Source organism: Halomonas ventosae, from assembly GCF_004363555.1.
Taxonomy (GTDB): domain Bacteria; phylum Pseudomonadota; class Gammaproteobacteria; order Pseudomonadales; family Halomonadaceae; genus Halomonas; species Halomonas ventosae.
On the sequence record NZ_SNZJ01000016.1, the window covers coordinates 56,179 to 102,952 of the forward strand.

The following is a 46,774-nucleotide window of genomic DNA, read 5'->3' on the forward strand; positions in this document are numbered from 1 at the left end:
GCGATCTCGGCGGTCTTGTTGAACAGCACGACCCGGTGCCATTCGGTGCGCTCCTGGCGCTGGCCGCTCTGCTTGTCCATCCAGGTATCGGTGGTGGCCAGGTTGAGGTTGGCAACGGCGGTGCCGGAGGGCGTGAAGCGCACCTCGGGATCCTGGCCCAGGTTGCCGATGAGGATGACCTTGTTGATGCCACGGGCCATGAGGGACTCCTTGCTGTCATGAATACGTTGTAAGGATCATACGCGGCTCAGGCGCCGCTGTGGTGATTCCCGGAACCGGTGAGGCGTGCCAGGGCCTGCTCGTCGAGTCGCTGGCGGTCCACCTTGAGATAGGCCAGGCGCTCCTCGGGGACGACCAGCACGTCCTCCACCCCGGCCACCTCGGCGAACCGCGCCATCAGGGTGTCCAGGGCATCATCCTGCTCATTGTCGTCCAGCGCCACCACCTCGCTGGTCAGGTGGCGCGGAGGCGCCATGCCGGCCATCACCACCAGCCAGGCCAGGCCCACCAGGCCGCAACCGATAAAGACCGCGGAGAGCCCCCACTGCTGGACCAGGGCGCCACCCAGCACCCCGCCCAGGAAGGCCCCCAGGAACTGGCTGGTGGAGTAGATGCCCATGGCGGTGCCCTTGGCCCCGGCCGGGGCCAGCTTGCTGAGCATCGAGGGCAGGGTGGCCTCGAGCAGGTTGAAGGCGATGAAGAACAGCAGCAGCCAGCCGAAGAGCGCCGCGAAGCCCTCGCCCAGGCCGGCCAGCCCGAACAGGCTCAGGGTGATGGCGGTGATCGCCGACAGGCACATGGCCTTCATGCGCCGCCGCTTCTCGGCGATGATCACCAGCGGCACCATGGCCACGAAGGCCAGCAGCATGATGCCCAGGTAGGTGAGGCCATGGCGCTCGACGGCGATGCCCGCCTCGACCAGCCGGAAGGGCACGGCGACGAAGATCGCCATCAGCACCAGGTGCAGGGCGAAGATCGAGATGTCCATCCGCCACAGGTCGCCGCGCGCCAGGATGCCGCGCAGCTGGCCGCGGTCCATGCCCACGTCCCGGTGGCGCACCCGACGCGGCGCCGGCGGCACCAGCTTCCACAGCACCGCCAGCCCCAGGGCCGCCAGCGCCGCGGTGAACCAGAAGACCCCGGCCAGGCCGAAGCCGGCGGCGAGCCAGGGACCGAGCACCATGGCCACGGCGAAGGCCACACCGATGGAGAGCCCGATGGTGGCCATGGCGGCGGTGCGCACCTGTTCGCGGGTCTGGTCGGCGAGCAGCGCCATGATCGCCGCGGCCACCGCACCGCTGCCCTGCAGGCAGCGCCCCAGGATCACCCCGCCGATGGAGTCGGCGCCGGCGGCCACCAGGCTGCCGAGCAGGAACAGGACCAGCCCCACGGCGATCACCGGCTTGCGTCCCAGGCGGTCGGAGAGCAGGCCGAAGGGGATCTGCAGCAGCGCCTGGGTGAGGCCGTAGATCCCCAGCGCCAGGCCGACCAGCAGCGGCGTCGCCCCCTTCAGGTCATCGGCATACAGGGCCAGCACCGGCAGCACCATGAACAGGCCCAGCATGCGCGTGGCGTAGAGCCCCGCGAGCCCGGTGATGGCGCGCCGCTCGGTGGCTAACAGCAGTCCTGAGACCTTTCGCATGGCGGTTCGAATTTCCGTGGACGGACCCTCGGGCCCGGAGGTGGACCGCATATTCTAGCGGCTCGCCGGGGCGCAGGGAAAGCCGATGGCGGCCCGCGCTTTGCCGCCGGTGCGGCCCGCCCCGTATAATCGAGCTTTTGCCGCGTCCGGCGAGGTGGGAATGGACACAATTCTGGTCAGGGGTGCCCGCACCCACAACCTGAAGAACATCGACGTCGAACTGCCCCGCGACAAGCTGATCGTGGTCACCGGGCTCTCCGGGTCGGGCAAGTCGTCGCTCGCCTTCGACACCCTCTACGCCGAGGGCCAGCGCCGCTACGTGGAATCGCTCTCCACCTACGCGCGCCAGTTCCTGTCGATGATGGAGAAGCCCGACGTCGACCATATCGAGGGGCTCTCCCCGGCGATCTCCATCGAGCAGAAGTCCACCTCCCACAACCCGCGCTCCACCGTGGGCACCATCACCGAGATCTACGACTACCTGCGCCTGCTGTTCGCCCGCGCCGGCACCCCGCGCTGCCCGGAGCACGGCGAGGACCTCGAGTCCCAGACCGTCTCGCAGATGGTCGACCAGGTGCTGACCCTGCCCGAGGGCAGCAAGCTGATGCTGCTGGCCCCGGTGGTCAAGGGGCGCAAGGGTGAGCACCTGCAGCTGCTCGCCGAGCTGCGCGCCCAGGGCTTCGTGCGCGCCATGGTCGACGGCCAGGTGCTGGAGCTCGACGACATCGCCCCGCTCGACAAGAACAGGAAGCACGACATCAGCGTAGTGGTCGACCGCCTCAAGGTGCGCGACGGGCTGCAGCAGCGCCTGGCGGAGTCCTTCGAGACGGCCCTCAACCTGGCCGACGGCGTGGCCACGATCCACTTCATGGACGGCGAGCACGAGGAGATCGCCTTCTCGGCGCGCTTCGCCTGTCCGGTGTGCGGCTACTCCATCGCCGAGCTCGAGCCGCGCATGTTCTCCTTCAACAACCCGGCCGGCGCCTGCCCGACCTGCGACGGCCTGGGCGTGCAGCAGTTCTTCGACCCCGACAAGCTGATCAGCCACCCCGAGCTGTCGCTGGCCGAGGGGGTGATCAAGGGCTGGGACCGGCGCAGCGTCTACTACTTCAACCAGCTGCAGGCCGTGGCCGACCACTACCGCTTCACCCTGGAGACCCCCTGGCAGGACCTGGCCCGCCACGAGCGCGAGATCATCCTCCACGGCAGCGGCAGCGACGACATCGCCTTCAGCTACGTCAACGACCGGGGCCGCAAGGTGACCCGCGAGCACCCCTTCGAGGGCGTGCTGCCCAACATGCAGCGCCGCTATCGCGAGACCGAGTCCAGCATGGTGCGCGAGGACCTGGCACGCCACATCGCCGTGCAGCCCTGCCCCACCTGCCACGGCTCGCGGCTGCGCCGGGAGGCGCGCCACGTCTACATCGACGACCGCACCCTGCCCCAGCTCGTTCACCTGCCCATCGGCGAGGCGCTGAGCTACTTCGGCGAACTCAGCCTGCCGGGACGCAAGGGCGAGATCGCCGTCAAGATCGTCAACGAGATCCACGCCCGGCTGGAGTTCCTGGTCAACGTGGGGCTCGACTACCTGAACCTGGAGCGCAGCGCCGAGACCCTCTCCGGCGGCGAGGCCCAGCGCATCCGCCTGGCCAGCCAGATCGGCGCCGGCCTGGTGGGGGTGATGTACATCCTCGACGAGCCCTCCATCGGCCTGCACCAGCGCGACAACGACCGCCTGCTGCAGACCCTGGAACGCCTGCGCGACCTCGGCAACACCGTGATCGTGGTCGAGCACGACGAGGACGCCATCCGCGCCGCCGACCACGTGCTCGACATCGGCCCTGGCGCCGGCGTGCATGGCGGTCGCATCGTCGCCCAGGGCACCCCGCAGGAGATCATCGCCACGCCGGACTCCCTCACCGGCCAGTACCTCGCCGGCACTCGGCGCATCGAGGTCCCGCCCTGGCGCATTCCCGGCAACCCGGAGAAGGTGGTGCGCCTCACCGGCGCCCGGGGCAACAACCTCCAGGACGTCACCCTCGAGCTGCCGCTGGGCCTGTTCGTGTGCATCACCGGCGTCTCCGGCTCCGGCAAGTCGACGCTGATCAATGCCACCCTGATGCCCATCGCCGCCCGGGAGCTCAACCGTGCCACCAGCCTGACACCGGAGGCCCATGACCGCATCGAGGGCCTCGATCACCTCGACAAGGTGATCGACATCGACCAGAGCCCCATCGGTCGCACCCCGCGCTCAAACCCGGCCACCTACACCGGCATTTTCACCCCCATCCGCGAGTTGTTCGCCGGCACCCAGGAGGCACGCTCGCGGGGCTACAAGCCGGGCCGCTTTTCCTTCAACGTCAAGGGCGGGCGCTGCGAGGCCTGCCAGGGCGAGGGCATGATCAAGGTGGAGATGCACTTCCTGCCGGACATCTACGTGCCCTGCGACGTCTGCAAGGGCAAGCGCTACAACCGCGAGACCCTGGAGATCGCCTACAAGGGCAAGAGCATCCACGAGGTCCTCGAGATGACCGTGGAGGAGGCCCTGGCGTTCTTCTCGCCGGTGCCGGCCATCGCCCGCCGGCTGCAGACGCTGCTCGACGTGGGGCTCTCCTACATCCGCCTGGGGCAGAGCGCGACCACGCTCTCCGGCGGCGAGGCCCAGCGGGTCAAGCTGGCCCGGGAGCTGGCCAAGCGCGATACCGGCAAGACCCTCTACATCCTCGACGAGCCGACCACCGGCCTGCACTTCGAGGACATCCGCCAGCTGCTCACCGTGCTGCACCGCCTGCGCGACCACGGCAACACCATCGTGGTGATCGAGCACAACCTGGACGTGATCAAGACCGCCGACTGGCTGATCGACCTGGGCCCCGAGGGCGGCTCCGGCGGCGGGCGCATCATCGCCGAGGGCACGCCCGAGCAGGTGGCACGCATGGAGGCGTCGCACACCGGCCGCTTCCTCAAGCCCCTGCTGGAGCGCGCCAAGGCCAGCAAGGCGGAGCCGGAGACCACTGCATAGCGGTGAGGGACAAGGAGCAAGGAGCAAGGAGCAAGGAGCAAGGAGCAAGGAGCAAGGCAGCATGCTCCCGCCGTCCAGACTCGCCAGGGATTCCTTGCCACTTGCCCCCTTGCCGCTTGTCACTGGCATAAAAAAACCGGCTCCACGAAGGGAGCCGGTTTGGCGTGCCACTGGCGGAAGGCCGGTCGAGGATCACTCCTCGGCGGCGGCTTCCTCGACGACCGGACGGTCGACCAGTTCGACGAAGGCCATGGGGGCGTTGTCGCCGGTGCGGAAGCCGCACTTGAGGATACGGACGTAACCGCCCGGACGCTCGGCGTAACGCGGCCCCAGCTCGTTGAAGAGCTTGCCGACCGCTTCCTTCGAACGGGTGCGGCTGAAGGCCAGACGACGATTGGCGACGCTGTCCTGCTTGGCCAGGGTGATCAGCGGCTCGATGACGCGACGCAGCTCCTTGGCCTTGGGCAGGGTTGTCTTGATCACTTCGTGCTCGACCAGCGAGACGGACATGTTCTTGAACATGGCCTGGCGGTGCGAGCTGTTGCGATTCAGGTGACGACCACTCTTACGATGACGCATGGTTGTGATTCCTTACCAAACTGGGACTCGAGTCGAGGCTCACGCGGAGGCCTTGTCGTCCTTCAGGCTTGCCGGCGGCCAGTTCTCCAGCCGCATGCCCAGGGAAAGCCCGCGGGCGGCCAACACGTCCTTGATCTCATTCAGGGACTTCTTGCCGAGATTGGGGGTCTTCAGCAGCTCCACCTCGGTGCGCTGGATCAGATCCCCGATGTAGTAGATGTTCTCGGCCTTCAGGCAGTTGGCGCTGCGAACGGTCAACTCGAGATCGTCTACGGGGCGCAGCAGGATCGGATCGATATGATCCTCTTCCTCCACCACTTCCTGTTCCTTGTCGGCTTCCAGGTCGACGAAGGCGGCCAGCTGCTCCTGCAGGATGGTCGCGCTGCGACGGATCGCCTCTTCCGGATCCAGGGTGCCGTCGGTTTCCAGATTGATGATCAGCTTGTCGAGGTCGGTGCGCTGTTCGACACGCGCGGCCTCGACGCTGTAGGAAACCCGGCGCACGGGGCTGAAGGTAGCATCCAGCTGCAGGCGACCGATGGCGCGAGACTCGTCGTCGGCATCGCCACGCACGTCCGCCGGCTCGTAGCCGCGGCCGCGAGCGACCTTGAGCTGCATCTTCAGCTCGGCGCCCTCGTTGACGTGGGCAATGACATGCTCGGGGTTGACGATCTCGACATCATGGTCGAGGGCGATGTCCCCAGCAGTCACGACGGCCGGGCCCTGCTTGTTCAGCGAGAGCACTGCCTCGTCGCGGCTGTGCATCCGGAGCGCCACGTCCTTGAGGTTCAGGAGGATTTCGATGACATCTTCCTGGACGCCCTCGATCGCGCTGTACTCGTGTTCGACACCGGCGATCTCGGCCTCCACCACGGCACAGCCGGGCATGGACGAGAGCAGGATGCGACGCAGGGCATTCCCCAGCGTGTGGCCGAAGCCCCGCTCGAAGGGTTCGAGCACGATCTTCGCGTGGTGTGCGCTGATCTCTTCGACCTTGATGTCGCGAGGACGGAGAAACTCTGTCACTGAACGCTGCATATGAACACCTTTCAGGCTGCCAAACGGATTGTCGGTACTCTTCGGCCGCCCCCCGCGGACGGGGAGCGGCACGACGCGGGCGCCGCTTACTTGGAGTACAGCTCGACGATCAGGTTTTCGTTGATGTCGGCAGACAGGTCACCGCGTTCGGGCAGGGCCTTGAAAGTGCCTTCCATCTTCTTGGCATCGGTCTCGACCCAGACCACGTCGCCGCGGTTGGCGGCGATGGCCAGGGAAGTCTGGATGCGCGCCTGGTTCTTCGCCTTCTCGCGCACGGAGACCACGTCACCAGGCTTGACCTGGTAGGAGGCCACGTTGACGGTCTTGCCGTTGACGGCGATCGCCTTGTGGCTGACCAGCTGACGTGCCTCGGAACGCGTGGAGCCGAAGCCCATGCGGTAGACGACGTTGTCCAGTCGGGATTCGAGAAGCTGCAGCAACAGCTCGCCGGTCGCGCCCTTCAGGCGGGCTGCTTCCTTGTAGTAGTTGCGGAACTGCTTCTCGAGTACGCCGTACATGCGACGTACTTTCTGCTTCTCGCGAAGCTGCAAGCCGTAGTCGGAAAGACGCTGACGGCGCTGGCCGTGCACACCCGGGATCTGCTCGGATTTGCACTTCTTCTCGAAGGGAGTGACACCGCTCTTGAGGAAGAGGTCGGTCCCCTCACGACGAGACAGTTTGCACTTCGGTCCAATGTAACGAGCCATGAATCTGTCTCCTTAAACGCGGCGTTTCTTCGGCGGACGGCAGCCATTGTGGGGAATGGGCGTCGCGTCGGTGATGCTCTGCACGCGGAAGCCGGCGGCATTGAGCGCGCGCACGGCGGATTCACGGCCAGGACCGGGGCCCTTGACCAGCACGTCGACGTTTTTCACACCATACTCGGCTGCAGCGGTCGCTGCACGCTCGCTTGCCACTTGAGCAGCGAACGGGGTGCTCTTGCGAGAACCACGAAAACCCGAACCACCGGCAGTCGCCCAGGAAAGGGCGTTGCCCTGGCGGTCTGTGATCGTAATGATCGTGTTGTTAAAAGAGGCGTGGATATGCGCGATGGCATCCACTACCTGCTTTTTAACCTTTTTACGGTTGCTACGCGGGTTAGCCATGTTGATGTCTATTCCTGTCTTTACGCCAGAACGTGCGTGTTATTTGCGGATCGGCTTGCGCGGGCCCTTGCGGGTACGCGCATTGGTCTTGGTACGCTGACCACGCAGCGGAAGACCACGACGATGACGCAGACCACGATAGCAACCCAGGTCCATGAGACGCTTGATGTTAAGCGTGACATCACGACGCAGGTCACCTTCCACGGTGTACTTGCCGACTTCGGACCGCAGGGAATCCAGATCTTCACTGGACAGCTCCTGGATCTTGGTGGTCGGCGCGATGCCGGTCGCGGCACAGATGTCCTGAGCGCGCGTACGGCCAATCCCGAAGATATAGGTCAGCGAGATCGCCGCATGCTTGTTGTCCGGGATATTGACGCCTGCAATACGGGCCATCAGCTTACTCCGAAATTTGAGCGGCTTGCTCGATTAATCATCTACAAAAGGCGCAACAGCATACCCCTTTCCTCGCTCGAGGACAAGGGGCATGCCGGCACCCGGTTCAGTGCAGCGTCGGGATCAACCCTGGCGCTGCTTGTGCCGCGGCTCGATGCAGATGACGCGCACGGCGCCATTGCGACGAATGATCTTGCAGTTGCGGCACATTTTCTTCACGGAAGCTCGAACTTTCATCGTTCTATCTCCATAGTTGGCTCGCGACGCGGGCCAACGGTTCAGCTCGCGGCGCACCAAATCGCCAGCGGCGCCTCAGCGCATGATGCCGCCGCTACCGTAGCCTTTCAGGTTGGACTTCTTCATCACCGACTCGTACTGGTGCGACATGAGGTGCGACTGCACCTGGGCCATGAAGTCCATGATGACCACCACCACGATCAGCAGCGAGGTACCGCCGAAGAAGAACGGCACGTTCCAGGCCACGATCAGGAACTGGGGCATCAGGGAAACCGCAGTGATGTAGAGGGCACCGAACAGGGTCAGACGGGTCATGACCTTGTCGATGTAGCGAGCGGTCTGCTCGCCAGGGCGAATGCCCGGCAGGAAGGCCCCTGACTTCTTGAGGTTGTCAGCGACATCCTTGGGGTTGAAGACCAGCGCTGTGTAAAAGAAGCAGAAGAATACCACCGCCGCGCCGAAAAGCAAGATGTACAGCGGCTGACCCGGGCCCAGGGCCTGGGAGGCACGCTGCAGCCATTCCATGCCGTCGCCGGCACCGACCCACTGGCCCAGCGAGGCCGGGAACAGCAGGATGCTCGATGCGAAGATCGCCGGAATAACGCCCGCCATGTTGACCTTGAGCGGCAGGTAGCTGCTCTGGCCGGCATACATCTTGTTGCCCACCTGGCGACGCGGGTAGTTCACCGTGAGGCGGCGCTGGCCGCGCTCGATGAACACCACGAAGGCCACGGTGGCCACGCCCAGCACGGTCAGGGCCAGCAGCGGCAGGACATTCCAGGCCCCCTCGTTGCGGGCCAGCTCGAAGGCCTGCCCCACGGCGCCCGGCAGGCCGGCGACGATCCCCGCGAAGATCAGCAGCGAGATGCCGTTGCCGATGCCCTTCTCGGTGATCTGCTCGCCCAGCCACATCAGGAACACCGCCCCGGTGACGAAGGTCACGATGGCGGTGAAGTAGAAGCTGAAGTCGGCCGTGTAGGCGATCCCCTGGCTGGCCAGGCCCACCGACATGCCGGTGGCCTGGACCAGGGCCAGCAGCACGGTGCCGTAGCGCGTGTACTGGCTGATCTTGCGGCGGCCGGCCTCGCCCTCCTTCTTCAGCTGCTCGAGCTGGGGCGAGACCGCGGTCATCAGCTGCATGATGATCGACGCCGAGATGTAGGGCATGATGCCCAGCGCCATGATGCTCATGCGCTCCAGGGCGCCACCCGAGAACATGTTGAACATGCCCAGGATGGTGCCCTGCTGCTCCCTGAACAAGGCAGCAAGCTGGTCAGGATTGATACCGGGAACGGGGATGTGGGCACCGATACGGTAGACCACGATGGCGAGGAGCACGAAGCGCAGACGCGCCCAGAGTTCACCCAGACCGCTGCCCATCGCCGGCATGTTTCCTGACTTGGCCATTTAGTCCTCTACCTTGCCGCCGGCGGCTTCGATCGCGGCGCGGGCACCCTTGGTGACCTTGATGCCGCGGACCGTGACCGCCTTGTTCAGTTCGCCGGACAGGATCACCTTGGCATGCTTGGTGGCATCCTTCAGCACGTTGGCTTCCTTGAGGGTGTCCAGGGTGACTTCGTCACCCGCGACCCGGGCCAGTTCGCCCAGGCGGACTTCCTCGGAAACCAGCGACTTCGCGGAGGTGAAGCCGAACTTGGGCAGGCGCCGCTGCAGCGGCATCTGACCGCCCTCGAAACCGGGCTTCACGCTGCCGCCGCTGCGCGACTTGAGGCCCTTGTGGCCACGGCCGCCGGTCTTGCCCAGACCGGAGCCGATGCCACGGCCGACGCGCTTCTCGGCGTGCTTGGAGCCCGGTGCCGGGCTCAGGCTATTGAGTTTCATGGATTACTCTCCCTCAACACGCACAAGGTAGTTGACCTTGTGGATCATGCCGCGGACGGCAGGGGTGTCTTCCAGTTCAACCGTGTGACCGATGCGACGCAGGCCGAGGCCCTTCATGGTGGCCTTGTGCTTGGCCAGTACGCCGATGGTGCTGCGGGTCTGGGTAACCTTGATCGTTGCTGACATGGTGCTTACCCCGTGATCGCTTCGACAGGCAGACCGCGCTTGGCGGCCACGTCTTCCGGCGACTGCAGGGAGGCCAGACCGTTGACGGTCGCCCGCACCACGTTCACCGGGTTGGTGGAGCCGTAGCACTTGGCCAGGACGTTGTGCACGCCGGCCAGTTCGAGCACGGAGCGCATGGCGCCGCCGGCGATGATCCCGGTACCCTCGGAGGCGGGCTGCATGTACACCTTGGAGGCGCCGTGACGGGCCTTGACCGGGTACTGCAGGGTGCCACCGGTGAGGTTCACCTTGACCATGTTGCGACGCGCCTGGTCCATGGCCTTCTGGATCGCCACCGGCACTTCACGTGCCTTGCCGCGACCGAAACCCACACGACCGTTACCGTCACCCACGACGGTCAGGGCGGTGAAACCGAAGATCCGGCCACCCTTGACCACCTTGGCGACACGGTTGATCTGCACGAGCTTTTCCTGCAGATCGCCGCTTTGCTGTTCGTTCTTCGCCATCGTAAAACCCTTTAGAATTCCAGGCCGCCTTCACGAGCGGCGTCGGCCAGGGCCTTCACACGACCGTGGTACTTGAAGCCGGCACGATCGAAGGCCACCTGGGTGATGCCAGCCTGCTTGGCGCGTTCGGCAATCAGTGCGCCCACCTTGGCGGCGGCGTCGGCATTGCCGGTCGCACCCTCGCGCAGGGCCTTGTCCAGCGTGGAAGCGCTGGCGAGGACCTTGCCACCATCCGGCGAGATGATCTGCGCATAGATGTGGCGGGGGGTACGGTTGACGCACAGGCGATACACGCCCAGCTCGCGGATCTTGGCGCGAGCACGGCGGGCACGACGGAGACGAGATTCTTTCTTCGCGTTCATAACCCTGCCTTACTTCTTCTTGGCTTCTTTGCGACGCACCTGCTCGTCGGCGTACCGGACACCCTTGCCCTTGTAGGGCTCGGGCGGACGGAAGGCGCGGATTTCCGCAGCACACTGGCCGAGCTTCTGCTTGTCCGCGCTTTTCAGCACGATGACGGTGTTCTTGGGCGTTTCCGCCGTGACACCTTCAGGCAGCGTGTAGTCGACCGGGTGCGAGAAGCCCAGTGTAAGATTGAGCGTCTGGCCCTTGGCCTGGGCACGATAACCGACGCCGATGATTTCGAGGCTCTTGGTGAAGCCCTCGCTGACACCGGTGACCAGGTTCTGGACCAGGGCACGGGTGGTACCGACCATTGCCCAGCTCTTCGCGGACTCGCTCGGCTGGAAGGTCAGCTGCCCCTCTTCCTGGCCGATCACCACATCGGGGTGAACGGTCAGGGACAGGGTGCCCTGGCTGCCCTTGACGGACAACTGGTCACCGTCGAGCTTGACCTCGACGCCTGCGGGCAATTTGACCGGATATTTGGCTACGCGGGACATTCCAAACTCCTAGAATACGGTGCAGATGACTTCACCACCGACACCCGCCTGACGCGCCGCACGATCGGTCATCACCCCATTGGAGGTGGTGACGATGGCGATGCCCAGACCTTCGGCGACCTTCGGCAGCGCGTCCTTGCCCTTGTACTGGCGCAGGGACGGCTTGGAAACCCGCTGCAGGTGCTCGATGACCGGCTTGCCCTCGAAGTACTTGAGGGTCACGGTCAGCTCGGGCTTGGCGGTCTCGCTGACGGCGAAGTCGCTGATGTAGCCCTCTTCCTTCAGCACGCGGGCCACCTCGACCTTGAGCTTGGAGGACGGCATGGAAACCGTCTCCTTGGTGGCCATCTGCGCATTGCGGATACGGGTGAACATATCCGCCAGAGTGTCTTGCATGCTCATTTACGTTGCGCTCCTGATGATTCTACGTGGCGTTACCAGCTGGACTTCTTGAGTCCGGGCACGTCGCCACGCATGGCGGCTTCACGCAGCTTGTTGCGGCCGAGGCCGAACTTGTTGTAGTAGCCGTGCGGACGACCCGTGACGCGGCAGCGGTTACGCCGACGCACCGGGCTGGAGTCGCGCGGCAACTGCTGCAGCTTGAGCTGCGCGTCGAAGCGCTCTTCGTCAGAAGCGTTGACGTCCTGGATGACCGCCTTGAACTCGGCACGCTTGGCGGCATACTTGTCCACCAGCTTCGCGCGCTTGAGCTCGCGCTCTACCATGCTTTTCTTTGCCATGATCCCACCCTTATTTCTTGAACGGGAAGTTCAACGCGCCGAGCAGCGCGCGACCTTCTTCATCGGTTTTGGCGGTGGTGGTGATGGTGACATCCAGACCACGGATCCGGTCGATCTTATCATACTCGATCTCCGGGAAGATGATCTGCTCACGCACCCCCATGGAGTAGTTGCCACGACCGTCGAAAGACTTCGGGTTGAGACCACGGAAGTCACGAACGCGGGGGATCGCGATATTCACCAGGCGATCGAGGAAGTCCCACATGCGCTCGGAGCGCAGGGTCACCTTGATCCCGATCGGCCAGCCTTCACGCACCTTGAAGCCCGCGATGGACTTGCGTGCCTTGGTCACCAGCGGCTTCTGACCGGAGAGCTTCTCCAGGTCGCCGATGGCGTTGTCGATCAGCTTCTTGTCGCTGGTCGCTTCGCCGATACCCATGTTCAGGGTCACCTTGGTGACCCGCGGTACCTGCATCACGTTGGCGTAGCTGAACTGCTCTTGGAGTTGAGCCACCACCTCGTTCTGATAACGTTCTTTCAAGTTCGCCATTTTGCTATCCGACTCGCGTTAGGCGTCGATCTGCGACTGCGTCGACTTGTAGATACGTACCTTGGTACCGTCTTCCTGAACCTGGAAGCCGACGCGATCCGCCTTGCCGGTCTCCTGGTTGAAGATGGCCACGTTGGACGCGTGAATCGGTGCCTCGCGCTCGACGATACCGCCCTGGTTGCCCGCCATCGGGTTGGGCTTGGTGTGACGCTTGATCATGTTCACACCGGACACCACGAAGCGGTTTTCGAGAACCCGCTTGACGGTGCCGCGCTTGCCCTTGTCCTTGCCGGCGATGACGATGACTTCATCGTCACGTTTGATCTTTTGCATATCCGCCTCGCTCCTTACAGCACTTCAGGCGCCAAGGAAATGATCTTCATGAACTTCTCGTTGCGAAGCTCACGCGTCACCGGCCCGAAGATACGGGTACCGATCGGCTGATCGTTGGTGTTGTTCAACAGCACAGCCGCATTTCCATCGAAGCGGATCAGCGAACCGTCGTTACGACGGACGCCACTACGGGTGCGAACCACCACCGCCTTGAGGACCTGGCCCTTCTTGACCTTGCCACGCGGAATGGCTTCCTTCACCGTGACCTTGATGATGTCACCGATGCGGGCGTAGCGACGGTGAGAACCGCCCAGCACCTTGATGCACTGCACCCGGCGCGCTCCGCTGTTGTCGGCGACATCCAGCATTGTCTGAGTCTGAATCATCGGTTTTCTCCAAACCTAATCTGACTGCACTGGCTTGACCGGCCTGAGCCGATCAACCCTTGGCCTGTTCGACGACTTCGATCAGGGTCCAGGCCTTGTTCTTCGACAGCGGACGGCATTCCTGGATGGACACCGTGTCGCCGGCCTTGGCCTGATTCGACTCGTCGTGGGCGTGCAGCTTGGTGGAGCGCTTGACGTATTTGCCGTAGATCGGGTGGCGCTCACGACGCTCGATCATCACAACGATGGACTTGTCCATCTTGTCGCTCACCACCTTGCCGGTGAGCGTACGGGCTTTCTTCTCTTCGGCCATCTCAGTCACCTGCCTTCTCGTTGAGCACAGTCTTCACGCGGGCAATGTCCCGACGAACCTGCTTGAGCAGATGAGTCTGGCTCAGCTGACCGGTGGCCTTCTGCATGCGCAGGTTGAACTGCTCGCGGAGGAGCTCGAAGAGCTGCTCCTGGAGCTGCTCGGCTGACTTCTCACGAATTTCCTGGGCTTTCATCACATCACCGTCCGTTTCACAAAGGTGGTGGAGACCGGGAACTTCTGGGCGGCCAGGGCAAATGCCTCGCGAGCCAGCTCCTCGGAAACGCCTTCGATCTCGTACAGGACCCGACCCGGCTGGATCTGCGCGACCCAGTACTCGACGGAGCCCTTGCCCTTACCCATGCGGACTTCCAGCGGCTTCTTGGAAATCGGCTTGTCCGGGAAGACACGGATCCAGATCTTGCCGCCACGCTTGACGTGACGGGTGATGGCACGACGACCGGCCTCGATCTGACGGGCGGTGACACGGCCCCGGCCAGTGGCCTTGAGGCCATACTCGCCGAAGCTGACCTTGCTTCCGCGATGCGCCAGACCACGGTTGCGGCCCTTCTGCATCTTGCGGAACTTCATACGCTTGGGTTGTAACATCGACTCGCTCTCCCCTTACCTGGAACCTTTCTTCTTGGAGGGCGCGGCCTGCGGCTGCTTCGCCTTGGCGCGGACCTCCTCGATGCCCCCGAGGATTTCACCCTTGAAGACCCAGACCTTGACACCGATGATGCCGTAGGTGGTCTTGGCCTCGTAGGTGGCGTAGTCGATGTCCGCGCGCAGGGTATGCAGCGGGACGCGACCTTCGCGGTACCACTCGGTGCGGGCGATTTCCGCGCCGCCGAGGCGACCGGAGAGCTGCACCTTGATGCCGCCGGCGCCCAGGCGCATGGCGTTCTGCACGGCACGCTTCATGGCACGACGGAACATCACGCGACGCTCGAGCTGGCCGGCGATGTTCTGCGCGACGAGCTTGGCATCGAGTTCCGGCTTGCGGACTTCCTCGATGTTGACGTGCACGGGCACGCCCATCATCGCGGTGACGTCACGACGCAGACGGTCGACGTCCTCGCCCTTCTTGCCGATCACGATGCCCGGACGGGCAGTGTGAATGGTGATGCGGGCGTTGTTGGCCGGGCGCTCGATGGTGATGCGGCTCACGGACGCATTCTTCAGGCGCTCTTCCAGGAAGCGACGCACTTCGAGGTCGCTGTTCAGCTTGTCGGCATAGGCGCCGCGCTCGGCATACCACACCGAGGTATGGTCCTTGACGATACCCAGGCGAATGCCTGTTGGATTGACTTTCTGACCCATCTGGTCGACTCCTACTTCTCGGCTACCTTGACGGTGATGTGGCAAGTGCGCTTCAGGATGCGATCCGCACGGCCCTTGGCGCGCGGACGGATGCGCTTGAGCGTCATGCCCTCATCGACGCAGATGGTCGAGACACGCAGCTCGTCGATATCCATGCCGTCGTTTTCTTCCGCATTCGCGATGGCGGACTGCAGCACCTTCTTGACCAGCTTCGCGGCCTTCTTCGGGGAGAAGGTCAGCAGGTCGAGTGCCTCGGCGACAGGTTTACCGCGCACCTGGTCAGCCACCAAACGGGCCTTCTGGGCGGATAAACGAGCGCCACGCAGCTTTGCTGTGACTTCCATCTCTCAATCCTCTCTGGCTTACCGTTTGGCTTTCTTGTCCGCCACATGACCGCGGTAGAGGCGGGTAGCAGCGAATTCGCCCAGCTTGTGGCCAACCATTTCCTCGGAGACGTGCACCGGGACGTGTTGGCGACCGTTATGGACTGCAATGGTGAGCCCGACCATGTTGGGCAGGATCATGGAGCGACGCGACCAGGTCTTGATCGGTTTGCGGTCGCTCTTCTCCACTGCAGTCTCAACCTTCTTCAGCAGATGAAGGTCAATAAAGGGACCTTTCTTCAGTGAACGTGGCACAGCCGTTACCTCTTGATGTCTTGGCGTTGGATCTTATTTCCGGGCCTTGCGGCGACGGATGATCAGCTTGTCGGTGCGCTTGTTCTTGCGGGTCTTGTGGCCCTTGGTGGGGATGCCCCACGGAGACACCGGGTGACGTCCGCCGCTGCTGCGGCCTTCGCCGCCGCCGTGCGGGTGATCCACCGGGTTCATGGCCACGCCGCGAACGGTCGGGCGCACCCCTCTCCAGCGCTTCGCACCGGCCTTGCCAAGCTGACGCAGGCTGTGCTCGGAGTTGCTCACTTCCCCCAGGGTCGCGCGGCACTCGGCCAGCACCTTGCGCATCTCGCCGGAGCGCAGACGCAGGGTGGCGTAGTTGCCTTCGCGGGCGACCAGCTGGGCGCTGGTGCCGGCGCTGCGAGCAAGCTGGGCGCCCTTGCCGGGCTTGAGCTCGATGCAGTGCACGGTGGAACCCAGCGGGATATTGCGCAGCGGCAACGCGTTGCCCTTCTTGATGGGCGCGTTGACACCGGACTCGAGGCGGTCGCCGGCGCTCACGCCCTTGGGCGCGATGATGTAGCGACGCTCGCCATCGAGGTACTTGAGCAGGGCAATGTGTGCGCTGCGGTTCGGGTCATGCTCCAGGCGCTCGACGGTGGCCGGAATGCCATCCTTGGTGCGCTTGAAGTCGATGATCCGGTAGTGATGACGGTGACCACCGCCCACGTGGCGGGTGGTGATGCGACCGTAGTTGTTACGGCCACCGGACTTGGACTGTTTCTCGAGCAGCGGCGCGTAGGCGCGGCCCTTGTACAGTTCCTCACCAACGATCTTGACGACGTGGCGACGACCGGCGGATGTGGGTTTAGTCTTGACGATTGCCATGATCCGTACTCCTGCCCTTATTCGGCGCCAGAGAAGTCTTCAAGCGTCTCGCCGGCGGCCAGTGTCACGTACGCCTTGCGATAACCCTTGCGGTGACCCAGACCCTGCGCGGTGCGCTTGGTCTTGCCCTTCATGTTCAGCACCTGAACACGGTCGACCTTCTTGCCGAACAGCTCCTGGACGGCAGCCTTGATCTCGGGCTTGGTCGCGTCGCTTGCCACCTTGAACACGTACTGGTTGCGCTCGGCGGCCATGGCGGCCTTCTCGGTCACGTGCGGACCGAGCAGAACCTTGAATACACGCTCCTGGTTCATGCCAGCTTCTCCTCGAATTTACGCAGGGCGGAGACGGTGACCAGCACCTTGTCGAAGGCGACCAGGCTCACCGGATCAGCGGCGGCGACGTCCACCACATCCACGTTGGGAATGTTGCGGGCGGCGAGGTACAGGTTCTCGTCGACTTCCTCGGTGACGATCAGCACCTTCTCCAGGCCCAGCTCCTCGAGCTTGGCGACCAGCTGCTTGGTCTTGGGGGCCTCGACGGCGAAGCCATCGACGGCCACCAGGCGCTCCTGGCGAACCAGCTCGGAGAGGATCGAGCGCATGGCCGCACGGTACATCTTGCGGTTGACCTTCTGGGAGTGGTCCTGCGGACGAGCCGCGAAGGTCACGCCGCCGCTGCGCCAGATCGGCGAACGGATGGTACCGGCACGGGCACGACCGGTGCCCTTCTGGCGCCACGGCTTCTTGCCGCCGCCACGCACGTCGGAACGGTTCTTCTGGGCACGCGTACCCTGGCGACCACCGGCCAGATAGGCGGTGACGACCTGGTGCACGAGGGCCTCGTTGAATTCTTTGCCAAAGGTGGCATCGGATACTTCGACAGTACCGGCGCCTGCACCTGCAAGATTCAGATTCATCGGTAAGTTCCCCTTCAGCCTGCTTTGACGGCGCTGCGCACGATGACATCACTGCCGGTGGCACCAGGTACGGCACCCTTGATCAGCAGCAGGTTGCGTTCGGCGTCGACACGGACGACTTCCAGGCTCTGCACGGTGCAGCGAACATTGCCCATCTGGCCGGCCATCTTCTTGCCCTTGAACACGCGGCCCGGCGTCTGGCACATGCCGATGGAACCCGGCGCGCGATGCGACAGGGAGTTACCGTGGCTGTTGTCCTGGGTGCGGAAGTTCCAGCGCTTGACGGCGCCCTGGAAACCCTTGCCCTTGGAGGTGCCGGTCACGTCAATCATCTGACCAGCTTCGAAGAGGGATACGGTGAGTTCGCCGCCCACTTCCGGAGCCTCGTCGCCTTCTGCCAGGCGGAACTCCATCAGCGAACGACCGGCCTCGACACCTGCCTTGGCGAATTGCCCGGCCTGGGCTTTCGACAGATGCTTGGCCTTGCGGGAGCCGGTTGTCACCTGAACCGCGGCGTAGCCGTCGGACTCGACGGACTTCACGCGCGTCACGCGGTTGGGCTCAACCTCGATCACGGTCACGGGCACGGATGCGCCATCTTCGGTGAAGACGCGGGTCATACCGGCCTTCCTACCGACTAAACCGATAGTCATTCTCAGTCTCCTATAGTGTACGGGGCTGTCACCCGCTATGGCTGCCCTTTCCAGAGCATTCCACTAGCACGTTGTATGACGCCATCCCGGCGTGGCGGCTGCTGCGTGGCGCTGCCTTTCAGTGGGCAGACCAGGCGCTGGGCCGCGAGTGTCTAGTGTGGTGTCAGTCGAGCTTGATCTGCACGTCCACGCCGGCGGCGAGGTCGAGCTTCATCAGGGCATCAACGGTCTTTTCGGTGGGCTCGACGATATCGAGCACCCGCTTGTGGGTACGAATCTCGTACTGGTCGCGCGCGTCCTTGTTGACGTGCGGAGAGATCAGCACGGTATAACGCTCGCGATTGGTCGGCAGAGGAATCGGACCACGGACCTGGGCGCCGGTACGCTTGGCGGTATCTACGATCTCCGCGGCGGACTGGTCGATCAGGCGATGGTCGAAGGCCTTCAACCGAATGCGAATCTTCTGGTTCTGCATTTGCCCTAACTCCAATGGATTCTGACGGCGCGAGCCGTCAACCCACGCATTCAAAGGATGCGCATTATAGGCACGCCGGCGACGAGAGTCAAACACTCGCTTCCGGTGCGCAGAAAGGGGGCTCCTGGTGGAGCCCCCTTCGATCGGTCAAGCAGCGAAGCGCTTACTCGATGATCTTGGCCACGACGCCGGCGCCGACGGTACGGCCGCCTTCACGGATGGCGAAGCGCAGGCCGTCATCCATGGCGATCGGGGCGATCAGGGTGACAACCATCTTGACGTTGTCGCCCGGCATGACCATCTCGACGCCTTCCGGCAGCTCACAGGTACCGGTGATGTCGGTGGTACGGAAGTAGAACTGCGGACGGTAGCCCTTGAAGAACGGGGTGTGACGACCACCCTCGTCCTTGCTCAGCACGTACACCTCGGCCTCGAACTTGGTGTGCGGGGTGATGGTGCCCGGCTTGGCCAGGACCTGGCCACGCTCGACGTCGTCACGCTTGGTGCCGCGCAGCAGGGCGCCGACGTTCTCACCGGCACGACCTTCGTCGAGCAGCTTGCGGAACATCTCGACGCCGGTCACGACGGTCTTGACGGTGTCCTTGATACCGACGATCTCGACTTCCTCGCCAGCCTTGACCACACCGCGCTCGACGCGGCCGGTGACCACGGTGCCGCGGCCGGAGATGGAGAACACGTCCTCGATCGGCATCAGGAACGGCTGATCGATGGCGCGCTCCGGCTCCGGGATGTACTCGTCCAAGGCCTTGATCAGGTTGGCAACGGCGGTGGTACCCATGCCGTTGTCGTCCTTGCCTTCCAGGGCCATCAGGGCGGAACCGGTGATGATCGGGGTGTCGTCACCCGGGAAGTCGTACTCGTCGAGGAGTTCACGGACTTCCATCTCGACCAGCTCGAGCAGCTCCTCGTCGTCGACCATGTCGGCCTTGTTCAGGAACACGACGATGTACGGCACGCCGACCTGGCGAGACAGCAGGATGTGCTCGCGGGTCTGCGGCATGGGGCCGTCGGCGGCGGACACGACCAGGATAGCGCCGTCCATCTGGGCGGCACCGGTGATCATGTTCTTGACGTAGTCGGCGTGCCCCGGGCAGTCCACGTGCGCGTAGTGACGCGTCTCGGACTGGTACTCGACGTGAGAGGTGGCGATGGTGATGCCGCGCTCACGCTCTTCCGGCGCATTGTCGATGGCGTCGAACTCGCTCCAGTCGCCACCGAACACCTCGGCGGAAACGCGGGTCAGGGCCGCAGTCAGCGTGGTCTTGCCGTGGTCGACGTGACCGATGGTACCGACGTTGACGTGCGGTTTGGAACGTTCAAATTTTTCCTTAGCCACTGCTATAACCTCTTTACGTTAGCTAACGGTTAACCGTTCTGGTTGATGACGGCTTCAACGACGCTGGACGGCGCCTCTTCGTAGTTCGCAAACTCCATGACGTAGCTTGCGCGGCCCTGGGTCTGAGAGCGCAGGTCGGTCGCGTAACCGAACATCTCAGCCAGAGGTACCGTGGCGCGGATGATCTTGCCCATGGAGGAGTCATCCATGCCCTGGACGAGACCCCGGCGGCGGTTCAGGTCGCCCATGACGTCACCCATGAACTCCTCGGGGGTCACGACCTCGACCTTCATCACCGGCTCGAGGAGCACGGCCTTGGCCTTCTTGGCACCTTCCTTGACCGCCATGGAAGAGGCAACCTTGAACGCGGTCTCGTTTGAGTCCACGTCATGGTAGGAACCGTCGAACAGCGTGACCTTGACGTCAATCATCGGGTAGCCCGCGATGACACCGTTCTGCAGCTGCTCGTAGGCCCCTTTCTCGACGGCCGGCACGTATTCCTTGGGAACCACGCCGCCAACGATCTCCGAGGCGAACTTGAAGTGCATGTCCTCGTCTTCGCCCTTGTCCTCGGCCGTGAGCGGCTCGATGCGCAGGTGGACATGACCGTACTGGCCGCGACCGCCGGACTGGCGAACAAACTTGCCTTCCTGCTCGACCTTGGCGCGGATGGTCTCGCGATAGGCCACCTGCGGCTTGCCGATGTTGGCATCGACCTTGAACTCGCGACGCATGCGGTCGACGAGGATGTCGAGGTGCAGCTCGCCCATGCCGGAGATGATGGTCTGGCCGGTCTCCTCGTCGGTGCGCACCTGGAAGGAGGGGTCTTCCTGGGCCAGCTTGCCCAGTGCCACGCCCATCTTCTCCTGGTCGGCCTTGGACTTCGGCTCCACGGCCACGGAGATCACCGGGTCCGGGAACTCCATGCGCTCGAGCACGATCTTGTCGTTCAGGTCGCACAGGGTATCACCGGTGGTGACGTCCTTCAGGCCGATGCAGGCGGCGATGTCGCCGGCCAGCACTTCCTTGATCTCCTCACGGGAATTGGCGTGCATCTGGACGATACGGCCGACGCGCTCCTTCTTCTCCTTGACGGAGTTGTAGACGCTGTCGCCCGACTTCAGCACGCCCGAGTAGACGCGGATGAAGGTCAGGGTGCCGACGAAGGGATCGGTGGCGATCTTGAAGGCCAGCGCGGAGAAGGGGGCACTGTCATCCGCCTCGCGGGTGGCGATGGTGCCGTCCTTGTCGTCCAGCTCACCCTCGATGGCCTTGACCTCGGTGGGTGACGGCATGTACTCGATGACGCCATCCAGCACCGCCTGGACGCCCTTGTTCTTGAACGCCGAGCCACAGGTGACCAGCACGATCTCGTTGTCGAGGGTACGACGACGCAGGCCGGCCTTGATCTCCTCGACGGTGAGCTCGCCCTCCTCGAGGTACTTGTCCATCAGCTCCTCGGAGGCCTCGGCGGCCGCCTCGACCATCTCCTCGCGGTACTTCTCGGCGGTCTCCTGGAGCTCGGCGGGGATGTCCACCAGCTCGTAGTTCATGCCGAGGCTGTCCTCGTCCCACAGGATCGCCTTCATCCTGATCAGGTCGACGACGCCCTTGAACTCTTCCTCGGTGCCCCAGTTGATCTGGATCGGCACGGCGTTGGCACCCAGCTTCTGCTTCAGCTGGTCGACCACCATGAAGAAGTCGGCGCCGGTACGGTCCATCTTGTTGACGAACACCATGCGCGGGACTTCGTACTTGTTGGCCTGGCGCCAGACGGTCTCGGTCTGGGGCTGCACGCCGGACGAGCCGCACAGCACCACGACGGCACCGTCGAGCACGCGCAGGGAACGCTCCACCTCGATGGTGAAGTCGACGTGCCCCGGGGTATCGATGATGTTGATGCGGTGCTCGTCGAACTGCTTGTCCATGCCCTGCCAGAAGCAGGTGGTCGCCGCGGAGGTGATGGTGATGCCACGCTCCTGCTCCTGCTCCATCCAGTCCATGGTGGCGGCGCCATCATGGACCTCGCCGACCTTGTGGGAGAGGCCGGTGTAGAACAGGACGCGCTCGGTGGTAGTGGTCTTGCCGGCATCGACGTGCGCCACGATGCCGATGTTGCGATAGCGCTTTAGTGGAGTCTTGCGAGCCACGATGGAACTCCCCTGTGGTTGGCGATGCGTTTAGAAGCGGTGCACTTAGAAACGATAATGAGAGAAGGCCTTGTTGGCCTCTGCCATGCGATGCACGTCTTCCCGCTTCTTGACGGCTGAGCCCTTGCCTTCGGCGGCATCGAGCATCTCGCCGGCGAGGCGCAGCACCATGGTCTTCTCGCCACGGCGACGGGCCGCATCGACCAGCCAGCGCATGGCCAGCGCATGGCGGCGCGAGGGGCGAACTTCCACGGGCACCTGATAGGTCGCACCGCCGACGCGGCGTGACTTGACCTCGACCATGGGCTGGATGGCTTCCAGCGCCTTGTCGAAGATCTCCAGCGGCTCTTCCTTGCTACGCTCGGCAACCCTGTCCAGCGCACCATAGACGATACGCTCAGCTACGGACTTCTTGCCGCCGATCATCAGGTGGTTCATGAACTTCGCCAGGCGCTCGCTTCCGAACTTGGGATCCGGCAGGATCTCGCGCTTGGCCGCAACTCTTCTTCTAGGCATGATAAGCCCTCATCAAAGGATCCTTCAGGTAAACCCGAGACTCCTGCCGGCGGCAGCGCTCGACCTTACTCTTATCAGACCGTGGTCAAAATGGGGTGACTGCTGCGTACCGCGGCCGGTCAGACCTTGGGACGCTTGGTGCCGTACTTGGAACGGCCCTGCTTGCGGTTCTGCACGCCGGAAGTGTCCAGGGCACCACGCACGGTGTGATAGCGCACACCGGGAAGGTCCTTGACGCGACCGCCGCGGATCAGGACCACGGAGTGCTCCTGGAGGTTGTGGCCTTCACCGCCGATGTACGAGGAGACCTCGTAGCCGTTAGTCAGGCGAACACGGCACACCTTGCGCAGTGCGGAGTTCGGCTTCTTCGGGGTGGTGGTGTAGACGCGGGTGCAGACGCCGCGCTTCTGCGGGCAGGCCTGCAGCGCAGGCACGTCGCTCTTGGCGGCCTGGCGCTTGCGCGGCTTGCGCACGAGCTGATTGATCGTTGCCATGGTGTGTAGCTGACTCCAATGGGTTGCCTTGCCTTCCAGCGGGTGCGGGCGCACCCGCCCCACTGTTAAAGGCTGCGCATTCTAATGGCTGACGCGGCACGTCGTCAAGCACCGCGCCTCCGGGGAGGCGCGGTGCCACGACGCGGGCGTCAGATCTCGTCGTCGTCCGAGTCCAGCGCGGTGAGCTGGGCGCCCAGCTCCTGCTCGACGTCGTAGGCCGACGGGTGGAGCAGCCGCTCGGCGTCTTCACGCTTGCGGCGACGCTCCGCGTGGTGGGTCAGGCCGGTACCGGCCGGGATCAGGCGTCCCACCACCACGTTCTCCTTCAGGCCACGCAGGTAGTCGCGCTTGCCGGTCACCGCCGCCTCGGTCAGCACCCGCGTGGTCTCCTGGAAGGAGGCCGCAGAGATGAACGACTCGGTGGCCAGGCTGGCCTTGGTGATCCCCAGCAGCAGCCGCTGGTACTTGGCCGGGAACTTCTCTTCCTGCTCCAGGCGCGCGTTCTGCTCGAGCACGCGGACCAGCTCGGCCTGGTCGCCGGGGATGAAGTCGCTGTCGCCGGCGTCGGTGATCTCCACCTTGCGCAGCATCTGACGCACGATCACCTCGATGTGCTTGTCGTTGATGCCCACGCCCTGCAGGCGATAGACGTCCTGCACCTCGGTGGTGATGTACTTGGCCAGCTCGGCGATGCCCAGCAGACGCAGGATGTCGTGCGGGTTGCTCGGGCCGTCCGAGATCACCTCGCCCTTCTCGACCGACTCGCCCTCGAAGACCGCGATCTGGCGCCACTTCGGGATCAGCATCTCGAAGGGATCGCCGTCTTCCGGGGTGATGGTCAGGCGCCGCTTGCCCTTGGTCTCCTTGCCGAAGCTGATCACGCCGCTGACCTCGGCGAGGATCGCCGGCTCCTTCGGCTTGCGCGCCTCGAACAGGTCGGCGACGCGCGGCAGACCGCCGGTGATGTCCTTGTTGCCGGTGGCTTCCACGGGGATACGGGCCACCACCTCGCCGACGCCGATCGTCGAGCCGTTGTCGACGGTGATGATCGCCTTGCCGGGCAGCGGGTACTGCACCGGGGTGTCGGAGCCGGAGACGGTGACCGGCTTGCCGGCGGCGTCGGTCAGCATGATCATCGGGCGCTTGTCGCGACCGGCCATGGGCCGCGCCGCCGACTCGATCACCTCGATGGAGGAGAGGCCGGTCATCTCGTCCACGCTGCGGTGCATGGTGACGCCCTCGTCGAGGTCGCTGTACTGCACCTGCCCCTCGGCCTCGGCGATGATCGGGTGGGTGTGCGGGTCCCACTTGGCCACGGCCTGGCCGGCCTCGACGCTGTCGCCGTCGCGCACGTCCAGCTCGGCCCCGTAGGGCAGCTTGTAGTACTCGCGCTCGCGGCCATGATCGTCGGCCACGGCCAGGGCGCTGGAGCGGGACACCACCACCAGCTTGCCGTCACCGCGCTCGACGTACTTGATGTTGTGCAGGCGCACCTTGCCGCCGTGCTTGACCTGGACGCTGTCCACCGCGGAGGCCCGTGAGGCCGCGCCGCCGATGTGGAAGGTCCGCATGGTCAGCTGGGTGCCCGGCTCGCCGATGGACTGGGCGGCGATGACGCCGACGGATTCGCCGATGTTCACCTGATGACCGCGCGCCAGGTCACGGCCGTAACAGGCCGAGCAGACGCCGTGCGGGGTCTCGCAGGTGATGGTCGAGCGCACCACGATCTCGTCGACACCCATGGTGTCGAGCTCGGCACACCACTTCTCGTCGAGCAGGGTGCCGCGCGGGATCAGCACCTCCTCGCTGGCCGGGTCGATGACGTCCTGGGCGACCACGCGACCCAGCACGCGCTGGGCCAGGGAGACGATGATGTCGCCGCCCTCGATGACCGGGTGCAGCGTCAGGCCGCGCTCGGTGCCGCAGTCCGGCTCGGTGATCACCATGTCCTGGGCCACGTCGACCAGGCGGCGGGTCAGGTAACCGGAGTTGGCCGTCTTGAGTGCCGTGTCCGCCAGGCCCTTCCGCGCACCGTGGGTCGAGATGAAGTACTGGAGGACGTTCAGGCCCTCGCGGAAGTTGGCGACGATCGGGGTCTCGATGATCGAGCCGTCCGGCTTGGCCATCAGGCCGCGCATGCCCGCCAGCTGGCGGATCTGGGCGGCGCTACCCCGGGCGCCCGAGTCGGCCATGATGAAGACGCTGTTGAAGGAGTCCTGCTCGACCTCCTTGCCATCGCGGTCCACCACGGTCTCCTTGGAGATCCCGGCCATCATCGCCTTGGCGACCTGGTCGTTGGCCCGGGCCCAGATGTCGATGACCTTGTTGTACTTCTCGCCGGCGGTGACGAGGCCGGAGGAGAACTGGTCCTCGATCTCCTTCACCTCGTCCTCGGCGGCCTCGACGATCTCGGCCTTGGCGTCCGGGATGACGAAGTCGTTGACGCCGATGGAGGCGCCGGACCAGGTGGCCAGGCGGAAGCCGGTGTACATCAGCTGGTCGGCGAAGATCACCGTCGGCTTGAGACCGGCGCGGCGGTAGACCTCGTTGATCAGCTTCGAGATGGCCTTCTTCTTCATCGGCTGGTCGACCAGCTCGAAGGGCACGCCCTCGGGCAGGATGCGGAACAGCAGCGCCCGGCCCACGGTGGTGTCGTAGAGGCGGCGATGGTGGCTCTTCTCGCCGGTCTCCTCGTCGATGTCCACCTCGTCGAGGCGCACCTTGACGCGGGCATGCATCGACACGCTCTGGGTGCCGAAGGCGCGCTCCACCTCGTCGAGGCCGGAGAACACCATGCCCTCGCCCTTGTCGTTGATGCGCTCGCGGGTCATGTAGTACAGCCCCAGCACCACGTCCTGGGAGGGTACGATGATCGGCTCGCCGTTGGCCGGTGACAGCACGTTGTTGGTGGCCATCATCAGCGCGCGGGCCTCGAGCTGGGCTTCCAGGGTCAGCGGCACGTGCACCGCCATCTGGTCACCGTCGAAGTCGGCGTTGTAGGCGGCACACACCAGCGGGTGCAGCTGGATCGCCTTGCCCTCGATCAGCAGCGGCTCGAAGGCCTGGATGCCGAGGCGGTGCAGGGTCGGCGCGCGGTTGAGCAGCACCGGGTGCTCGCGGATGACGTCGGCGAGGATGTCCCACACCTCGGGCAGCTCGCGCTCGACCATCTTCTTGGCCGCCTTGATCGTGGAGGCGTGACCCAGCGACTGCAGCTTGGAGTAGATGAACGGCTTGAACAGCTCCAGCGCCATCTTCTTCGGCAGGCCACACTGGTGCAGGCGCAGGGTCGGGCCGACTGTAATGACCGAGCGGCCGGAGTAGTCGACGCGCTTGCCCAGCAGGTTCTGGCGGAAGCGGCCCTGCTTGCCCTTGATCATGTCGGCCAGGGACTTCAGCGGGCGCTTGTTGGAGCCGGTGATCGCCCGGCCGCGGCGGCCGTTGTCGAGCAGCGCATCCACCGACTCCTGCAGCATGCGCTTCTCGTTGCGCACGATGATGTCGGGCGCATTGAGGTCGAGCAGCCGCTTGAGGCGGTTGTTGCGATTGATGACGCGACGATAGAGATCGTTGAGGTCCGAGGTCGCGAAGCGGCCACCGTCCAGCGGCACCAGCGGACGCAGGTCCGGCGGCAGCACCGGCAGCACCTCCATGACCATCCACGCCGGGTCGTTGCCGGAGCCCTGGAAGGCCTCCAGCAGCTTGAGGCGCTTGGAGAGCTTCTTGATCTTGGTCTCGGAGTTGGTTTGCGGGATCTCCTCGCGCAGTCGGCCGATCTCCTCGTCGAGGTCGATGTCCTTGAGCAGCGCCTGGACGGCCTCGGCCCCCATGCGGGCGTCGAAGTCGTCACCGAACTCCTCGAGGGCCTCGAAGTACTGCTCGTCGTTGAGCAACTGGCCGCGCTCCAGGGTGGTCATGCCCGGGTCGATGACCATGAAGCTCTCGAAGTAGAGCACGCGCTCGATGTCGCGCAGGGTCATGTCCAGGAACATGCCGATGCGCGACGGCAGCGACTTGAGGAACCAGATGTGGGCGACGGGGCTTGCCAGCTCGATGTGGCCCATGCGCTCGCGGCGCACCGCCGCCTTGGTGACCTCGACGCCGCACTTCTCGCAGATGATGCCGCGGTGCTTCATGCGCTTGTACTTGCCGCACAGGCACTCGTAGTCCTTCACCGGGCCAAAGATCTTGGCACAGAACAGGCCGTCACGCTCCGGCTTGAAGGTGCGGTAGTTGATGGTCTCCGGCTTCTTGACCTCGCCGTAGGACCAGGAGCGAATCATGTCCGGCGACGCCAGCGTGATCTTGATCGCGTCGAACTCGTCGGACTGAGACTGCGATTTGAGGACTTTCACCAAATCTTTCATGGGGTCGGCTCCGTTGCGGAGTTGTCATGGGCGGGGGCGTCGCCACCCCCGCGGACCGTCATTCTGTGAAGCGCAGGCGGTGCAGCCTCAGCTTTCCAGTTCGATATCGATGCCCAGCGAGCGGATTTCCTTCACCAGCACGTTGAAGGATTCCGGCATGCCCGCCTGCATGGTGTGGTCGCCGTCCACGATGCTCTTGTACATCTTGGTGCGCCCCTCCACGTCGTCGGACTTGACGGTGAGCATCTCCTGGAGCGTGTAGGCCGCGCCGTAGGCCTCCAGTGCCCAGACCTCCATCTCGCCGAAGCGCTGGCCACCGAACTGCGCCTTGCCGCCCAGCGGCTGCTGGGTGACCAGGGAGTAGGAGCCGGTGGAGCGCGCATGCATCTTGTCATCCACCAGGTGGTTGAGCTTGAGCATGTACATGTAGCCCACGGTCACCGGGCGGTCGAAGGCATCGCCGGTACGGCCATCGTAGAGCGTCATCTGGCCCGAGTCCGGCAGGTCGGCCAGGCGCAGCAGGTGCTTGATCTCGTGCTCCTGGGCACCGTCGAACACCGGCGTGGACATCGGCACGCCGCCCTTGAGGTTCTTCGCCAGGGCGATCACCTCCTCGTCGGAGAGCGAGTCGAGGTCCTCGACGCGGGTTCCCTGGGTGGTGTTGTAGACCTGCGCCAGGAAGTCGCGGATCTCGGCCACCTGCTGCTCGCGGGCATCGCGCAGCAGCCCCTCGATCTTGACCCCGAGGCCGCGGGCCGCCATGCCCAGGTGGGTCTCGAGGATCTGCCCCACGTTCATCCGCGAGGGCACGCCCAGCGGGTTCAACACCACGTCGATGGGCTCGCCATTGTCGTCGAAGGGCATGTCCTCGATGGGCATGATCGCCGAGATGACACCCTTGTTGCCGTGACGGCCGGCCATCTTGTCGCCCGGCTGCAGGCGGCGCTTGATCGCCAGGTAGACCTTGACGATCTTCAGCACGCCCGGCGCCAGGTCGTCGCCCTGGGTGAGCTTGCGCTTCTTGTCCTCGAAGCGCTCGTCCATCTCCTTGCGACGGTTCTCCAGCTGCTCGTCGGCCTGGGCCAGCAGCTCGTTGAAGGTCTCGTCCTGCAGGCGCAGCTTGAACCACTGCTGGCGCGGCAGCTCCTCGAGGTAGCTGTCGGAGAGCACGTCGCCCTTCTTCAGCTTGGGACCGCCGTTGACGACCTGACCGGAGAGGGTGCGCTTGAGGCGCTCGAAGGTGGCATCCTCGGCGATGCGGTAGGTCTCCTGGAGGTCCTTGCGCACCTCGTCGAGCTGCATCTGCTCGATGGAGAGCGCCCGGGAGTCCTTCTCCACGCCGTCGCGGGTAAACACCTGGACGTCGATGACGGTGCCCTTCATGCCGGTCGGGGCGCGCAGCGAGGTGTCCTTCACGTCGGACGCCTTCTCGCCGAAGATGGCGCGCAGCAGCTTCTCTTCCGGGGTCAGCTGGGTCTCGCCCTTGGGCGTCACCTTGCCGACCAGGATGTCGCCGGCACCGACCTCGGCGCCGATGTAGACTACGCCGGCCTCGTCCAGCTTGCCCAGCGCCGACTCGCCGACGTTGGGGATATCGGAGGTGATCTCCTCCGGCCCCAGCTTGGTGTCGCGGGAGACGCAGGTCAGCTCCTGAATGTGGATGGTGGTGAAGCGATCTTCCTGGACCGCCCGCTCTGAGAGCAGGATGGAGTCCTCGAAGTTGTAGCCGTTCCAGGGCATGAAGGCGATGCGCATGTTCTGGCCCAGGGCTAGATCGCCCATGTCCACGGAGGGACCGTCGGCCAGGATGTCACCACGGCGCACCTGGTCACCGGGGCGCACGATCGGGCGCTGGTTCATGCAGGTGTTCTGGTTGGAGCGCAGGTACTTGGTCAGGTTGTAGATATCGACGCCGGCCTCGCCGCCGATGATCTCGTCCTCGCTGACCCGCACCACGATGCGCTTGGCGTCGACCGAGTCGATCACCCCGCCGCGACGGGCCACCTCGCAGACGCCGGAGTCGCGCGCCACGAAGCGCTCCATGCCGGTGCCCACCAGCGGCTTGTCGGCACGCAGGGTCGGCACGGCCTGGCGCTGCATGTTCGCCCCCATCAGGGCGCGGTTGGCGTCGTCGTGCTCGAGGAAGGGGATCAGCGCGGCGGCCACGGAGACCACCTGGCGCGGCGACACGTCCATCAGGGTGACCTGCTCGGGACGCATGAAGGTGGTCTCGCCGCGGTGGCGGACCTGCACCAGATCGTCGACCAGCTTGCCGGACTCGTCCACGGTCGCCGAGGCCTGGGCGATGACGAAGTCACCCTCCTCGATGGCCGAGAGGTGCACCACGTCGTCGGTCACCTGGGCATCCACGACCTTGCGGTACGGCGTCTCGAGGAAGCCGTAGCTGTTGGTGTGGCTGTAGGTGGCCAGGGAGTTGATCAGGCCGATGTTCGGACCTTCCGGGGTCTCGATCGGGCACAGCCGGCCGTAGTGGGTGGCGTGGACGTCACGCACCTCGAAGCCGGCCCGCTCGCGGGTCAGGCCGCCCGGGCCGAGCGCGGAGACGCGGCGCTTGTGGGTGACCTCGGAGAGCGGGTTGTTCTGGTCCATGAACTGCGAGAGCTGGCTGGAACCGAAGAACTCCTTGACCGCCGCCGCCACCGGCTTGGCATTGATCAGGTCCTGGGGCATCAGGCCTTCGCTCTCGGCCATGGAGAGGCGCTCCTTGACCGCGCGCTCGACGCGCACCAGGCCGACGCGGAACTGGTTCTCGGCCATCTCGCCGACGCAGCGGATGCGACGGTTGCCCAGGTGGTCGATGTCGTCGACGTCACCGAAGCCGTTGCGGATCGCGATCATCTCGCGCAGCACGTCGAGGATGTCCTGCTGGTCGAGGACGCCGGAGCCGGTGTCGCTGTCGCGACGCAGCCGGCGGTTGAACTTCATGCGACCCACGCCCGACAGGTCGTAGCGGTCCTCGCTGAAGAACAGGTTGTTGAACAGCGTCTCGGCGGCCTCCTTGGTGGGCGGCTCGCCGGGGCGCATCATGCGGTAGATCTCGACCAGCGCCTCGAGGCGGGACCCGGTGGTGTCCAGCTTGAGGGTGTCGGAGATGAAGGGACCACAGTCGAGGTCGTTGGTGTAGAGCGTCTCGAGGGTGGTGATGCCCGCCTGGCCGATCTTCTCCAGCAGCTCGGGCGTGATCTCGGTGTTGCAGGGGCAGATCAGCTCGCCGGTGTTGGGATCGACCTGATCCTTGGCCAGGGTCTTGCCGAACAGGTAGTCCATCGGCACGTCGAGGCGCTCGAGACCGGCCTTTTCCAGCTGGCGGATGTGCTTCTGGGTGATCCGGCGACCTTCCTCGACGATGACGTTGCCGTCGCCGTCCTTGATGTCGAAGGTGGCGGTCTCGCCGCGCAGGCGCGACGGCACCAGCTCCACGGAGAAGCCGGACTTCTCGATATGGAAGGTGCTGAGCTCGAAGAAGTTATCGAGGATCTCCTCGGCGCTCATGCCCAGGGCGCGCAGCAGCACCGTGGCCGGCAGCTTGCGGCGACGGTCGATGCGCACGAAGACGCTGTCCTTGGGATCGAACTCGAAGTCGAGCCAGGAACCGCGGTAGGGGATCACCCGGGCGGAATAGAGCAGCTTGCCGGAGGAGTGGCTCTTGCCCTTGTCGTGGTCGAAGAACACGCCGGGCGAGCGGTGCAGCTGGGAGACGATGACGCGCTCGGTACCGTTGATGACGAAGGTACCGTTCTCGGTCATCAGGGGGATCTCCCCCATGTAGACTTCCTGCTCCTTGATGTCCTTGATCGCCTTGTTGGACGAATCCTTGTCGTAGATGATCAGGCGGACCTTGACGCGCAGGGGGGCCGAATAGGTGACGCCACGCAGCTGGCACTCCTTGACGTCGAAGGCCGGAGTGCCGAAACGGTAGCTGACATACTCCAGGGCAGCGTTGCCGGAGAAGCTCGCGATCGGGAAGACCGACTTGAAGGCGGCGTGCAGGCCGATTTCCAGGCGTTCTTCGGGTGAGCGATCCTGCTGGAGAAACTCGTAGTAGGAATCAAGCTGGATGGCCAGCAGGTAGGGCACATCCATCACTTGGGGCAGTTTGCCGAAATCCTTGCGGATGCGTTTTTTCTCAGTGTATGAGTAAGCCATCTGTATTCCCCAGCTTGTTCACCATGGGTGACCGATGCGTGTCGGCGTCACCCGACGGGTACGGCTCCGTCAGGCGCTGACGGCAAGCCTCCACCAGGAGGCTCGCCGTCGGAATTCGGCTAGCGGTGGCCCGAGGGCGACCGGCTAGTGACAACAGAAAAAGGCCGGCAGCGGGTGTCCCGCCACCAGCCGTGGAAGCTTACGCAGCGCGTGAAGCCATGGGCACAAGGGTTACTTGAGCTCCACGCTCGCGCCGGCGTCTTCCAGCTTCTTCTTTGCCTCTTCGGCGTCGTCCTTGGACAGGCCTTCCTTGATGGTCGCCGGCGCGCCGTCGACGGCACCCTTGGCTTCCTTGAGGCCCAGGCCGGTGATCTCGCGGACCGCCTTGATCACGTTGACCTTCTTGTCGCCTGCAGAGGTCAGCACGACGTCGAACTCGGTCTGCTCTTCCTCGGCAGCGGCTTCACCGCCACCCGGGCCGGCCACGACGGCAGCGGCAGCAGAGACACCGAACTTCTCTTCCATGGCCTCGATCAGCTCGGCCACTTCCATGACGGACATGTCGGCGACGGCGTTGATGATGTCTTCTTTGGTCAGTGCCATTGTCTAGATTCCTAACTTTGCGGGAGCCTCGGCATCGCGATGGCTCGGGGATTCAATGTTCGATTCGGGCTGAGCGCGAGAGTTCGCCGTTCAGGCGGCCTCTTCCTGCTTCTGGTCACGCAGCGCCGCGAGGGTACGGACCAGCTTGCCGGCAGAAGCTTCCTTCATGACGGACATCAGCTTGGCGATCGCCTCATCGTAGGTCGGCAAGGTTGCCAGACGGTCGATGTCGCTTGCCGGGATCAGCTCACCTTCGTAGGCCAGCGCCTTGACCTCGAACTCCTTCTGACCCTTGGCGAACTCCTTGAACAGACGGGCGGCAGCGCCCGGGTGCTCATAGGAGAAGGCCAGCATGGTCGGACCGGAGAAGGTCTCGTCCAGAATCTCCCAGGGAGTTCCGGACAGGGCGCGACGTGCCAGGGTGTTGCGGACAACACGGATCTGCACGCCATTCTCGCGGGCCTGCTTGCGCAGGTCGGTCATCGCGCTGACCGCGACGCCACGAGAGTCGGCAACTACGACGGAGAGCGCATCCTTGGCCGCTTCACTGACCTCGGCAACGATTGCCTTCTTGCCTTCGAGTGCTAGTGGCACAGTGATCACTCCTTCGTGCCGGAACCTCGCGAGAGGATTCCGGTGGTTACCATCTCTCCCGACCGGAGGTCGGGAGTCCTGGGTGATGGTGCTCACCAGAGATCTGGCGGCCACACCATCTGCGCAGGCCTTCCCGAGGGGAAGATTAAGCCGCGCTCGCTAGAAACGCGGCACCTGCGGTCTTTGACGATGCCCCGCCGGCGAGGATAGCCCGGCACGGGGACCGCAAAGTTCCTGCAATCGTCTCGATCGCCGCCCGATCAGGCCAGGGCGGAATGATCGATGGTCAGCCCCGGGCCCATGGTGGTGGACAGGGTGACCTTCTTGAGATAGATGCCCTTGGAGGTGCTCGGCTTGAGCTTCTTCAGGTCGGCGACCAGCGCCTCCAGGTTGCCCTGGATGGCGGAAGCGTCGAAGTCGACCTTGCCCAGGGTGGTATGGATGATGCCGTTCTTGTCGGTCCGGAAGCGCACCTGGCCGGCCTTGGCGTTCTTGACCGCGGTGGCGACGTCCGGGGTCACGGTACCGACCTTGGGGTTCGGCATCAGGCCGCGCGGACCGAGGATCTGGCCCAGCTGGCCGACGACGCGCATGGCGTCCGGCGAGGCGATGACCACGTCGAAGTCCAGCTGGCCCTTCTTGACCTGCTCGGCCAGGTCGTCCATGCCGACGATGTCGGCACCGGCTTCCTTGGCAGCATCAACGTTGGCACCCTGGGTGAAGACCGCGACACGCACGTCCTTGCCGGTACCGTTGGGCATCACGGTGGCGCCACGCACGACCTGGTCGGACTTGCGCGGGTCGACGCCCAGGTTGATGGCGACGTCCAGGGATTCCTTGAACTTGACGGTGGACAGCTCGGAGAGCAGGGCCACGGCCTCGTCGAGGGAGTAGGTCCGGTTGGCGTCGACCTTCTCGCGAATCTGCTGTGCACGCTTGGTAAGCTTGGCCATGATCAGAGACCCTCCACGTTCAGGCCCATGCTGCGGGCACTACCGGCAATGGTACGCACCGCGGCGTCGAGATCGGCAGCCGTCAGGTCGGGCTCCTTGGTCTTGGCGATCTCCTCGAGCTGCTCGCGGGTCACGGTGCCGACCTTGGTCTTGTTCGGCTCGCCGGAGCCGGACTTGATGCCGGCCGCCTTCTTCAGCAGGACCGCGGCGGGCGGGGTCTTGGTGATGAAGGTGAAGCTGCGGTCGGAGTAGACGGTGATGACCACGGGGGTCGGCAGGCCCGGCTCGATGTCCTGGGTCGCGGCGTTGAACGCCTTGCAGAACTCCATGATGTTGACGCCGTGCTGGCCCAGCGCGGGGCCCACGGGGGGACTCGGGTTGGCCTTGCCAGCTGCGACCTGCAGCTTGATGTAAGCCTGTACTTTCTTGGCCATGATGGACTCCAGTTGGGTAGTAGCGCCTTGCGGCTCCCCGGGTTACACAGCCACCCGCGGGCGGCTGCCACGAAACAGGCAGGCCCGGAAGGCTATTCCTTCTCGACCTGGGCAAACTCCAGCTCGACGGGCGTGGAGCGGCCGAAGATCAGCACGCTGACCTGCACACGGCTCTTGTCATAGTTGACCTCCTCGACGACCCCGTTGAAGTCGGCGAAGGGGCCGTCGATGACGCGCACCGACTGGCCCGGCTCGAAGAGCGTCTTGGGCTTCGGCTTGTCGGTGCCGTCCTTGACCCGGCTGAGGATGGCATCGGCCTCCTTGCGGGTGATCGGGGCCGGCTTCTCCTTGGTGCCACCGATGAACCCCATGACGCGCGGGGTCTCGTTGACCAGGTGCCAGGTCTCGTCATCCATCTCCATCTCGACCAGCACATAGCCGGGATAGAACTTGCGCTCGCTCTTGCGACGCTTGCCGTCGCGCACTTCGACGACCTCTTCGGTCGGCACCAGGATCTCGCCGAAGCGATCCTCCATGCCGTGCATCTTCACGCGCTCGATGAGCGAGCGCATGACATGCTTCTCGAAGCCGGAGTAGGCGTGGACGACATACCAACGCTTGGACATGAAAACTCCTAACCGATGACGCCGGACATCGCCCAGCCAAGAAGGGTGTCGATCAGCCACAGCATCAGCCCGACCACCAGCACGGCCACCAGCACGATGGCGGTGGTCTGGACGGTCTCGGGCCGGGTCGGCCAGACGACACGCTGGATCTCCTTCTTCGCACTCCTGGCGAGCTCGACCAGATCACGACCCTTGGTCGTGGTCAGCGCCACCAGTGCCGCCGCCACGCTGAGCACGACGACACCGAGCACACGATAGAGAAGCGCCTGGTCGGCGAAATAGGTATTGCCGACCACGGCAAGGACCAGCAGAGTGACGACAACCGCCCACTTGAGCCCGTCGTGGCGCGACTCCTGCACCTCGGCGTTATGCTTCATGAAAACGAGACTCCTCAGGGTGCGGCAATCGAAACATGAAAGTATATGAGATCTCGCCAGCCTGGGGAAGACTGGCAGGCCAGGAGGGAATCGAACCCCCAACCTGCGGTTTTGGAGACCGCTGCTCTGCCAATTGAGCTACTGGCCTGTATCTGCTTCCGCGACCACCCTTTGCAGGCGGCCTGTACGACAGCGGGCGCCATGATAGCGAAAGCCGCTTCTCCTGGCAACCCCATCCCTGCACGAGACCCGCACCGGGAAGAAAAAGAGAAGGCGAGCCTAGGCTCGCCTTCTCGATATGGAGCTCATGGACGGATTTGAACCGTCGACCTCACCCTTACCAAGGGTGTGCTCTACCCCTGAGCTACATGAGCGCGACCTTGTGGTATCACAGCTCGATACCTGGAGCGGGCAGCGGGGATCGAACCCGCATCATCAGCTTGGAAGGCTGAGGTTCTACCATTGAACTATGCCCGCCGACCCACTCTTGCTTGCCATCACTCGACGCGTCGGGTGCGGCTGAACCTGGTGGAGGGGGAAGGATTCGAACCTTCGAAGCTTTCGCGGCAGATTTACAGTCTGCTCCCTTTGGCCACTCGGGAACCCCTCCAGCTGGCGATGCATTCTACCGCCTCTGCTTCCGGTGTCAAGTGCCTGTTTTCGCTGGCTCTTGATCGGGCGCGACGGGCCTGCTGGGCGCGCCTCTCCGGAACGCGGCGCATTGTGTCAAAGCAGCATGGAGAATGCAAGCGCGGCGCGGATCTTTTCCAGTGCCACCGGCGAGGGCACGCGGGGTGCCCCGGACATGCGTCCCGCTCGCTCGGCCGCGGTCAGCGGGAAGCAGGCCTCCAGCCCCCCATAGACCATGTCTGGCCAGACCGCATGGGGCACCTGGATGCCCCTAGACACCACCCGGGCGTCACCGCCGGTCAGCATCATCGGCAGCGCCACGCCCTGCTGGTCACACACCTCGCTGTAGATGCGATTGACCGCGCTCACTGCCGCCATGTAGATGCCGTGATTGACCGCCTCGACGGTGCGCCTGCCGGGTTCCAGCAGCTCCTCGGCCTCGCTGTCCGGGTCGATGGCCACGTTGCGGGTACCGAGCTTCAGGCTCTCCTTCATCAGCCGCAGCCCGGGCAGGATGTAGCCGCCCAGGTGGCGCCCGCCGGGCAGCACGAAGTCGACGGTGATGGCGCTGCCGCAGTCCACGGCACAGCAGCCGCCGGCCAGCTGATAGCCCGCCAGGGCCCCCATCCAGCGATCGACTCCCAGCCGGCCGGGCTCCTCGTAGCCGTTGGTGACCCCCAGCGCCTCGGCCGTGGAGCGCGCCACATAGACGCTGCCCACCCGCTGGCGCAACAGTCCGACCGTCTCCTCCAGCACCGCACGGCGCGCTACGCTGGAGATGCGCACCGCCTCGACCACGTCGAGGTCCGGGATATCCGCGCCGGGGCGCCACTCCTCGCGGGTCCAGACCGCGCCGCGGGAGCGGATCTCGCTGCTGTCGGCATCCTTGAGCCGCCATTTGGAGAGGGTGTTGCCGATGTCGAGGTCCAGGATCATGCGCGTCTCCGCACGCTGATCTCGCCGCCGGCAAGCCGCACCGGCCTGCCTTCCTGCTGCACCCAGAGGTTGCCGGCCTCGTCCACCTCCCCGGCGGTGGCCGGCTCCCGGGTGCCACGCTGCAGGACCTCCACCTCGCAGCCGGCGAAGGCATGCCGGGCGTTCCAGTCGTCCCGCCAGGCGGCGAACCCCTGCTGCTCGAAGCCTGCCAGCAGGGGCAGCAGCTCATCCAGCAGCTCGATGGCCAGGGCATTGCGGGAGAGTCCCGGCGCCTGGTCATGGACTGCCGCGACGGCCTGGTCGATGCCGCCACGGAAGGCCGCCGGCAGGTCGACATTGATGCCCATGCCCACCACCACCTCGCAGGGGCCGGCGGCATCACCGCTGATCTCCACCAGGATGCCCGCCAGCTTGCCGAGCGCCCCGTCGTCGTCCTCCAGCAGCACGTCATTGGGCCACTTCAGGCGTGGCCGGAGGCCATGGCGCTCGAGCACCCTGGCGAGGGCCACGCCCAGCGCCAGGCTCAGCCCCTCAAGCGATGCCACCCCCGCCTCGACCCGCCAGCCGAGCGAGAGCATCAGGGTGCGCCCCCAGGGCGTCACCCAGGCGCGACCTCGGCGTCCTCGCCCCTCGCTCTGCTGCTCCACCAGGCAGACCTCGCCGTGCCCCGCCCCCTGGGAGAAGCGCTCGCGCAGGAAGGCGTTGCTGGACGGCAGGCTCTCCTCGACGAACAGCCGCGTCAGGTGGGGACGCGCCTCGCGCGAGAGGCCGGCCACGATGGCGCCACCATCCAGCAGCTCGAGGCGCTCGACCAGGCGATAGCCCTGGCCCTTGACCGCTTCCATGGGAATGCCCAGGGACTCCAGCTTGCGCAATTGCTTCCATACTGCCGCCCGCGACACGCCCAGCCGTTCGCCCAGCTGCTCGCCGGAGTGGAACTCGCCATCGCTCAGCAGGCGGATCAGGTCACCGATGGTCATGCTCATGCCCCTGACGGGAAATGGGACATTCTAGCGGATGGCGCCGCGCCCCGGAAATCGCCCCGCCCAATTCACTACTTGGCCGACGCCCCGACCGGCCGGTCGTCGGCTCAGCTCAGGGCATAGACGGTACATCGGAACGCAACTGGGCGTCATGAAAGGGATTTCATCGACCCTCCGACCCTCGTCGACCAAAGTCGTATATTTTTATGAAACCGCTTTCATGACCATGGCACCCAACATCCCATGGGCCCGACAAGAGGAACCTGCTTTCCCATGCAACGAATCGAACTGCCGACATCGTCACGACTTCTCACCCCGGACTTCACCTTCGGCGTCGCGACGGCGGCCTTCCAGATCGAGGGGGCCACCCAGGCCGATGGCCGCCTGCCGTCCATCTGGGACCACTTCTGCGCCCTCGAGGGTCGCGTCAAGAACGGTGACAGCGGCATGCCCGCCTGCGACCATTACCATCGCTGGCAGGAAGACCTGGAGCTGATCCAGGGCCTGGGGGTGGACGCCTACCGCCTGTCGATCGCCTGGCCGCGCGTGATGACCGAGGGCGGCCAGCCCAACGCCAAGGGCCTGGATTTCTACAAGCGTCTCCTCGACAGCCTGCTGGAGCGCCATATCACGCCCTTCGTGACGCTCTATCACTGGGACCTTCCCCAGCACCTGCAGGAGCGCGGCGGCTGGCTCAATCGGGAAACGGCCTATCGCTTCCAGGAATACGCCGACCTGGTGTCCCGCGAGCTGGGTGACCGCGTCCATTCCTATGCCACCCTCAACGAACCCTGGGTCAGCGCGATCCTGGGCCACGAGGCCGGCATACACGCGCCGGGGCTGGAGGACGCCCGCCTCGCCCGCCAGGCCGGGCACCATCTGCTGCTGGCCCACGGCCTGGGCATGCAGACCCTGCGCACCAACACCCCCGACGCCCAGGCCGGCCTGGTGCTGAACATGGGTCCGAACACGCCCCACAGCCGTCGCTACGACGACCGCGTCGCTGCCCTGGTGGGCGAGGCGAGCATGAACCACTGGTTCCTGGAGCCGGTGCTCGAGGGCCGCTACCCGGCGCTCTACACGCGTCTCTACCCGGAGCTGGCGCCCCAGGTGCTGCCGGGCGACATGGAGCTGATTTCCCAGCCAGTGGACTTCATCGGCATCAATTACTACACCCGCGGCGTCGTCTCCTATGACCGCGAGCACCTGGTCCAGGGCCACCCGCCCAAGGACGTGGAGGTCACGGACTTCGGCTGGGAAGTCTATCCGCAGGGCCTGACCGACCTGCTGGTCGACCTGAACGAGCAGTACCGGCTGCCGCCCCTGATGGTCACCGAGAACGGCATGGCCGGCGACGATCACCTGGAGAAGGGAGAGGTCCATGACGAGCAGCGCAGCCGCTACCTCAACAGCCACCTCAATGCCGTCCACGACGCCATTGAGCAGGGTGTCGATGTCCGGGGCTACTTCGCCTGGAGCCTGATGGACAACTTCGAGTGGGCGGAAGGCTACAGCAAGCGCTTCGGCCTGGTGTACATCGACTACGAGACCCAGCAGCGCACGCTCAAGGACAGCGCCAGGGCATTTGCCGACTTCCTCTGGACACGCAAGGCCGGGCGCTGAGCCCCCACCCTCACCGCGACAGCATCACCACGACAACAATAGACAAGCGAAGGTAACGCCAATGAAAACGTTCTCCATGATGGCTCTGGCCGCCGCCGTGGCCGCCTCCTCCTCCCCCGCGCTGGCCGCCCCCGACCAGGGCGGCACCCTGACCGTGCCCGTCATCACCACGGCCTTCACCAGTAGCTTCAACCCCTATATCGACAGCAACAACATCGTCGGCGGGATGGTCTTCGAGACCCTGGCCTTCACCAACGTCATGCGGGGGGAAACCAGCCTGCGGCTGGCCGAAGGCTACGCGTACGCGGAGGACTACCGGAGCATCACCTACACCCTCCGCGAGGACCTCGCCTGGTCCGACGGCGAGCCACTGACCGCCGACGACGTCGTCTACACCTTCGAGCTGGCGCGTGAGGTGCCCGTCTATGACCTCGCCGGGGTCCTCGCCAGCGGGCTGGTCACCGAAGTCACCCGGGTGTCCGATCGCGAGATCCGATTCGACCTGGCGCAGGCCGACAGCACCGTGCACTGGGACCTGAACCGCTACATGCCCCTTCCCCGGCACGTCTGGGAGCAGGCCAGCGATCCCGCCACCTTCACCAACCCCAAGGCGATCGGTTCGGGCCCGGTGACCGAAATCGAGTACGTGCGGCCCCAGCAGATGGAGATCTGCCGCAACCCGCACTACTACCAGGAAGACCGGCCCTACCTGGACTGCGTCCGCTATCGCGCCTTCAATGACAACTCCCAGATCCAACCGGCCCTGATGAATGGCGAGATCGACTGGGGGTCCAACTTCATCGCCGACGTCGAGAAGACCTATGTCGCCGCCGATCCCGACAATCACCACTACTGGTACCCGGCCAACGACGCCATCCATCTCTACCTGAACACCAGGCAGGCGCCCTTCGACGACCTGGCGTTCCGCCAGGCGGTGTCCGTGGCACTGGACCGTGAGGCGATCGTCGACCTGGCCGCCTACGGCTACCCCACGGCGAACTTCTTCCCCGGGGGCATTGGCGACTACTACGCCGACTACATGGATGAGTCGCTCATGGAGGAGTACGGCTGGCTGACCCAGTACGATCCGGACAGGGCCCGCCAGCTGCTGGACGAGGCCGGTTACCAGGATGTCGACGGTGACGGCCAGCGTGAGCTTCCCGACGGCTCTGAGCTAGCGTTCGACATTCAGGTCGTCAACGGCTGGACCGACTGGGTACAGACCGTGCTGATGATCACCGAGTACCTCCAGGACGTGGGCATCGAGGCCAACGTCAATGCTGTCGAGTGGGGCGTCTATGACCAGTCGCTCAAGGAGGGCGACTACCAGGCCGCCATCAACTGGTCGCTGCTCTCGACGCACCCCATCCAGACCTTCAAGGAGTACTACCACACCAGCCGCGTCGGCCATATCTGGCACGCCGGGCATGGCGTGCACTCGGAGCGGGTCGACGCACTGATCGAGGACTTCGGCTCCCTGACCGAAGCCGACGCCAAGCAGGACACCCTCGACCAGCTGCAGCGTTTCACCGCCGAGAAACTGCCATTCGTCCCGCTGTTCTCCAACGCCACCTGGTTCCAGTACAACACCAGCGAGTTCGTGGGCTGGCCGAACGCGGAGGACCCCTACGTGCACCCGGTGTTCTACTCCACGGGCAACAACACCCTGATCTTCAACAACCTGCGTCGAAAGTAACCGACCATCAGCGTGAGGGGGAACCGGACCCGCCCCGGTTCCCTCGTCGACCCCGAGCCAGAGGCGAACTCAATGCGGTACATCCTCAGTCGATTCCTGTTCTATCTTGTCGCGTTCCTGATCGCCATCTCCTTCAATTTCCTGCTGCCTCGCATCATGCCGGGCGACCCGGTCGATGCGCTCTTCGCCGGCTCCGCGGGGCAGCTGGATCCGTCCCAGATGGACGCCATCCGCGCCATGTATGGCTTCTCCGAGGGGCCCCTGTGGTCGCAGTACCTCCAGTACGTGAAGAGCGTCTTCACCGGTGACCTAGGCCCCTCCATCCTGATGTACCCGACCGACGTGACCACCGTGCTCGGCTTCACCTTCCCCTGGACCCTGTTCCTGATCGGGCTGGGCGTCACCACCGCCATCATCCTCGGCCTGATCCTCGGGACTATCGCCGCCTACAAGCGCGGCAACTGGTTCGCCTCCCTGTTTCCGCCGATGGCCGCGGTGCTCTCCTCGATGCCGACCGTCGTCACCGCCCTGCTGGTCTTCTACCTCTTCGGGCTCAAGCTGCAATGGTTTCCCATGAGCTATGCCGCCGACCCTTCCCTGGCGCCCGGCTGGACGGCCGAGTACCTCGGCAGTGTCGCCCACCATGCCGTGCTGCCGCTGCTAGTGATCGTCCTGGTCAGCCTCGCCCAGTGGGTGATGACCATGCGCAACGCCATGATCAACGTGCTCGGGGAAGACATCATCACCATGGCCGAGGCCAAGGGCCTCAGTCAGGCCCGCATCATGCTCCGCTACGCCTCGCGTAACGCCGTGCTGCCGGTGGTGACCTCGGTGGCCATGGGTCTGGGCTTCGCCGTCGCCGGCCAGATCTTCATCGAGATCGTCTTCAACTACCCCGGCGTGGGCAACACCCTGCTCAAGGCGATCAACGCCCGCGACTACCCCCTGGTGCAGGCCCTGCTGCTGCTGATCGTCGCCTTCGTGCTGATCGGCAACTTCATCGCCGACCTCACCTATCTCTGGCTCGACCCGCGTCTGCGCAAGTAACCGAAGGGCTTACCGATGACTGACTCCTCCCTGCCAATGGACTCCTACAGGAAGACTCCCATGGTGCCTCCACGCCTCCGGCAACTGCTGCGCAATCTCGCTGCCTTCTTCCAGGGCAACCTGTCGGCAACCATCGGCGGCGGCGTGATGGCGCTGGTGATCGTGGCCTGCCTGATCGGCCCCTGGTTCACCGCCCATGCGCCCGACGAACGTGTCGCCCGCCCACACGTCGAACCCAGCGCCGAGCACGTGCTCGGCACGACCCGCCAGGGGCGGGACGTGTTCAGCCAGCTGCTGCATGGCGGCCGCGCCTCGCTGGGCGTGGCCTTCATCGCCGGGGCCATCTCCACGGTCATCTCGATCCTGGTCGGCATCTCCGCCGGCTACTTCGGCGGCCGCATCGATCAGTGGCTCAACTTCGCCATGAACGTGGTGCTGGTCTTCCCGCAGCTGCCCCTGCTGATCGTCCTGGCGGCCTTTCTCGGGCAGGTGGGGCCGGTGGTGATCGCCCTGCTGATCGGCATCACCAGTTGGCCCTGGGGCGCGCGCGTCGTGCGCTCGCAGACCATGGCCATCCGCCAGAAGGAGTTCATCCTCGCGGCGGAGTGCATGGGCGAGAGCCGCCTGCGCATCGTCCTGGTGGAGATCCTGCCCAACCTGATCTCGATCGTTGCCGGCAGCTTCGTCGGGGTGGTCATGTACGCCCTGATCAACGAGGCCGGCCTCGAGTTCCTGGGGCTGGGGGACCCCACCGTGGTGACCTGGGGCACCATGCTCTACTGGGCCCAGTCGTCCGCCGCCCTCTACACCGGCGGCTGGTGGGAGATGATCGTGCCCGCCGTGACCATTGCCCTGGTCGGCGGCGCCATGGCGCTGATCAACATGTCCATCGATCAGGTCAGCAACCCCAAGCTCAAGACCGGCCCGCACATCAAGCGCTGGCGCAAGCTCAACCGCATCATTCAAGCCAAACGCCAGCGAGGTGCTTCCTGATGGCGATCCAAGCCTTTCAACCCGCCACCGACGAGAACACCGGCGAGCTGCTGGAGATTCGCCACCTGTGTGTCGACTATGTCTCGCCCAAGGGCATGGTCCGGGCCGTCAATGACGTCAGCCTGAGCATTCGTCCGGGGGAGACCCTGGGCCTGGCCGGCGAGTCGGGCTGCGGCAAGTCGACCCTGGCCTTCTCCATCGCCCGCCTGCACAAGGCCCCGGCGCTCATCTCCGAGGGCGAGATCCGCTATCGCGGTCGTGACGTGCTGAGCATGAACAAGCGCACCCTGCGCCAGTTCCGCTGGAACGAGGTCAGCGTCGTCTTCCAGAGCGCGATGAACTCCCTCAATCCGGTCATCACGATCGGCGAGCAGATCACCGATGTCATCCTGGCCCACTGCAAGGTCCGCAGGAAGGAGGCCTGGCGCCAGGGAGAGGAGCTCCTCCAGACCGTGGGACTGCATGCCAGCCGCATGGACAGCTTTCCCCACCAGCTCAGCGGCGGGATGCGCCAACGGGTGGTGATCGCCATCGCCCTGGCGCTCAGGCCCCGCCTGATCATCATGGACGAGCCGACCACGGCCCTGGATGTGGTCGTGGAGCGGGAGATCATGGATGAGCTCTACCAGCTGAAGGACCGGTTCGGCTTCTCCATCCTGTTCATCAGCCACGACCTCAGCCTCATGGGCGAGATCGCCGACCGCATCGGCATCATGTATGCCGGCAAGCTGGTCGAGCTGGGCAGCGCCGACGAGGTCTTCTATCGCCCCCGGCACCCCTACACCCGGGGCCTGCTCGACTCCTTCCCGACCATCCATGGCCCCAGGGAGCGGCTGTATGGCATACCCGGCAACCCGCTCAACCTCCTCGAGGCCCCCCAGGGGTGCTACTTCCAGGACCGTTGCGAGCGCTGCTTCTCCACCTGCCGGACGCATGACCCGGAGATGATACCGGTGACGCCCACTCACCAGGCCGCTTGCCACGAACTTGCCGAGAGGACCGCGGGATGACCATGACCACCGAGGCCAACGCCCCCATCGTGTCGGCGCGCGACCTGACCAAGGACTTCACCCTGGGCGGATCGTTGCTAGAGCGCACCACCATGCGTGCCCTGAACGCCGTCTCCTTCGACCTCTTCCCGGGAGAGGCGTTGGCCATCGTCGGCGAGTCGGGAAGCGGCAAGAGCACCAGCGCACGGATCCTCTCCCAGGTCCATGAGGCCACCTCGGGAGAGGTGACCTTCCGCGGCGAGCCGATGCATGAGCTGATCGCCCAGGGCGGCAAGCGGGGCTTCGCCAGCCGCGTACAGATGATCTTCCAGGACCCCTTCGGCAGCCTCAATCCGGTGCACCGCATCTTCTACCAGATCGCCCGCCCCTTGCAGATCCATGGCAAGGTCCGCGGCAAGGCGGCCCTGCGGGCGCGGGTGCTCGAGCTGCTCGAGACCGTGGGCCTGACGCCGGCCGCCGAGACCGCCGACAAGTTTCCCTACGAGCTCAGTGGCGGCCAGCGTCAGCGGGTGGCGATCGCCCGGGCGCTGGCCGTGGAACCCGACGTCATCCTGGCCGACGAGCCGATCTCGATGCTCGATGTGTCGATCCGGCTCGGCATCCTCAACCTGATGATGGACCTCAAGGACCAGCACGACATCGCCTTCATGTACATCACCCACGACATCGCCACCGCGCGCTATTTCGCCGAGCGCACGGCGGTGATGTATGTCGGCCACATGGTGGAGTGGGGCAACAGCGATGCCGTCACCCAGAACCCCCAACACCCCTACACCCAGCTGCTGCTCGCCGCGGTCCCCCAACCCGGGGCACACAAGGGCCGGGACATGAGCCAGTACCAGCACAAGGCCGACATCCCCATGTGGCAGCCCGAGAGTACCGGCTGTCCCTTTGCACAGCGCTGCCCCCACGCCCGAACGGAATGCAGCACCCGCCTGCCCGAGGTTACCCGGATCGCCAAGGACCACTTCGTGCGCTGCTACCTGTACGAGTGACGCCGTGAACTCGACGCCTGCGGATGACCTGCGCAGGCGTGTCGAGGGGCCGTCTCGACGCCCCGGGCTTGGGGCCGTCATGCCCGCGCCTGTCACCCGAGGGTGTGAACGGCAGGAGAGCCTGGGCGCGCTCTTTCCGGAACCTGGGCAATAAGCCTGAAAACGATTACATCAATGGCTATAATGCTGGATCGACGATATTTCATCCGCAGGGAGCGCACAGCCCCGGGATTTCGTCCACCGCCTCGACCCGCGGCGTCATCCGCCCGGCGATCGAGGCGCATCAGGAGCCAGCATGTCCACCATCAGGGAGGTTGCCAAACTGGCAGGCGTCTCGCCCGCCACGGTCTCACGCGTCATGAATGGCGAGGTGCCCGTGGCGGACGACACGCGTCGACGGGTCGAGGAGGCCATGCAGCGGCTTGGCTATCGTCCCAACTCCTTTGCCCGCTCCCTCGCCTCCAACCGCTCCGACTGCATCGGCCTGGTCATCTCTCACCTTGCCGGCCCCTTCATGGGCACCCTGATGGTGAATCTGGAGGAAAGGCTCCGCCTGCACCAGAAGTCGCTGCTGGTCGCCTCGGGACACAACGAGCTGATCCGCGAACAGGAATCGATCGACTTCCTGATGTCGCGTCGCTGCGATGGCCTGCTGGTCCAGTCGGATCGCCTGCACGATGACGTCCTCGTCGCGCTGGCCGCGCAGATTCCCCTGGTCGTCATCAACCGCCGAGTGCCCGGCCTGGAGAGCCAGTGCAGTTACGTCGACAACCAGCAGGGCGGCTATCTCGCCACGCGTCACCTGATCGAGCAGGGTCACCGACACATCGCCTGCATCACCGGCCCGCGCTGGAAGCAGGATGCCACCCAGCGACTGGCGGGCTTTCACCAGGCCATGGAGGAAGCCGGGCTGAGCGTGCCGGAAGGGGCCGTCGTGGAAGGCACCTGGCAGGAGTCGAGCGGACGGGAGGCCGTGGATACCTTGCGGCGGCGAGGCCTGCCCTTCACAGCCCTGGCGGTGGGCAACGACGACATGGCCATCGGGGCCATGTTGCACCTGAAGGAGCTCGGCCTGAGCGTGCCCGAGGATGTCTCGCTGGTGGGCTTCGACGATGAGGTCTACGCGCACTACGTCACGCCGGGACTGACGTCGGTCCACGTCCCCGTGGACCGGATGGCACAGGCGGCCAGCGGCAGGATCATGTCACTGGCCTATGACGCGCCCTGGCAGGGACCGCTCTGTTTCTCGACCCACCTGGTGGAACGCGGCACGGTGGCGCCACCGTCATCGGCTCACGTCACCCCTTGCTGAGCCGATGACGGCCTGCCGGAGGCAGCAGTTCTCCCCCCGGCGAGCCGGGGGGGGGAACGCCACGGGGCATTCCCCGACGCCCCGCTCTCCAACGGCCGCACATGAAAAGACCCCGTACTCTATCGAACACGGGGTCTTCTCGGGATAGGTGCCTGACGATGACTTGGCCGTAACCGGCTGCTGAACACATCTTCCGCGGAAGGCCTTGTCCGGTGACATTAGGTGCCCACGTAACAATAGATGGGCACCTATTCATGACGTCCC

52 protein-coding genes and 4 tRNA genes (1 of these 56 cut by a window edge) are annotated in these 46,774 nt (G+C 64.9%); 8 read left to right on the forward strand and 48 right to left on the reverse strand.

Translation table 11 applies throughout. The annotated features are described in order from the left end of the window. Positions 1-200, reverse strand: the 5' end (the start) of a protein-coding gene (gene ssb / locus DFP85_RS13515) for a single-stranded DNA-binding protein (RefSeq protein WP_133636893.1). It extends 397 nt beyond the left edge of the window; the window shows 200 of its 597 coding nt (coding positions 1-200); it begins with the start codon at positions 198-200; its stop codon lies off the left edge, out of view. A 47-nt stretch (positions 201-247) separates the two neighbouring features. Continuing rightward, positions 248-1,642, reverse strand: coding sequence for an MFS transporter (locus tag DFP85_RS13520; RefSeq protein ID WP_133636895.1), 1,395 nt, complete (start codon positions 1,640-1,642; stop codon positions 248-250). Positions 1,643-1,802: 160 nt separating this feature from the next. Here DFP85_RS13520 and uvrA point away from each other — a divergent pair, with 160 nt between their 5' ends. After that, on the forward strand, positions 1,803-4,664 hold the full coding sequence (gene uvrA, locus DFP85_RS13525) for an excinuclease ABC subunit UvrA (RefSeq protein ID WP_133636897.1): 2,862 nt from the start codon (positions 1,803-1,805) through the stop codon (positions 4,662-4,664). A 192-nt stretch (positions 4,665-4,856) separates the two neighbouring features. Here the strand turns inward: uvrA and rplQ are convergent, their stop codons facing one another. The 46 genes from rplQ to DFP85_RS13755 all read right to left on the reverse strand — a co-directional run bounded on the left by rplQ (position 4,857) and on the right by DFP85_RS13755 (position 37,831). Continuing rightward, entirely contained in the window at positions 4,857-5,243 is a 387-nt protein-coding gene (rplQ, locus tag DFP85_RS13530; protein ID WP_133636899.1) for a 50S ribosomal protein L17, read from the reverse strand. A gap of 39 nt (positions 5,244-5,282) precedes the next feature. After that, positions 5,283-6,281 carry a DNA-directed RNA polymerase subunit alpha gene (locus DFP85_RS13535; RefSeq protein WP_040183102.1) on the reverse strand — a complete coding sequence of 333 codons (999 nt, stop codon included), beginning with the start codon at positions 6,279-6,281 and terminating at the stop codon, positions 5,283-5,285. Positions 6,282-6,367: 86 nt separating this feature from the next. After that, positions 6,368-6,988 carry a 30S ribosomal protein S4 gene (gene rpsD / locus DFP85_RS13540; protein WP_108447061.1) on the reverse strand — a complete coding sequence of 207 codons (621 nt, stop codon included), beginning with the start codon at positions 6,986-6,988 and terminating at the stop codon, positions 6,368-6,370. 12 nt (positions 6,989-7,000) lie between these two features. Continuing rightward, a complete protein-coding gene (rpsK, locus tag DFP85_RS13545; protein ID WP_040183105.1) occupies positions 7,001-7,387 on the reverse strand; it encodes a 30S ribosomal protein S11 in 387 nt (128 codons plus the stop codon). Between the two features lie 39 nt (positions 7,388-7,426). Then, positions 7,427-7,783, reverse strand: coding sequence for a 30S ribosomal protein S13 (gene rpsM / locus DFP85_RS13550; protein WP_071943838.1), 357 nt, complete (start codon positions 7,781-7,783; stop codon positions 7,427-7,429). A 123-nt stretch (positions 7,784-7,906) separates the two neighbouring features. Continuing rightward, a complete protein-coding gene (gene rpmJ, locus DFP85_RS13555) occupies positions 7,907-8,020 on the reverse strand; it encodes a 50S ribosomal protein L36 (protein WP_009099023.1) in 114 nt (37 codons plus the stop codon). A 75-nt stretch (positions 8,021-8,095) separates the two neighbouring features. Then, positions 8,096-9,427 carry a preprotein translocase subunit SecY gene (gene secY / locus DFP85_RS13560; protein ID WP_133636900.1) on the reverse strand — a complete coding sequence of 444 codons (1,332 nt, stop codon included), beginning with the start codon at positions 9,425-9,427 and terminating at the stop codon, positions 8,096-8,098. After that, positions 9,428-9,862: a 50S ribosomal protein L15 gene (gene rplO, locus DFP85_RS13565; protein ID WP_133636902.1), complete on the reverse strand. Its 435-nt coding sequence runs from the start codon at positions 9,860-9,862 to the stop codon at positions 9,428-9,430. A gap of 3 nt (positions 9,863-9,865) precedes the next feature. Continuing rightward, complete coding sequence (gene rpmD / locus DFP85_RS13570) at positions 9,866-10,048, reverse strand: 50S ribosomal protein L30 (protein ID WP_013331010.1); 183 nt, start codon at positions 10,046-10,048, stop codon at positions 9,866-9,868. Between the two features lie 5 nt (positions 10,049-10,053). Continuing rightward, positions 10,054-10,554, reverse strand: coding sequence for a 30S ribosomal protein S5 (rpsE, locus tag DFP85_RS13575; protein WP_133636904.1), 501 nt, complete (start codon positions 10,552-10,554; stop codon positions 10,054-10,056). 11 nt (positions 10,555-10,565) lie between these two features. After that, positions 10,566-10,916, reverse strand: coding sequence for a 50S ribosomal protein L18 (gene rplR / locus DFP85_RS13580; RefSeq protein ID WP_102626746.1), 351 nt, complete (start codon positions 10,914-10,916; stop codon positions 10,566-10,568). Positions 10,917-10,925: 9 nt separating this feature from the next. After that, entirely contained in the window at positions 10,926-11,456 is a 531-nt protein-coding gene (gene rplF / locus DFP85_RS13585; RefSeq protein WP_133636906.1) for a 50S ribosomal protein L6, read from the reverse strand. A gap of 9 nt (positions 11,457-11,465) precedes the next feature. Further along, on the reverse strand, positions 11,466-11,858 hold the full coding sequence (gene rpsH / locus DFP85_RS13590) for a 30S ribosomal protein S8 (protein ID WP_133636908.1): 393 nt from the start codon (positions 11,856-11,858) through the stop codon (positions 11,466-11,468). Between the two features lie 32 nt (positions 11,859-11,890). Next, positions 11,891-12,196, reverse strand: a complete 306-nt coding sequence (gene rpsN, locus DFP85_RS13595; protein ID WP_133636910.1) for a 30S ribosomal protein S14 — start codon at positions 12,194-12,196, stop codon at positions 11,891-11,893. 10 nt (positions 12,197-12,206) lie between these two features. Beyond that, positions 12,207-12,746 carry a 50S ribosomal protein L5 gene (gene rplE, locus DFP85_RS13600; RefSeq protein ID WP_106232381.1) on the reverse strand — a complete coding sequence of 180 codons (540 nt, stop codon included), beginning with the start codon at positions 12,744-12,746 and terminating at the stop codon, positions 12,207-12,209. Between the two features lie 18 nt (positions 12,747-12,764). After that, positions 12,765-13,079: a 50S ribosomal protein L24 gene (rplX, locus tag DFP85_RS13605; RefSeq protein ID WP_040183125.1), complete on the reverse strand. Its 315-nt coding sequence runs from the start codon at positions 13,077-13,079 to the stop codon at positions 12,765-12,767. Positions 13,080-13,093: 14 nt separating this feature from the next. After that, a complete protein-coding gene (gene rplN / locus DFP85_RS13610) occupies positions 13,094-13,465 on the reverse strand; it encodes a 50S ribosomal protein L14 (protein ID WP_106232380.1) in 372 nt (123 codons plus the stop codon). Positions 13,466-13,517: 52 nt separating this feature from the next. Beyond that, positions 13,518-13,778 carry a 30S ribosomal protein S17 gene (rpsQ, locus tag DFP85_RS13615; RefSeq protein ID WP_106232379.1) on the reverse strand — a complete coding sequence of 87 codons (261 nt, stop codon included), beginning with the start codon at positions 13,776-13,778 and terminating at the stop codon, positions 13,518-13,520. Position 13,779: 1 nt separating this feature from the next. Next, the gene (rpmC, locus tag DFP85_RS13620) at positions 13,780-13,971 is read right to left on the reverse strand and encodes a 50S ribosomal protein L29 (protein WP_040183129.1); all 192 of its coding nucleotides are present in this window, start codon (positions 13,969-13,971) and stop codon (positions 13,780-13,782) included. Then, positions 13,971-14,384, reverse strand: coding sequence for a 50S ribosomal protein L16 (gene rplP, locus DFP85_RS13625; RefSeq protein ID WP_021819610.1), 414 nt, complete (start codon positions 14,382-14,384; stop codon positions 13,971-13,973). Before rplP ends, rpmC begins: the two co-directional genes overlap by 1 nt. Positions 14,385-14,399: 15 nt before the next feature. Continuing rightward, positions 14,400-15,098 (reverse strand): 30S ribosomal protein S3, encoded by a 699-nt coding sequence (rpsC, locus tag DFP85_RS13630; protein WP_106232378.1) that lies wholly within the window; start codon positions 15,096-15,098, stop codon positions 14,400-14,402. Between the two features lie 11 nt (positions 15,099-15,109). Continuing rightward, positions 15,110-15,442 carry a 50S ribosomal protein L22 gene (rplV, locus tag DFP85_RS13635; protein ID WP_040183132.1) on the reverse strand — a complete coding sequence of 111 codons (333 nt, stop codon included), beginning with the start codon at positions 15,440-15,442 and terminating at the stop codon, positions 15,110-15,112. An 18-nt stretch (positions 15,443-15,460) separates the two neighbouring features. Then, positions 15,461-15,736, reverse strand: a complete 276-nt coding sequence (gene rpsS / locus DFP85_RS13640) for a 30S ribosomal protein S19 (protein WP_089714455.1) — start codon at positions 15,734-15,736, stop codon at positions 15,461-15,463. 33 nt (positions 15,737-15,769) lie between these two features. After that, positions 15,770-16,600: a 50S ribosomal protein L2 gene (rplB, locus tag DFP85_RS13645; RefSeq protein WP_106232377.1), complete on the reverse strand. Its 831-nt coding sequence runs from the start codon at positions 16,598-16,600 to the stop codon at positions 15,770-15,772. 17 nt (positions 16,601-16,617) lie between these two features. Next, positions 16,618-16,914 carry a 50S ribosomal protein L23 gene (rplW, locus tag DFP85_RS13650; protein WP_089714412.1) on the reverse strand — a complete coding sequence of 99 codons (297 nt, stop codon included), beginning with the start codon at positions 16,912-16,914 and terminating at the stop codon, positions 16,618-16,620. Continuing rightward, complete coding sequence (gene rplD / locus DFP85_RS13655) at positions 16,911-17,519, reverse strand: 50S ribosomal protein L4 (RefSeq protein ID WP_106232376.1); 609 nt, start codon at positions 17,517-17,519, stop codon at positions 16,911-16,913. The genes rplW and rplD overlap by 4 nt, the downstream gene beginning before the upstream one ends. Positions 17,520-17,533: 14 nt before the next feature. Continuing rightward, positions 17,534-18,172, reverse strand: a complete 639-nt coding sequence (rplC, locus tag DFP85_RS13660; protein WP_106232375.1) for a 50S ribosomal protein L3 — start codon at positions 18,170-18,172, stop codon at positions 17,534-17,536. Positions 18,173-18,335: 163 nt separating this feature from the next. Next, on the reverse strand, positions 18,336-18,647 hold the full coding sequence (gene rpsJ, locus DFP85_RS13665) for a 30S ribosomal protein S10 (RefSeq protein ID WP_010626466.1): 312 nt from the start codon (positions 18,645-18,647) through the stop codon (positions 18,336-18,338). A 163-nt stretch (positions 18,648-18,810) separates the two neighbouring features. Next, positions 18,811-20,004 carry an elongation factor Tu gene (tuf, locus tag DFP85_RS13670; protein ID WP_133636912.1) on the reverse strand — a complete coding sequence of 398 codons (1,194 nt, stop codon included), beginning with the start codon at positions 20,002-20,004 and terminating at the stop codon, positions 18,811-18,813. A gap of 29 nt (positions 20,005-20,033) precedes the next feature. Continuing rightward, positions 20,034-22,154 (reverse strand): elongation factor G, encoded by a 2,121-nt coding sequence (fusA, locus tag DFP85_RS13675; protein WP_133636913.1) that lies wholly within the window; start codon positions 22,152-22,154, stop codon positions 20,034-20,036. A 45-nt stretch (positions 22,155-22,199) separates the two neighbouring features. Next, a complete protein-coding gene (gene rpsG, locus DFP85_RS13680; protein WP_040183143.1) occupies positions 22,200-22,670 on the reverse strand; it encodes a 30S ribosomal protein S7 in 471 nt (156 codons plus the stop codon). A gap of 119 nt (positions 22,671-22,789) precedes the next feature. After that, a complete protein-coding gene (gene rpsL / locus DFP85_RS13685) occupies positions 22,790-23,164 on the reverse strand; it encodes a 30S ribosomal protein S12 (protein ID WP_071943783.1) in 375 nt (124 codons plus the stop codon). A 149-nt stretch (positions 23,165-23,313) separates the two neighbouring features. Then, entirely contained in the window at positions 23,314-27,531 is a 4,218-nt protein-coding gene (rpoC, locus tag DFP85_RS13690) for a DNA-directed RNA polymerase subunit beta' (RefSeq protein ID WP_133636915.1), read from the reverse strand. Positions 27,532-27,618: 87 nt separating this feature from the next. Beyond that, complete coding sequence (rpoB, locus tag DFP85_RS13695; RefSeq protein ID WP_133636917.1) at positions 27,619-31,698, reverse strand: DNA-directed RNA polymerase subunit beta; 4,080 nt, start codon at positions 31,696-31,698, stop codon at positions 27,619-27,621. A 231-nt stretch (positions 31,699-31,929) separates the two neighbouring features. Then, a complete protein-coding gene (rplL, locus tag DFP85_RS13700; protein WP_089714430.1) occupies positions 31,930-32,301 on the reverse strand; it encodes a 50S ribosomal protein L7/L12 in 372 nt (123 codons plus the stop codon). A 90-nt stretch (positions 32,302-32,391) separates the two neighbouring features. Then, complete coding sequence (rplJ, locus tag DFP85_RS13705) at positions 32,392-32,895, reverse strand: 50S ribosomal protein L10 (protein ID WP_071943769.1); 504 nt, start codon at positions 32,893-32,895, stop codon at positions 32,392-32,394. A 260-nt stretch (positions 32,896-33,155) separates the two neighbouring features. Beyond that, a complete protein-coding gene (gene rplA / locus DFP85_RS13710) occupies positions 33,156-33,848 on the reverse strand; it encodes a 50S ribosomal protein L1 (RefSeq protein WP_133636918.1) in 693 nt (230 codons plus the stop codon). A gap of 2 nt (positions 33,849-33,850) precedes the next feature. Further along, positions 33,851-34,282 (reverse strand): 50S ribosomal protein L11, encoded by a 432-nt coding sequence (gene rplK, locus DFP85_RS13715; protein WP_133484167.1) that lies wholly within the window; start codon positions 34,280-34,282, stop codon positions 33,851-33,853. Positions 34,283-34,374: 92 nt separating this feature from the next. Then, a complete protein-coding gene (nusG, locus tag DFP85_RS13720) occupies positions 34,375-34,908 on the reverse strand; it encodes a transcription termination/antitermination protein NusG (protein WP_040183153.1) in 534 nt (177 codons plus the stop codon). 8 nt (positions 34,909-34,916) lie between these two features. Next, on the reverse strand, positions 34,917-35,285 hold the full coding sequence (secE, locus tag DFP85_RS13725; protein WP_133636922.1) for a preprotein translocase subunit SecE: 369 nt from the start codon (positions 35,283-35,285) through the stop codon (positions 34,917-34,919). Positions 35,286-35,357: 72 nt separating this feature from the next. After that, positions 35,358-35,433 (reverse strand) — tRNA-Trp (locus tag DFP85_RS13730). Between the two features lie 151 nt (positions 35,434-35,584). Next, positions 35,585-35,659, reverse strand: a tRNA-Thr gene (locus DFP85_RS13735). A gap of 29 nt (positions 35,660-35,688) precedes the next feature. Next, positions 35,689-35,762: transfer RNA gene (locus DFP85_RS13740), tRNA-Gly, on the reverse strand. A gap of 49 nt (positions 35,763-35,811) precedes the next feature. Continuing rightward, positions 35,812-35,895, reverse strand: a tRNA-Tyr gene (locus DFP85_RS13745). A gap of 116 nt (positions 35,896-36,011) precedes the next feature. After that, positions 36,012-36,851, reverse strand: a complete 840-nt coding sequence (locus DFP85_RS13750; RefSeq protein WP_133636924.1) for a type III pantothenate kinase — start codon at positions 36,849-36,851, stop codon at positions 36,012-36,014. Then, the gene (locus DFP85_RS13755; protein WP_133636926.1) at positions 36,848-37,831 is read right to left on the reverse strand and encodes a biotin--[acetyl-CoA-carboxylase] ligase; all 984 of its coding nucleotides are present in this window, start codon (positions 37,829-37,831) and stop codon (positions 36,848-36,850) included. Before DFP85_RS13755 ends, DFP85_RS13750 begins: the two co-directional genes overlap by 4 nt. A gap of 276 nt (positions 37,832-38,107) precedes the next feature. Between DFP85_RS13755 and DFP85_RS13760 the strand changes: the two genes are divergently transcribed. From DFP85_RS13760 to DFP85_RS13790, 7 genes are all read left to right on the forward strand, one after another. Beyond that, positions 38,108-39,457, forward strand: coding sequence for a GH1 family beta-glucosidase (locus tag DFP85_RS13760; RefSeq protein WP_133636928.1), 1,350 nt, complete (start codon positions 38,108-38,110; stop codon positions 39,455-39,457). 61 nt (positions 39,458-39,518) lie between these two features. Next, a complete protein-coding gene (locus tag DFP85_RS13765) occupies positions 39,519-41,153 on the forward strand; it encodes an ABC transporter substrate-binding protein (protein ID WP_133636930.1) in 1,635 nt (544 codons plus the stop codon). Between the two features lie 72 nt (positions 41,154-41,225). Further along, entirely contained in the window at positions 41,226-42,200 is a 975-nt protein-coding gene (locus tag DFP85_RS13770; protein ID WP_133636932.1) for an ABC transporter permease, read from the forward strand. A gap of 60 nt (positions 42,201-42,260) precedes the next feature. Then, complete coding sequence (locus DFP85_RS13775) at positions 42,261-43,193, forward strand: ABC transporter permease (protein WP_243737304.1); 933 nt, start codon at positions 42,261-42,263, stop codon at positions 43,191-43,193. Further along, complete coding sequence (locus DFP85_RS13780; RefSeq protein WP_133636936.1) at positions 43,193-44,203, forward strand: ABC transporter ATP-binding protein; 1,011 nt, start codon at positions 43,193-43,195, stop codon at positions 44,201-44,203. The genes DFP85_RS13775 and DFP85_RS13780 overlap by 1 nt, the downstream gene beginning before the upstream one ends. After that, the gene (locus tag DFP85_RS13785; RefSeq protein ID WP_133636938.1) at positions 44,200-45,198 is read left to right on the forward strand and encodes an ABC transporter ATP-binding protein; all 999 of its coding nucleotides are present in this window, start codon (positions 44,200-44,202) and stop codon (positions 45,196-45,198) included. The genes DFP85_RS13780 and DFP85_RS13785 overlap by 4 nt, the downstream gene beginning before the upstream one ends. Before the next feature lie 295 nt (positions 45,199-45,493). Next, the gene (locus DFP85_RS13790; RefSeq protein ID WP_133636940.1) at positions 45,494-46,510 is read left to right on the forward strand and encodes a LacI family DNA-binding transcriptional regulator; all 1,017 of its coding nucleotides are present in this window, start codon (positions 45,494-45,496) and stop codon (positions 46,508-46,510) included. Positions 46,511-46,774: the final 264 nt, after the last annotated feature.

Coding starts and splice junctions, on each gene's coding strand:
- DFP85_RS13780 (WP_133636936.1), top strand. CDS start 43,193: ATGGCGATCCAAGCCTTTCAACCCGCCACCGACGAGAACACCGGCGAG.
- rplN (WP_106232380.1), bottom strand. CDS start 13,465: ATGATTCAGACTCAGACAATGCTGGATGTCGCCGACAACAGCGGAGCG.
- rpsC (WP_106232378.1), bottom strand. CDS start 15,098: ATGGGTCAGAAAGTCAATCCAACAGGCATTCGCCTGGGTATCGTCAAG.
- DFP85_RS13785 (WP_133636938.1), top strand. CDS start 44,200: ATGACCATGACCACCGAGGCCAACGCCCCCATCGTGTCGGCGCGCGAC.
- rplP (WP_021819610.1), bottom strand. CDS start 14,384: ATGTTACAACCCAAGCGTATGAAGTTCCGCAAGATGCAGAAGGGCCGC.
- rpsL (WP_071943783.1), bottom strand. CDS start 23,164: ATGGCAACGATCAATCAGCTCGTGCGCAAGCCGCGCAAGCGCCAGGCC.
- DFP85_RS13770 (WP_133636932.1), top strand. CDS start 41,226: ATGCGGTACATCCTCAGTCGATTCCTGTTCTATCTTGTCGCGTTCCTG.
- DFP85_RS13790 (WP_133636940.1), top strand. CDS start 45,494: ATGTCCACCATCAGGGAGGTTGCCAAACTGGCAGGCGTCTCGCCCGCC.
- rpsE (WP_133636904.1), bottom strand. CDS start 10,554: ATGGCGAAGAACGAACAGCAAAGCGGCGATCTGCAGGAAAAGCTCGTG.
- rplD (WP_106232376.1), bottom strand. CDS start 17,519: ATGAATCTGAATCTTGCAGGTGCAGGCGCCGGTACTGTCGAAGTATCC.
- rplV (WP_040183132.1), bottom strand. CDS start 15,442: ATGGAAGTCACAGCAAAGCTGCGTGGCGCTCGTTTATCCGCCCAGAAG.
- DFP85_RS13520 (WP_133636895.1), bottom strand. CDS start 1,642: ATGCGAAAGGTCTCAGGACTGCTGTTAGCCACCGAGCGGCGCGCCATC.
- rplB (WP_106232377.1), bottom strand. CDS start 16,600: ATGGCAATCGTCAAGACTAAACCCACATCCGCCGGTCGTCGCCACGTC.
- rpsK (WP_040183105.1), bottom strand. CDS start 7,387: ATGGCTAACCCGCGTAGCAACCGTAAAAAGGTTAAAAAGCAGGTAGTG.
- rplR (WP_102626746.1), bottom strand. CDS start 10,916: ATGAACGCGAAGAAAGAATCTCGTCTCCGTCGTGCCCGCCGTGCTCGC.
- DFP85_RS13760 (WP_133636928.1), top strand. CDS start 38,108: ATGCAACGAATCGAACTGCCGACATCGTCACGACTTCTCACCCCGGAC.
- rplO (WP_133636902.1), bottom strand. CDS start 9,862: ATGAAACTCAATAGCCTGAGCCCGGCACCGGGCTCCAAGCACGCCGAG.
- DFP85_RS13750 (WP_133636924.1), bottom strand. CDS start 36,851: ATGATCCTGGACCTCGACATCGGCAACACCCTCTCCAAATGGCGGCTC.
- rpsM (WP_071943838.1), bottom strand. CDS start 7,783: ATGGCCCGTATTGCAGGCGTCAATATCCCGGACAACAAGCATGCGGCG.
- rpsQ (WP_106232379.1), bottom strand. CDS start 13,778: ATGGCCGAAGAGAAGAAAGCCCGTACGCTCACCGGCAAGGTGGTGAGC.
- DFP85_RS13535 (WP_040183102.1), bottom strand. CDS start 6,281: ATGCAGCGTTCAGTGACAGAGTTTCTCCGTCCTCGCGACATCAAGGTC.
- rpmC (WP_040183129.1), bottom strand. CDS start 13,971: ATGAAAGCCCAGGAAATTCGTGAGAAGTCAGCCGAGCAGCTCCAGGAG.
- rplW (WP_089714412.1), bottom strand. CDS start 16,914: ATGAACCAGGAGCGTGTATTCAAGGTTCTGCTCGGTCCGCACGTGACC.
- rpsH (WP_133636908.1), bottom strand. CDS start 11,858: ATGAGCATGCAAGACACTCTGGCGGATATGTTCACCCGTATCCGCAAT.
- rpoC (WP_133636915.1), bottom strand. CDS start 27,531: ATGAAAGATTTGGTGAAAGTCCTCAAATCGCAGTCTCAGTCCGACGAG.
- DFP85_RS13765 (WP_133636930.1), top strand. CDS start 39,519: ATGAAAACGTTCTCCATGATGGCTCTGGCCGCCGCCGTGGCCGCCTCC.
- rpmJ (WP_009099023.1), bottom strand. CDS start 8,020: ATGAAAGTTCGAGCTTCCGTGAAGAAAATGTGCCGCAACTGCAAGATC.
- rpsJ (WP_010626466.1), bottom strand. CDS start 18,647: ATGCAGAACCAGAAGATTCGCATTCGGTTGAAGGCCTTCGACCATCGC.
- rpmD (WP_013331010.1), bottom strand. CDS start 10,048: ATGTCAGCAACGATCAAGGTTACCCAGACCCGCAGCACCATCGGCGTA.
- secY (WP_133636900.1), bottom strand. CDS start 9,427: ATGGCCAAGTCAGGAAACATGCCGGCGATGGGCAGCGGTCTGGGTGAA.
- rpsN (WP_133636910.1), bottom strand. CDS start 12,196: ATGGCAAAGAAAAGCATGGTAGAGCGCGAGCTCAAGCGCGCGAAGCTG.
- rpsG (WP_040183143.1), bottom strand. CDS start 22,670: ATGCCTAGAAGAAGAGTTGCGGCCAAGCGCGAGATCCTGCCGGATCCC.
- rplE (WP_106232381.1), bottom strand. CDS start 12,746: ATGGCGAACTTGAAAGAACGTTATCAGAACGAGGTGGTGGCTCAACTC.
- rplF (WP_133636906.1), bottom strand. CDS start 11,456: ATGTCCCGCGTAGCCAAATATCCGGTCAAATTGCCCGCAGGCGTCGAG.
- DFP85_RS13755 (WP_133636926.1), bottom strand. CDS start 37,831: ATGACCATCGGTGACCTGATCCGCCTGCTGAGCGATGGCGAGTTCCAC.
- rpsD (WP_108447061.1), bottom strand. CDS start 6,988: ATGGCTCGTTACATTGGACCGAAGTGCAAACTGTCTCGTCGTGAGGGG.
- rplL (WP_089714430.1), bottom strand. CDS start 32,301: ATGGCACTGACCAAAGAAGACATCATCAACGCCGTCGCCGACATGTCC.
- nusG (WP_040183153.1), bottom strand. CDS start 34,908: ATGTCCAAGCGTTGGTATGTCGTCCACGCCTACTCCGGCTTCGAGAAG.
- rplK (WP_133484167.1), bottom strand. CDS start 34,282: ATGGCCAAGAAAGTACAGGCTTACATCAAGCTGCAGGTCGCAGCTGGC.
- DFP85_RS13775 (WP_243737304.1), top strand. CDS start 42,261: ATGGTGCCTCCACGCCTCCGGCAACTGCTGCGCAATCTCGCTGCCTTC.
- uvrA (WP_133636897.1), top strand. CDS start 1,803: ATGGACACAATTCTGGTCAGGGGTGCCCGCACCCACAACCTGAAGAAC.
- rplA (WP_133636918.1), bottom strand. CDS start 33,848: ATGGCCAAGCTTACCAAGCGTGCACAGCAGATTCGCGAGAAGGTCGAC.
- rplX (WP_040183125.1), bottom strand. CDS start 13,079: ATGCAAAAGATCAAACGTGACGATGAAGTCATCGTCATCGCCGGCAAG.
- rplQ (WP_133636899.1), bottom strand. CDS start 5,243: ATGCGTCATCGTAAGAGTGGTCGTCACCTGAATCGCAACAGCTCGCAC.
- secE (WP_133636922.1), bottom strand. CDS start 35,285: ATGAAGCATAACGCCGAGGTGCAGGAGTCGCGCCACGACGGGCTCAAG.
- rplC (WP_106232375.1), bottom strand. CDS start 18,172: ATGACTATCGGTTTAGTCGGTAGGAAGGCCGGTATGACCCGCGTCTTC.
- rpoB (WP_133636917.1), bottom strand. CDS start 31,698: ATGGCTTACTCATACACTGAGAAAAAACGCATCCGCAAGGATTTCGGC.